The sequence below is a fragment of the Alcanivorax xiamenensis genome (assembly GCF_009846745.1).
GTDB lineage: Bacteria > Pseudomonadota > Gammaproteobacteria > Pseudomonadales > Alcanivoracaceae > Alloalcanivorax > Alloalcanivorax xiamenensis.
Map to the genome: position 1 here is coordinate 1 of NZ_AQPF01000032.1, position 43,751 is coordinate 43,751.

Here is a 43,751-nt window from a genome sequence, read left to right on the forward strand (position 1 = left end):
GGGCCGGCAAGCGGGGCTCGCAGCGGGCGGCGCGTTCCTCACGCCCAGAGCCCGGATCGCGGCAAGCCGCAGGGCGATAGCCGTGGCCGTGTCTTCGTCTTCTCCCCGCTTTCGGTGCGACCGCCGTATGTCGAATATGGCGTGTGCTGTATCGCATACGCCCGGCTCCCTGGCCGACCGCGCCTGCGCCTCTGCGCTTTCTTCCGCATTGCCCCTGAAAAACCAAGGCAAACCCTTAAAAAGCACACAAAGAAAAACGGCTTCATTCGTGGTGGGTGCCACGAACGAAGCCGTTATTTTTCAGATCGACATCAACGCCGCCAGCGTTTTATCGAATCACATCTACACGAACACGAACACGAACACGTTCGACATGGACACGCTCAACACGCTCACGCTCACGCTCGCTTCTTCGGAGCCTATCGCTCCCGCGAGCGTGTTGCAAGTGTCGATTTCATTGCATTTGTGGCAACGAGAGAGGGAGTCTGTGGTTCGCTACCCCGCCCCCTCTCCCGCGCTTGCGGGAGGGAGGCGATGGACACCCATTTAGGGAAAGACAGCCACCTCCAAGGCACTTTGCCGACGCGGGTCAAGTACAGCCCATCCGCCAGGGCGTATCTGTCTGATCTACTTCAGTCCAGCCCCTTACCGGATATCCTGAAAGACGCCGGGGGACGGCTGATGGCTTATGTTTACTGGCCAACCCGCGTGTTGCCGTCACTCAACACCGCCAATGGCAGTTGGCGGCAGCAGCGCGTGGAGCGCCGGGACGCGTGCGTGCGGCTGGGTTTGGCGCTGTTGCGCTATGTGGACCTGGCAAGCCTGCGTGTGGGGGTACCGACAAGAGAGGGGTTTCGCCCCCTCACCTTGTCGTACCTGGGTTACAAGGCTGGACTCTGCCCAGGGCCTACACGGGTATCGCGGAAGGTGGAGCGGGCCTGGCGCGACCTGCGTAACGCTGGCGTGGTCGTCTCCAGCCAGGTCCGCCGTTTCATTGATGGCGAGTGGCACATCTTTGTGGCCCTGAAAGCCTTACGCGTGGAGTTCTTTGAGGCACTGGGGTTCTCGAAACGGCGCGTGAAACGGGAACGCGACACCGCCAGCCGGCGCTTGGAAAAACAGGCACGGAAGTGGTCCCTGTCCGGAACCGATCCACGATCCCTGTCGGACATCGCCCGGTTCATGCTGATCCTGAAGGGGCGCGCGTTTGGCAGTTCAACGTCCCAGCATGGAAGCGTCGGCAGTGCCCCCTCCCCTCAGTCCCCACCCACAGGACCACCGCAAACCTGGTCGAACTGGAATGAGGAAACACGGCGAGCTTACACCCTGAAATGCGCCGATCTGATGATCCAGGATCCGACCCTCTCTCCCGATGCTGTCCACCGCGCCGCGCTGACTTGGTTGCAGTCACGGTAAGTACCCTATTGTCTTTTGGTTCCCTCGTACCCCTTCCAGCCCGTTCATTCTGATGATTTGGCAGCACTTCCCCCTAATCCGTGTGTGTTCTTGCCGGCAAATCCAGCCCGCCTTCCCCAAACGATGAGCGCTAATCCCTAATTCTGTGGATAACACTCTGGGTACCGGTACTTAATTGTCGGGAGGGTTCTGGCTTAAATGGCGGACATTAATACCCTCCTTTAAAGACTTCTCTAGGCAGCAGAGCTGCCTGGAGAAGGCCCCGCTGTCGCCCCAAGGGGCTCCATCTGGGAAAAGCGCTTTTTATACGTCAGTGCTACGCACTGACAACACCAGCTATACAGTGTGAAGGGCCGGTCTCCGGTCCTGTCCACCGTGCTCTTATAGCATTGGGTTCTATACAACGTGGGCGGGCAAGAGACTGAGGCACGCATTGGTGTCGGGGCCAAGGCGCCGGCGGCCCGCCGCTTCAGCATCAATCAGACGATCGGTGTGCCGCCTATCATGCCGCTACGCGGCATAGGATTCTCCGGGTACAGAGGCGTCTACAGGGTTAGGTGTGAATGGTCTCCAATGGCCTTGAAGGTAATGCAATTCAACATTACTATTAAGCCACATCCAGATAGGAGCTGAACCATGAGCACACTCACCGTGACCGTTAAAGGCCAAGTGACCTTTCGGAAAGAGATCCTGCAGCATCTAGGGATCAAGCCTGGCGAAAAGATCGAGTTGGACTTGCTGCCCGATGGGCGCGCAACGCTGCGGGCCGCTCGGCCCAAGGGCTCATTCCGGGCGCTGCGGGGCGTGCTCGAAGACAAAACCAACGGCGCCCACCTGAGCATCGAGGACATCAACGAAGTGATCGCGGAGGCAGGCTCGGAAGCAGGAGCCGACGGGCAATGAAAATCACCGCTGACACCAATATCCTGGTTCGTGCCATCGTTAACGATGACAAGCCCCAAGCTGCCCGTGCCGTTCGTGCCCTGGAACAGGCCGACATGGTAGCCATCAGCCTGCAAACCTTGTGCGAGCTGGTCTGGGTGCTGGGTCGCGGCTACAAGGTGGGCCGTGCGGATATCGCCACGGCGATCCGCCTGCTTCTGACCACAAAAAACGTGGTGGTTAACCGGCCAGCGGCCGAAGCGGGTTTGGCCCTCTTGGAAGCCGGCGGAGACTTTGCGGACGGCGTCATTGCCTACGATGGGGCCTGGCTCGGTGCGGACACGTTTGTCTCGTTCGACAAGAAGGCCGTTTCCCTGCTGAAAAAACAAGGGCAAACAACCCGCCTGCTTTAATAAGTACATCGTATAGGGAATCCGGCGCTATCAGGGAGCCGTCCCTCTCTCTTAAATAACACATCACCGCGCTCCTATTTTCCGTTGTCGCTCCTGCCCTTGTGTTTCAGGTTATCGCTGACAACACATTTCGGAGGGAGGGTTTTGGTGATGAAACTTATAAAGCGGCCGCACCGGATAATCAGTGACCGAGCCGCGTGTTTCAGACGGGCGTGGGCGGGACCGGGGACACGAGGACTTTTACTAATTGGCCTCCTCATTGGGTTTTTGGGATGGCTGTCCAGCGTATCTGGGATCATCGAATCCGGCGCGTTGCTCAGCGATGGCATCTGGGCGATGTATACCAACCCCTTCGCTGTCCTAACCGTTTTGCTCGGCCTCACCTTCATTGCCGCCTGGTTTGCTGATCGTGATGATTACGATCTGGCGACGCCCGAAGGCGTGGCGCAACTCATTCGTCTGTCGCAATTGAATCCCGAGGTGAACACCTTCCTGATCCAGGGGATGCAATCGGCCTATCTACCGCGGCGCCGGGACCTCATCGCGGCGCGAAGGATCAATCGGAAACGGGTCCGCGCTGAGCAACTCGCGGAGCAACGTCGTCAAACGTTCATTGACCTTAAGGAAGGCCTGTTTTCAGAGCCTGAGAAAACCACGGCCCCAAAGCGAACCGCGTGGCCCTCGGTTTGGATCCTGCTCCAGCGGCCGAACGCCGTAGATTGGGCGTTGCACGAACTACCGGCTTCCCGAGACGCTGCTATTGAGCAGGTCAACGTGGTGTGGACGGGACCTGGTGCCTACACCTTTATCCAGGAGGCCCATGATCCGGATAGCGGCGAAAACACCACTGTCGAAATGACGCTAACCGCGTATGCCAAGGGCGAATTCGGACTGACAGAGTTATCTCCGGGTAATGGCGTTGACGCGATCAGGGAGGATATCACCCGATACCTGAAAGCCGTTGCTGGTGATCCCAGTGAATCAGCCATAACCCTGACGCTGAATACCTACGACAACACGCCGGACTGCCGGCCCCCACGCGCGTCGCTGAGTCTGGAGAACGCTGCCGGAGAGACGATCGGCGAATTCAGGCTGACGGTAGGCCATCGGCTCCGGCTATCCCGAGAGTCCGAGTCGCCGAACGATCCTGTCTATGTGTGTGAGCTCCCCACACTACGTGCGGTCTTCCGGTTCGTGCAGATCGCCCGCGATACCTTCCACTGTGACCACGTTGAGTTCCATCCGGCCATCGAAGACACGTTTTGATATGACCTTCGACACTGTCAACACGAACTGGCCAATCAGCGTCGCCATGTCCACGGTGCTCGCCCTGCTGATCACCAGGCCATTGTCTCAGGCTGGTGGCGCGTCCCAGCGGTGTGGATTATCGGCATTCCCGCCATCGGCATGATCCTATACCAGGTAATCTGGCCCAGCGTGTTCTCCCTTCTCTTCGGCATCATCATGGTGATTGCCATTGCTATGCTGACCCGCCAACAGTAATAGAGGGTGAAATCAGGTTTTTCTTCATTGGGCTAAAAAAATTGAGCCTATCATAATGTACATTATCTGCCCCGGCCTTCCCCCCAATCTTTACAGTAGCGTCTGACAACACTGCGACAAATCGAGTGAACGACGCCATGGCCGACAACACCCAGCCCAACGACACCTCTCGTACTTCTCCTGCCCCTTCCTCTGGCGGCAGTCCCATCGAACCGGGTCGGCTGACCAACTCCGTCAAGATGACAATACAGACACGGGTGGCGCAACGTCTGATTCACGGCCGGCGTGCCGACCCCACAGCAGGCGTACCGGCCATTGTCGGTCTCTACCGGTACGCGGCCATGACACGGCAGCTGTGGACCGCTGCGGGGAATGATGATCCGTATGCGGATTGGTGGCTGCTCCGCGTCGAGCAGGAAACGGATGCCGTGCGTGAGCAGATCCAGGGGCTGCGCCAGCATATCGATCGGCTTCTGGAGAGCGCACCGGCCATGGATATCGCGCTCGCCCACTCCCTGGAGCCCGCCGTTGTCGAGCTGACATTTGGAACGCCTTACGCCTATCAGGGGGCATACCTTCTTGCGGATCTGGATGAGTTGGTCCTGGCGGTCATGACCGCTCGTTTTGTCGGCCTGATGGATCGGGAGACCTTCGAGCGCCATCTTGAGGAATCAGGTCGGGGCGTTCGGCGGTTGTTTGCCACCATTCAAGGATACCGACATTTGGCCGTCACCCGTGACGATGTGCGCCAGGCTACCCAGAAGGGTCAGCGTGCCATCGAGCTGATGGGAGAACTGCCCGACGAGATACTGAGTGGTGCGCTGCGGGCGGCCCACGCGCCGCCGCTCAGGGGCCATGCTGATACCTCTGGCCCTGAGGCTGCGCCAGAGGAAGCCGACCCTGAAGACAAAGATGCTGCGGCAGATGATCCGGATGTCAGTCGCAAGGATTAACTGGAGCATTCATGATGCGTTGCCGCGGCGGAGCGGCCCCAGACGCTGGCCTCCTATCGGTGATTACACTGTAATCACTTCGGAGGCGGAGCGGCCCCAGACGCTGGCGCAGTCATTCCTAGCTTTCTGACAACACACCCTCAAATTTTTCTGACAACGCAGGTCCCCTATTTTCTGACAAACTCCCCTTTAAAGGGTTTAACCCTTTAAGGGTAAGAGGGGCTGACAAGGCATCTATCGACTATGACGGCATACCGCGTTCATCTGGTCCGGGCTCGGCTGGCAGAGCTGGAGCAACAGATCGCCCAGGCGGAACAGGACGGCAAAAATCTGCGCCAAGCGTTTCGGCAGCGGTTTCCCCGGTCCCCCTTCTACCTGGTGCGCTACCCCAATCGCACCATGACACTGTACCGGTGGCGCCGGTCCAGTCATCGGCACTGGCGCGGCCAGGACATCCCCGCTGGGCTCAATCATCCGGTCAACCTCGCCAGCGAAGGCGGGGCTCTGCTATTGCAACTACTGCCCGAATCCGCCCGCCCCCACTATCTGAAGTTCGAGCGCCAGCGGCTGGATCTCAATCTGACGTTGTCGCTGCGCCATTACGAGCGTCAGCGGTTGCAGGATTGGCTGGCCAACGTCAGTGCCATTGGTGCTATGAGTAAACAGGGTAAACAGCACGGGTAGAGATAGAGCGCCATCAATTCACTTTTTTTGTTCCACGTGACACACAGGTGATACATGACCTTTTCAGCCAGACAACAGCTTTGCCTTATGACTCTTTTGATTTCATCGGTTTTGCTGTCGGGGTGCAGCGATCCACCGCACTTCGAGGGTCAATACACCGGCACACTGGGCGATCAGTGCATGCCCGGCAGTGGCTTGCCCGCTGCGCTGGATATGCGCTTGGACATCCGCATCGATGACGCCGAAAGGCGTAACCCGTCCTATATTGCTCGCTTGCGCTCCAACGCCTTTGGCGAGTTTCCGGTTTCCGCGCCGGGCAAACTCGATGGTGACCAGCTCGTGTTCGAGTTTGATAAAGACGAGGTGCGCGGCTGGACCGGGTACCAACCCCAGCTGCTCGTGGTTATGACGTTGGAACCACATACTGGGAAGGAAGGGCATCTATGGATGAGCGCGTTCAGCTTGACCGCCCTGGACGCTCGCACCGAATCCGCCAACATCGAGACTGTCACGCTGGAGGATCTGGCCGAACGTTCGCCGGCTAACGTCCTGGGGGAACGTGGTCTGTGTCTTGCGCCGGCCCCTTAATCAGGACGTGGGCGTCAGCACAACATTGGGGTATCACGGCGGGTGGGTCAGACACCCCGTCGTGAGACCAGATTGACTCAGCACTTTCTGGACTCCAGGGACAGCACGATTCAGGAAGCACCAGCCTCACACCGACCTGTCATCGTCCGCGCCAATGTATCCCACCACGAGCCACCCGCCGTGATGTCGGCCATTCTCAAGCCAGACGCGATCCGGTGTCTACAGTGTAGACACCGAAGACCAGCCTCGCCGACGCGACAGGGGGCCCGCCCCGCATTCCCGAGGCCCAACGACGGTCGCAAGCCGCCTAAAGGTCAGTCCAAAAATCGGTCTCGGCGCTCACGATCCTCATCGTGATTAAAATCCCACGGATTGCAGTCTCGTTTATATATTGGGTGCCCTACCCATTTCGTTCAGCCTGATCACCAATGCTTCACTATCACGATCCATTACGTCATCCCCCCTTGAGGTAACCGTATGGCACTCAGAATCACCGGCTCAGGCAATCTCGGTTCCGCCCCGGAACTGCGTACTGTCGAAGTCAACGGCGAGGACCGTAAGGTCGCCAGTATGCGCGTCTTCTTCGATCACTCCGTTCCGGACGGCAACGGAGGCTTTGTCGATAAAGGAGGCTGCTGGCTGACCGTATCCGTTTGGGACAACCGCGCCGAGCACGTCGCCCGCGTTCTGCGTAAGGGAATGCGCGTTCGCGTGGAGGGAACACTACTGGAGCGTCCCTGGGAAAAAGATGGCGAGGCAATGACGTCCCAGGAGGTCAACGCCCGTAGTGTCACGCTGGAACTGGCCCGCCTGGAAAGCGTGACGCTGCGCCCGAAAGCCTCCCCAGGGCAAAGCGCAGCGGCGGAGCCGGAACACACGGATCCGCAATCGTCTTTTGATGACACAGGTGCCGGGGCATTCTGACGCGCCCGGCGTTGACCCGAATTCACCGAGCACTATCCCCCAGCCGGCGGTGGGATAAAACACCGGCAGGCAGAGCAGGCACCCGCACCTCTGGTTGGCTTCAGACAGGCTTCGCCTCATCTGGACTCGCCCAAACGCTGAACACAGGGGCTGTGATCTGCCAGGGGAGACCGCCTCCGGGCTCCCCTCTTTCTTCTTGATGGTCTCGATTGCAACGATTAACGCTTCGGCACCGGCCTCCCCTCCCCCCCCCAACATGGCCGGTGTCTTTTTTTACCGGGGTATCCATTTTCATTTTTCGCTGTTTAGGAGTGTCGCATGACCACGGTCTATCTCTGCGAAAAGCCCTCACAAGGTCAGGACATCGCTCGGGTGCTTGGCGCCACTCGTAAGGGCGATGGCTGCCGAAACACCCAGTCGGAAGACGTGGTCGTGACCTGGTGTTTTGGCCACCTTTTGGAGATGGCGCCGCCGGAGGCCTATGACCCGGCACTGAAATCGTGGTCCCTGGACACATTGCCCATCATTCCGGCGCAATGGCGCCTAGTGGTGAAGCCCAGCGCCCAACGCCAGTTCACCATCATAAAAAAATGGTTGGGGCGGGCGTCGCGTCTGGTGATCGCCACCGACGCGGATCGTGAGGGCGAAGTGATCGCCCGGGAAGTGATGGCGCTATGTGGCTACCGGGGCCCGACCCAGCGTTTATGGCTGTCGGCCTTGAACGACGCGGGTATCCGCAAGGCGCTGTCCCAACTGCGCGACGGGACGGAGACGTACCCGTTGTATCTGGCCGGGCTGGCTCGAGCCCGAGCGGATTGGCTGGTGGGCATGAACCTAACCCGGGCCTACACGATCCTGGGCCGAAACGTCGGCTATCCAGGTGTGTTGCCCGTCGGGAGGGTGCAGAGCCCGACGCTACGGCTGGTGGTGGATCGGGATCGTGCTATTGAGGCCTTCAAGCCCTCTCCCTATTGGACGATTACCAGCACCCTGGAGGCACAGGGCATTGCGGCACCCGCGTTCCGAGCCCATTGGCAACCACCAGCAGAGCACTGCGACAGCCAAGGCCGCTGCATCAATGAGACCGTGGCCCGCACCGTGGCGCAGCAGTGTTCCAGTGTCGGAGCACAGGCTAAAGTCACCGATTGCAAGAAGGAGAGCAAAGGCGCGGCGCCGCCGCTGCCTTTCGATCTGAACAGCTTGCAGCAGGAGGCGGGGAAGCGGTTCGGGTTGGCAGGCGATCAGGTCGAGAAGGCGGCTCAGGCGCTCTATGAGACGTATAAAGTGATCAGCTATCCGCGAACGGAGTGCCGGTATCTGCCCACCAGCATGCACAGCGAGGCTCCCGAGGTGCTGCGCGCGCTGCTGGCCAGGGAACCGGAGTTGGCCTTGATACAGCCGTCGCTGGATATAAATCGGCGGACCAAGGCGTGGAACGATACCGTAGTGGAAAAAGCCTCGCACCACGGCATTATTCCCACCGTGGAGTCCGTCGATCTGGACCGCCTGTCAGCGACGGAACGGCAGGTGTATGGTCTCATTCGGCGACAGTATCTGGTCCAGTTCCTCCCGGACCACCAGTACGATGAAACGGAACTGACCCTGTCGATCCAGGGGCATACTTTTGTGGCGAAAGGAAAAGCCACCGTGGATCCAGGTTGGACCCGGTTGTTCCCCTCGTCGAAGCCCGCACAGCGCGCTGGGAATGATCCTCACGGTGAAGAGGAGCAGCAAGACGGAAGTGGCGACAACGGCACCGTTCCGGACCTGCCGGAAGGCACGTCCTGTGCTGTCCAGTCCGTGGGCTGTAATCGCAAGATGACCACACCGCCGGCGCGTTACACCGACGGCACCCTGATCGCCGCCATGAAGAACATCGCCAGGATGGTGACCGATCCCCAGTTACGCGCCATCTTACGGGACACGGCCGGCCTGGGTACCGGCGCCACCCGGGCCAACATCATTGCGACCCTGAAAAAACGGGGTTTCATTGAGAAAAAACGGGGTCACCTGGTGTCCACGGAACAGGGGCGTCAGCTGATCGATGCACTGCCCAGTGCGATCACCAACCCCGATACCACCGCCGCCTGGGAGCAGGCTCTGGAAGATATCGCCACAGGCGAGGCCGCAATGGACGACTTCATGCGCCGCCAGCTCGACTGGCTCAACACCGTTGTCACGTATGCGAAGGGACAAACCCTGTCCGCCCTGGCAGCTACCGTCAAAAACAACGCGCTGCCCTGTCAGTGTGGTGGCTCCGCCAATGAGACCGCCAAAAGCTGGCACTGCACCTCCTGCGGCAACACCGTCTGGAAAACCACGTTCGGTAAGAAACTGACGGTCAACCAGGCCGCCGGGCTCCTGGTGGGCAAGACCGTGGCCCTGAAGGGACTGGTCTCGAAAAAAGGCAAGAAGTTTGATGCGAAGGCGACACTGCGAGACGGGAAAGTGCAGCTGAGTTTCGATTAACCCTCTCGGACACGGGTTCCACCGGGACCCGCAACCTCGACGTGACGGAGACCACCATGAACCACGACGACATCCTGAATAACCCGGCCCAACTCACGGAGCACGCTGGCACCGAGGTGACCAACGACTGCTGCGGCTACGATCTTGTGTTCGCCTTGCGCGATCGCCACCACGCGTTCTCGTTGTCGATATCCACCGTGCTGGAGTGCCTCTCCCTGGCGGAGCAGCAGGGGGCCATCCCCCCTCTAGCGCCCCTGTGGTGGTCCAACGTCGCTGAGCGCTATCATCTGGACCTGGCTCAGATTATGGGGCCCAATACGGCCAATGAGTGAGCGTCGGAGTACGGAGACCATGGATGTGTACAAACTCAAGACCCGCGATGCGCGCGGCAAGCCCATCAGCAAGGACCGCTTCGAGGAGGAGACGCGGTGCCGATACCCCTGGTACCAGCCGTCCTCTGACGGCAAAACGTCCCAGTTCGCCGTCTGCCCAGGCTGCGACAATCCCATTCAACTCATCGGCTTGTATAAACTGCCCGCCAATACCCCACGTCCCTTCGGAAAGCACACCACGCAATCCATCAGGGGCTTGACGGAACTCGATCCCGAGGAACGCGATAACTGCGCTTACTTCAAACCTCGTCAGCACAACAAGTCGGATCGCCGCTCTCGGTTTGACGGGATACCCCGTAAGATCGTTACTCTCCTGATTGAGCAGTTCGATCGCGTCGTTTACCTGCTTGAGAAACAGATCGGCGTGCGTTTCTCTCGCGCCACCTTACAGAAAATGCTGCGTCAATACCGCGGGGAGCAAGGTTTCATGTACACCGGTGCGATGCTCCGAAATGTCCCCTGGATCTTCGCCTATATGTCCGACTCGACAGACCTGTACGGTCAGGCTATCCGCAACGACGCCATCATCAGCGCCCTCCTGGAGAACGTGCCGGAAGCCTATATCGATCCTCAAACCCATCGATTGCTCGCGCGCCCGACCTCCCCGGGGCAAAAACGACGCTACTTCAGCGCGGCGTTGTGCTTCATAAGGCATCACCCTCGAAAGTCCGAGCAGGGATCGCTGCTGGAAACCATGCGCCTTTCCGTATCCGTCCGCTGGGATCAAGAAATCGACCCCACGGTGATCCACGAAGAGATCATCACGTTCGATTACGATTTCTTTGAGCGGCTGACGCATACCCCTGACCAGAGCCACAGACGCTTTGAACTGGTGGAACTGGCCAGAGAAGAGCTGGGCGATCTGATTTCATAAGCCCCTGATTTAGGTGGTCTGGATGGCCTTACCGCTCGACAGGGGCACGTTGGTGCATTCCGAACATCTGGACCAGCAACGAACCAGGCGCTAGCAGGGCGGTATTGACGGATACGTCCCGTTTTGATGAGATGAACGGGCAATACCGTGCTGCCGGTTAACGCAGCGCCCTTCAAGCCCCACCCGGATCGTGCAATGGGGCGGCCTTCGGGCCTCGATCCTTCTTTCCAACCCACCCACACGGGGAGCCTCCCCGGCGGGTGCTCCTCTGTGTATCCTATAATCAGAGGAGCTGAACGAGATGAGCATGTACGCCATCGACACCTTGGCCTTCGCCAAGAAACTACGGAACGCCGGCCTCTCCGAGGAGCAGGCTGACACCATCGCCGAAGCGCACGGCGCCGCCTTTCGGGAGGCTGCCGAGCATACACTTGCCACCAAGACGGATCTCTCCGAGACCCAAACTATACTGAAGCAAGATATCAGCGCTGTGCGCACTGAGCTGAAGCAGGATATCGTCGAGCTGCGTACCGAACTGAAACAGGACATCGCTGAGGTTCGTACTGAACTCCACTCGTCACTGCGGACCCAGACGTTTGCTATCATCGGCGCTGTCGGCGCACTGATGGCCCTGTTCCAGTTTATCGGCTAGACCTAGCCACTCTTCTTACCCCTATTCACAACTCACCCTGACCGGGAGCCACCTTCCCGTTAGGGAGACGTCTGTGTGGTGTTTCTCGGTGTCTTTTAACCGTATAGGAGAAAGACCATGCAACAGACTGGATATCTCGCCGTGAAATATTGCGGCCTGTCTTTACCCCTCCGCGTTTTGTGCAGTGGCGCCGGTTACTACATCGGCACCGGCAGCGACGAACTCGGTCCCGTCTCACGGGAATCGGAAGAATACTGGCCGACCCGGAACGCCGCCCAAACGGCACTGGATACAGGCAACTGGACACAAAAGCACACGCCGTAATTCGGCTCGAATCACACCCTCACCCTCGACGGGGCGTCACCGATCCCGTCAGGGGCGTCACCAGCTGGTGACGTGGTGGTTCTCCGCCGTCCTCGATCCCTATCGTTAAGGAGAACGACCATGTCCCATCTCGATCTACAACACCGCGTGAATCGCGGCACCTTCTACGCCCGCTCAGCGGTCGATCATTTCACTCGCTGGAAAGCCACGGGCAGCCCCGCCGCACAGATCCACGCGCGGCACTGTTCCTACATGGCCGGCCGGTTTCGTCTGGTGCTCCCGGGTGATCTCGGTCGTATCCCCGATCTGCGGCGGCAGTTTTGTCGCGGTTTTCTTGATTCCATTAAGTCGGACTACGAGCAGCAACTGATGCGGCCTGATGCCCATGCATTCACACCGTCCACGGAGGTCCTATGAACATCTATCACTCACTCTGCCCGTCTTGTGGCAATGAGGCGGATCACCTGATGGACGGCACCGCCATCGCGGTGCGTTGTGTGCACTGCGGTTACTGGGCCGGCGAGCTGTCAGAGGCCCAAGAGCGGCGTTTGAAACGGCACCAGGGTCGGCGAATGGGCTCAGGCAATGGTGAGACTCATTCGATTCTCAGTCCCGAGGAATACTGGGCGTTGACCTACCTGATCCGGCTCGCCAAATCCGACACCGGACAGAGCGCCAGGGTGGCCAACTTTTTATTGAGTTGGTGGAACAGCGCCTCCTGTGGGGCGTTTGCCCTCACCGACCTGTGGGGCCTGGATGATGAGATCACTCAGGCCATGCAAGTGGTCATTCGGTTCTTGTGCCGACGGCAGGTCTATCCGGACACGCTCGGCTTTAAGGACGACTTCCAGGCTATCATCCGGCAATGGCGCCCTCATTTGCTTGAGGAGGAAGCCTGACGACGCTTTACCCTTCCGGGGCGCACTGCGCCCCTCCTTCTTCTCCCCCCCGGGGGAACACATCCCCTTTGGGCACGCTTTCAGACAACGCGTGGTGTTCTCCCTATTCCATTTTCCCCTGTACGTTAAGGAGAACCACCATGTTTGATTCCAACTCTGATTCCACTCATCTCACGACGCCAGCGGCCATCGCGGCACAGCTTCAACACCTGGCGAGGGAAGCAACGCAGTGTTCCGGCTCTTCCTATGAGATTTACCAGGACCTATTTTCCGGGAGCGTCGATGCGCTTTTGGAAGCGATAGAGGATCCGGCCGTCAAAGCGGCGATTCTCGACGCGGCCAGAGAGCACGGCGATTACGTCACGCGAGACGAGTTGGAGGCCATGCGCGAGGCCTGGATGGACACCGGGGATTGCTACCACGGGTTTGACCCAAATTGCTGCCCTCTGGGTTGCGGTGATCTCCCTGAGTTCGCTCCCTGATGACGATTAACCCTCTCCACCTCCTTCCACCACGGGCGCCTCTGGCGCCCTTTTTATTGTCACTGTCTCAGCACCCGCCTCTCTATTTCCATTAATTAAAACAACGCGGCAGCGGATTAGCCGTTGTTCGCCCCAGCCCGCTTCGGCACCGTTCCAGGCGTTGACACGTCACACACGCTTGGACCGTCCATGAAACACCTACCGCATTCCTTTGTTTCCGTGCTCAGCCTGCCCCTGGTCCTACTATTGGGGGCCTGCTCGGCGATGCCCCCGGATCAAGCCATGCCTGCGTCGTCCGGCGCACCGGAATCCCCCGTACCGCCTAAAACTCAGACGGCCAGTGGACTGACGGATGCTTCGCCCGATCTGTACATGATGGAAAAAGTCTCAGACGCACCCCAGGTAGTCCGCACCGGACGCTACCAGTTATGGGAACTGGGCACATCCTCCGGCCAGGAGCGGCTGATCAACCAGGTCGTTCGCGTCGCTATCCCCAGCACACTGTCGGTCACCGTGAAGGACGCCCTCACGCATCTGCTGGCCGGCACCGGGTACCACCTCTGTGATCAGGTGTCTCCGGATTTGGCGAATCAGCCGCTGCCGCTTACGCACCGGAATCTGGGCCCTGCCTCATTGCACGAGGCCCTGCAGGTTCTGGCCGGGCCGGCCTGGGTGCTCCAGCAGGATCCGCGGCGCCGAGCAGTGTGTTTTCGCGCTCGCACCCCTGCCCCTGAGAACGCCACCGAAATAGCCACCCCAACCCACCAAACCAGCACAACGGCTGCACATCTCGATGCTGGGGAATCAGCCGCAACGCAAGCCCACCAAGCGCGCATGAAAGCCCGACTGAGCCCCGCCTCACAAAAACAGGAGAGTGAATGATGCGGTTTCTATCGTTTCCAGTCGGCGCTTCGGTATTCCTGGTGGCGGCCCTTATCGCCGGTTGTGGCGGCTCTGATGACAACAACGACACCCCATCCGTCGCCGGTGATTCGGACAGCGTGGACGCGGCCTTACCCGTGGGGCCCGCGCCGTCCAGCGATCTTGATGGCGCCGACGATATCGGCATGGGCGACATGGATCCGACCACTACGCCGGTCGAATCCGATGACGAAGCCGCTCCCGTGGACACCCCAAATAACGTCGTTTCAAGCCGGCTTAACGCGCTGGAAGAGCAACAGGACGATCTGTTCGAGGAACTGCAATACAAGACCCGGGACGTGCAAGACGCCATGGCCGCGCATGTCGAAGACTTAACGGCCTCACTGGACGCGCTGACCGCCCGGATGGAAAAAGCGGAAGCCGGCATCACCGCAAACAACGAACGCCTGGATGCACTTGAGAAGAAGGCCGCCACCCTGACCGCTCAAAAAGCACGCGCCGCCTCGTCTCGCGCCGCAGCCCGACGCGACCAGCCTACCGCACCGTTTCTGCTGACCGGCGTGGAATTGCGGGGCGGCATTGAATACGTCGGCGTGACGCCCCGTTCTGCGACCGGTCTGGCCGATGTGCGGTTCATGGCCATTGGGGATCAGTACCGGGGCTGGATACTCAGTGGAATCTCGGACCGGTTTGCGACGTTCCGGGTTCACCGGGAGACCGTCACCGTCCCGTTTTCCAGCCCGTCCTCATAGGTCATCGCCATGATCCGGCCCTTTCCGTTCACATTGATAGCTCCGATTTTCCTGATTTTTCCGGTGGCGTTCACCACCCCCGCCCCAGTGTTCGCCGCCACGGACGGCGCGAACGGGGCCCCTTCTTCTGATTCAACGGTTCCCGCTGATCCACATAAAACCACCGTGCGCCAGCCTACTAGTCGCACGGAGACAGATAGCCAATTCAGCCGAGAGGATAAAGCCCAGATCTGGGGGCTCTCCGAAAAAGAATGGGACCGTTATGAGACCCTGATGCAGGGAATGCACGGCTACCGGTCCAACACACTGGATCCGCTGACCCTGCTGGGTATTGAGGCACGGACCGACGAAGAGCGGCGGCGCTATGCTGAGCAGCTTGCCAGACTCGAACACGACCGGGTGCAGCGTCTGCTCGACTTCCAACGCGCCTACGACGATGCGTTTGCCCGGTTGTACCCGAATGAGCAAGCCATCGCCGACGATAGCTCCCCCACCGCCACACCGGACATGATCGCCCAGGCGGTCTTAAACAATAGCCGACGACCGCGTGTCTTCACCGCTTTGGCACGCTGCGCCGCCTGTGATCGGACCGTGCGCCGGCTGGTAAACAGGGTTGCCTCCGGCGCCTTGCCGGCGCTGGACATCTATGTCGTTGGAGCAAACAACGACGATTCCATTCGCGATTGGGCGCGGTCTCTCTCCATTCCCGCTGATCGGGTGCGCCGCGGGCAAATCACCCTCAACCACGCACCGGACGGCATGGGTCGGAATGATTTGCCCCGGGTACTGGGCGCGGCCATTAGTGCGGGGGAGTAACGGCATGGCCTTACCGCGGTCTCTACTCAGCGTGTTTGCCCTTGTGATGGCGCTCGCCCCGCTCTCCGCTGTTGCCAATGGCATAGGTAACACCAACGAGGGCCATGCGGTGCCGCCGGCGTATACCGCCGCGGCTCTGCGCCATGCGGTGCCTCCAACGGTGCTGTACGCCCTCGCCCACACCGAGTCCGGGACGTCACTCAACGTCGGCAAACGCCCCTGGCCCTGGACGCTCAATGTCGCCGGCCGGGGCTACCGTTACCCCAACCGGAACCAGGCCTGCCAAGCACTGAACCGGGCATTAAAAAATACGAAGGTGATCGACGTGGGACTGGGTCAGCTCAATATCCGTTGGAATCCGGATTTGTTCGGGAACAATGGTCGGTTCGCCAATCCCTGCGACGCCCTGGATCCCTACGACAATCTGGACGCCACCGCCGCCCTGCTGCGTCAGCGGCATAACGACGGCGGCAGCAACGGCGATTGGGGCCGCGCGGCAGGGCGCTATCACCGCCCTGCCGGTGGCGAACCGGCGCGGCGCTACCGGCGGGCGTTCCTGGCCGAAATGAAGGCGCTGAACAGCGCCACCGTCTTCCTGGTTCACCAGGGCGGGCAAGGCGTCACGTCCTCTGAGCCGCCAGACAGACACACGGCGTCCTACGAGTTTTCCTTTTAATTGATTGCAAGGCTGCGCCCCATGTTGATCCGCCCCCTCATCACGCTGTTCACCTTCATCACGACCGCCTCCGCCGTACACGCACAGGTGAATTCACCGCTCACCGTGGTTGCCGACGAAGGCGGACAGCCCGCCCGGCCGTACTACGTGGCCATCGGCGCGGCGCAGGTGGATGAGGAAGACGGCTTTGTCGTAGCGACGCCGGACACTGTGCTGGACCGGCCCGCGACTGAGGCGGACATGTTGCCAGTGGTGTCCGAGCGGCTGAGTATCGGGCCGGTAGTGCCTCGCGCGCTCGATCTCCCTCCCGGCACCACCCCTTTTTTCCTGATTGGCACGGATCCGGACTCGGTGCGGTGGCTCAAGCAACGCCGTGAGCGGCTGGTTGAACTGCGGGCCGTGGGGATGGTGGTCAACGTGGCGACCGCTGAGGACCTCGCCGCCCTGCGCGAACGGGCACCGGGGCTGGAACTGCGCCCGATCCCTGGGGACGATCTTGCAGAGCGTCTCAGCCTCACCCACTACCCGGTGTTGATCACCCCCACCCGACTGGAGCAGTGACCGGAGACCATCATGACCACCGACTCCGTATCCCGCAGCGAGGACCTCATCTGGACAGCCCGGCCCAGCCAATGGCTGAACGTCCCCACTTTTTTTGTGGTCGCCGTGGCCGTGCCACTCTCCGTCGTTGGCCTGCCCTGGCCGTTTTCCATGGTGGGTCTCGTGTTCGTGCCGCCCGCGCTCTGGAGTTACCTGGTGGTGCGCTGTACGCGCTACACCCTGACGCCGCGGCATTTGCGCATTGAGTTCGGAGTGCTCACCCGCCACACCGAGGAAGTGGAGCTGTACCGCATTGAAGATACCGGCCTCTCCGCCCCCTTCTTTTTAAGATTGGTGGGATTGGGCAATCTCTACGTGCTGGGGTCGGACCGGTCCACCCCGCGCATTAACCTGCAGGCCGTTCCCGACACCGAGTCCAAACGCCAGCAGCTGCGGGACCAGGTGGAAGCCGCACGCCGCGCCAAGGGCGTGCGCGTGATCGAGTGATCGAGTGATCGGAGACGCGGCATGAGCCAGGATCACCCTATTGAGTCCTTGTTGCGCCCTGCCGTGGAAGCCTATACGGCAGGCACTTGCCTTGGGTGCGCCGTGCTGTGCTTGTGGGCGCCTTGGGCCATCGCGCTGACGCCTTCAATCGGCTACGGCACCGCCGCCGGCTTTTTGGTGTTCGGGGGCATCCGGGGCCGGCAGGCGTGGCGGATCTGGCGCTATCGCCGCAATATGAAGCGCCTTCCCCGGTTCAGTCTCACGTCACGGCAGATCCCGGTGAGCCACCGCCAATTGTGGCTCGGCAAAGGGTTCCGCTGGGAGGCCATTCACACTCGCCGTCTGTATGAAGCGCAGTTGCCCGAGACGCAGTTTTATTTAGATCCGTCCTTACCCTACCGGTTGGCGCGGTCCCTGGAGAACCGACTGGATCGTTACGCCTGGGCCGCACCGGCTATCCGGCTGCTCAGCGCCGATACGCCGTTTAATCCAGTGAGGCCCTTGCCACCGGTGGGCGGCCTGCCGGCGCTGCACGCCGTTGAGCCTAGCGAACGCGACGTGTACCTGCCACTGGGAGAACGGGTTGGCCACACCCTGGTGGAAGGCACCACTCGGGTCGGGAAGACACGATTGGCGGAGATACTGATCACTCAAGATATCCACCGGGGCGATGTGGTGATCTGTTTCGACCCCAAGGGCGATGCGGACCTCATGATGCGCATGTACATCGAGGCGCACCGCGCCGGCCGCGGCGACGCCTTCCACATTTTTCATCTGGGGTACCCCGCGTTATCGGCGCGGTATAATGCTGTGGGCCGATTCGGGCGGATCTCCGAGGTGGCCACACGCATTTCCGGGCAATTGTCTGGAGAGGGCACCAGCGCCGCGTTCAGAGAATTCGCCTGGCGGTTTGTCAATATCGTGGCCCGGGCCAGGCACGCCCTGGGGCAGCGTCCCACTTACGAACAAATCTTGGCCGACGTCATCAACATCGATGACATCATGATCGAGTACTGCGTCGCGGTGTTACCTCAATACGATCAAACCGCCTGGGATCAGATCCGCGAGATTGAAGGAAAACTCAAGCCGAACGCCATCCCCCGCAATATGCAGGGCCGTCACCCCCGGGTCGTCGCCATTGAGCTGTACTTACAGGGCAACCCCGTAGCCGATACCGTGCTGCAAGGGCTTAGATCCGCCGTCCGCTACGACAAAACCTACTTCGATAAAATCGTCGCCAGTTTGCTGCCGCTGCTGGAAAAACTCACCACCGGCCAGACCGCCCAGCTGCTGAGCCCGGACTACACCGATCTGGAAGACAAGCGTCCCATTTTCGACTGGCGTCAGGTTATTCGCCAGCGTGGGATTGTGTATATCGGGCTGGATGCCATGAGCGACTTTGAAGTCGCCCAGGCCGTGGGCAACTCCATGTTCGCGGATCTGGTCAGTATGGCCGGCCACATCTACAAGCACGGCATCGATGATGGCCTGCCTGATATCGGACGTCGCGCCGGCAAACTCCCCATCAACCTGCACTGCGATGAATTCAACGAACTCATGGGCGAGGAGTTTATTCCGCTGATCAACAAGGGCGGCGGTGCCGGCATTCAAGTTACTGCCTATACGCAGACCCTGTCCGACATTGAGGCGCGCATCGGCAATGCCGCGAAAGCCCGCCAGGTGGTAGGTAACTTTAATAATGTGATCATGTTGCGGGTGCGGGAGGACCGAACCGCGGAGCTACTGACCCGGCAACTCAGAAAGGTCTCCATCAACCAACGCATGCTGATGTCGATGACCTCGGACAACAGCAACGTCGATACGGATCAGGATTTTTCCAGTTCCGGCGGTGACCGCGTCTCCACCGTGCAGGTACCCATGATCGAACCGGCCGATGTCGTTTCACTCCCCAAGGGCCAGGCGTTCGCGCTCCTAGAAGGCGGGCAGCTGTGGAAGATCCGGATGCCCCTGCCGTTACCGGACACGGGCAAGGAGATCCCCGACGGCATCGCGGATCTGGCGTCACGCATGCGCGAGAAATACCACACCGGCGATCACTGGTGGGAAACGGTGATGCCCGCACCCATCCAGATTACCCCGCCGACCGGTGACGTTGGTGTGCCGGCAACGCCGGCCTCGTCCATCGCCGGTCTTGCGCCTCAAAAAACAAACTGGGAGGGGGATTTTGAGGTCGCATCCGGTTATTCGAACGACCTGAATGATCTCGATGACGGCGTGGATGAGGACTGAAGGGTAAACCATGGCGGAAACGACGGCTCAATCCATTCAGCCCAGGCACGGGCGTCGTACCCCACCCGGTCTTCTGTCCCGGCTGCTGGGGCTGCCGTTCCGGATCCTCGCGGTTCTTTTAATCTCGATTATCTCAGCGGTCCTGATCGAATGGGTCGGAATGGCGTTCCAGTGGTGGGACCAGCCTGGGGCCGAGCATGCGCTGCACATGATGCATACGGAAGTCGGCTGGTTGGATAGCCATTTTACGCAATCACTGTTGCTGTCCAACCCGGTGGTGACGGTACAAGCCGCCGTGGAAGCGGCCTTCGATACCGTTCTGATTAAAACCGGCATTGGGCCCGCGCTGATGCAGTATTCCAATGAATCCGGTTGGCTGGGCACTGTAGCGACCTACCTCCTGGCCGCCATCTACATTGCACTGGTCATCCTGGTACGGGCCGTGATCTTATTCTTGACCTTCCCACTGTTCATAATGGCCGGGTTGGTCGGGTTCGTGGATGGGCTGGTGCGGCGCGATCTGCGTAAATTCGGCGCGGGAAGGGAATCCGCGTTCATCTACCATCACGCCAAGCGCTGGGCCGGGCCGGTCTTCATCACCGGCTGGTTACTCTATTTGAGTGTCCCCTGGTCCATCCATCCCAACACCTTCCTGTTGCCCTGTGCCAGCCTGTTTGGGCTGATCGTCAGCATCGCTGTGGGGTCATTTAAAAAGTATTTATGATTGAGGCATACCAAGCAATAAACGGGGGTATTCGCCAGAAGCCCCGAGCCAGTGGCGGTTCAGGGCGATCGTATCATCACTGCAGTTTAGGAAAAGACAACGTAAAGAACCTCGTACAAACAGTCCCCTTCTGGAGTGGCCCACTCGACTCGGCCAACCAAGGATCCTGGCCTCTGAAGAAAGGCCCCGATTTCTTTATACTCACCCGGTGCCGCAGCCTGGTCCCTTTGTATCGCCGCGATGCCCTGCAACTCAATCTCACCGCGTGATGACCACCAGGCAGAGAGCTCTGGATAGCGGTTCATGACCAGCATCACCTTGATCACGTCGTCTTCAAATTCTGGGCATTGATCAAGGTAAGCCAAACGTTTCAGATCACCGAGCACCGGTCCAGAATTTGAGTGCAGCCGATTTTTAACCTCTATCCCAATCCAAGGATCCGTCCCCAAATGGTAGGACATCAGGTCCAGGCGCATCCCCATAGGGAGCGGGTACTCAGCGGCGACATAGTACTCACCGTGTTTGATTAATTCCCCCGCAATATGGTGCGTAAGATTCGCCTCGTTGATTTCCGAGTTACTATAGCGCTCAGAGCTATTTATATCCTGATGTTTCTTGAGGGTTTCAACTGCCGCGACAATCCGCTTCTCAAATAACTCCATTTCCTTCTGGGTACTCATTTTATGCCCCGAATAGTTAGATATGAGTAATGGGTGATCCCGCCTCGAACTCAGAGGATCAGGACAATAGGAATAATATATCATTGAAAATATATGTCTACTAACCCCATTCCGGCTTCACTTGGCCTTCGAGACCCCAGCCTTGAGCCAGACAAGAAAGGCGCTGCTTTTCCGCATCTCCCCTCTTGGAACACCTCCCATCGTCCCCACTTTTCGTTTCGCCTTCCCAATGTGAAGGGATATCGCAATAACCCACTAAAGAAGGAGCGCAGCCTATGGGGCCTGTTCGAAGGCTATATCTGACGATCATCGACTCGATATCATTACTTCAGCGCCGACTTCTCAATCGCCGTACCATGCGCGGCCAGCGTCAACGGCGACGACAAACCCGGCTCGGGCGGGTTCTGAACGTGGTTCAGTTCGAGACCTCCGGCGTGTATCGCCGGCTCGATGGTCTGGATGAAATCGAGATATGGCTCCGCTCTCATCATCCAGATATCGACGATCGCTGCGAGTACTTGATCAGCATCCTTGAAACCGAAAGGCTTTTTTTACATCAACTGATCAACGCCTGTGAAAAGGCTGACCACTACTTCATGGTATGGAGTGGCGTACGGGCCCGCCAAAGAAGTCGATAATCAGCCCAAGAGGGTTTCCACATTGAATTGGGGGGTACGCATCTGGCCAAACCAAGTTGATGACGTTCCCTCTTTCTCCGCATTTCAAAACCCACCTTTTTCGCAAAATTCTGACGTCAGGACGTTTGGATTATCCGTTCCGCGCGCCTCCCCCCTTATCTAGCCTTCCGGTCATCACGTTCATCACAGGACTGACCGGGCATGAGGTTTCCCTCTTCGTTACAGCTTCGCACACGGACTCTGACCGCTTTCACTGCTGTCTTGATCTTAGCGGTCACCAGTGGGGCCTCCCGTGTTGCCGTTGCCAGTGACGTTAACGACGCCATCCAACGGCGCGATCTGGCGTTGCTCCAACAACGGTTGGTGGATCTGCAACGGGTGGTCGATCGGCTCGCCTCTCGGCCCGTCCGTCACCAGACCGATGCCCACGCCTTCCGCGCCGGCCAACGGGTTTTCCTCGATGTGGACGCCCTGCATCGCGATCTGCAAATCGTTATCGACGGCATTGAGTCCTACATGGCGCCCCCGCGCCTGCCACCACGGCGCCCAACGCCGCTTTCCGGTGACTATCTCACTGACACAGCCCTGGAGCGCCAGTGACGTATGGATCCCTCCTCCGCGTTTCAAGTTGGGGCCGGCCAGTCCTGGGCGTTGTTCGCCCTGGTCATCGCCGGGCTCGGCTGCACCGCCGTGCTGCTGTGGGCAGCGTGGGCTTACATCAGCACCTTCCACGGCTGGTCCAGCCATCGCGTGCCCGGGACCATCGCCGGCCGCGCCGTAATCCGCATCGCGGTGGTCGTCCTCCTGCTGTCCTGGGTTTTTCTTTCTTAAGTCGCCCTTTCACCTGCTCTGCGCTCACTACTCTATGGAGATTGTTACGATGAATCGTTTTTTCCATCCCGTGTTCCAAAAAAGCCGTCATCGCATTCACGAGATCAAGACGCTGTTTTACCGGGTCCTGGCCCTGCTGACCGTGGGTATCACGTCATCGCCAACCCTGGCTCAGCTGCCCACCATGGATGAACCCACCCGGGGGGAAGGCAGTGGTTTGATGGAGACCATTCAGAACTACCTATACGACGCCGCAATCCTGGGCGGGCTGATCATCGCCACCGTCGCGTTCTACATCGTGGGGCAATCGGCGCTCGCCAAGTACAAGGAAGCCTCTGAGCGCGGTCAGTGGGGCGCCTTCGGGATCACCATCGTGGTCGGCATCATTCTGATCGTCGCCGTGATCTGGCTGGCCACCAAAGCCGCCGAAATTTTGTAAGTCATCGGTTCAAGGCGGATTACGATGGCCACACCCACCATTACCTTTTTGCCCTCCCGGCTCAATCAGGCTCCGGTGGTATTCCGGGGCATGACCGGCCGGGAGGTCGCCTTGGCGGCGGGTGCCGGCGTTGCCGTGGGATTGATTCCGGGCATTGTCGCCGCCTTCGCGCTCGGCATCGCCATGGTTCCGACCTGTGGCGCGTTGGGTGCCGGGGCGGTGGTGTGGTTCGGAGGGGGCGTGTTACGGCGTCTACGCCGTGGCCGCCCGGAGACCTGGCTGTATCGCCGCATCGCCTGGTCACTCGCCTTGCGCGGGTTCGCCAGCCGCCATCGCTTTATTACCCAGTCCGCTATCTATGGCACCCGGCGGCACGCTGCTGTTCGCTCCAAGCACCGCACCCATCCCTCTCAATCCACTCAAAAAAACCGGAAGGGAGTATGAGTCGATTTCGACACGCTCAGTCCGCCCGCGATGCCCACATCCTGACGTTGCGGGTCATCGTCGCCGTGTTGCTGCTGTTGTGCGGCGGGATGTGGTGGGGCTGGAAAAGCGCGCCCCAGGATCTCACCATCCACAACCCGCCCGATCTGCGTTCCGGCAGCACGCGCAAATGGTGGGAGGTGCCGCCCAGCACCGTCTACAGCTTTTCATTCTATATCTGGCAACAGCTCAATCGATGGCCGGCGAACGGCGAGGTGGATTACAAACGGAACCTGCACGCGTACAGCGCGTATTTGACCCCGCAATGCCAGGTGTATCTGGAGAACGACTACGCCGCCCGTCAGCGCCGCCAGGAGTTGAAGGGGCGCGTGCGGGGGATGTACGAGATCCCGGGACGGGGCTTCCGCAAGGACGCGGTCACCATCCTGGATCGGAACCACTGGGTCGTTACGCTCGATCTGGCCATCGACGAACACTACGCCGGTACCCCGGTCCGTGACGTTTATGTGCGCTATCCGATCCGCGTGGTGCGCGCCGATGTGGACCCGGAACGCAATCCCTGGGGGTTGCAGTTGGATTGCTTGGCCGATACCCCGCAACGGCTGTCCGTGCCCCGTGGCGATACCGGTGACGACCCGACCGGCAACGCCGACTCAACGGAGAAATAATTCATGGTGCCTTTCCTGAGAGTGTCCCTATCGACCTTGTTCGTGGTGGCCTCGATCCTGACGCCGGCCTACGCTGTCGAGATCCACCATTGGGAACGCAAACCGATTCCGGTGGACTTGCCCGTCGGTGAGGAGCGCATTGTGCTAATCGACCGCAATGTGCGCATTGGGCTGCCCGCCGAACTGGCTGACCCCGAGGTACTGCGCGTCCAGTCCGTCGGCGGCGCGCTTTATTTAATGGCGAAACAGGCCTTTGAAACACAGCGAGTGCAAGTCCAAGACATTGAGTCCGGCCAGATTTTTTTAATCGACCTGGCCGCCACGGAAGGAGCCAGTGCCGAGGATCTTCGCATCGTCGTCTCCGGGGACCAGTCGGTAACGTCCGCGGCAGATAAGAAAAAATCGGCCAACGAAGAGGGAGCTTCTTCAACTGACGCGTCGAACGCGCCGCCCTTGCCGGTTCGATTGACGCGGTACGCTGCACAAACCCTGTACGCGCCCTTGCGCACTGTGGCGCCACTACCTGGCGTGCGCCGTGTCCCCATGCGCCTCTCAAAAAAAGTGCCGCTGTTTTGGGAGCTGCCGTTGCAGGCTCGGCCTTTGGCGGCCTGGCGTCTGGACGGTTTGACCGTCACGGCGGTGGAAATCACCAACCCGGATCCCAATCGGGAATTCGGGCTCGATCCACGCCGCCTGCAAGGCGAGTTCGTCGCCGCGACGTTTATGCACCCAAGCGTGGGTCCGTCCACCTCAGAGTATGCGCAAACCACGGTGTTCCTGATCACCCGTGGAGGTGGACTGGAAAAAGCGCTCTACCCCGCGGCACCGAAACGTCAGGGCGCTGAGACGAAGGAGACAACCGATGCTGAAAAGTAATGGGTTGCTCAAAATTCTGCTGCCGTTCCTCGTCATCGTGGTTCTGGTGATCGTGATTCGAGGCTGCAACAGCGACGACGCCCCGGACACGGCAACCTCCGGGGATTCCGGTGCGCCGGACGCGTCTCTGACGTTGACGGACGATGAGATCCAAGCACTGGGTATCGAGGGGGATACGCCCCGGGATACAGTCGCCACCCTGGTCGGCGAGATGCGCGCCATGCGCAAAGAGCTCGATGACACCCGGACGGAAAGCCAACAGCTGCGCGAGCAGAATGAGCGCCTGACGGAGCGGGCGGGTAACGTGGACAGCGCCATCCAGGCCGCGCTACGCGAAGAACGCCGGCGCGAGGCCGAAAAAGACCAGTCCTTGCTCAAGACGTTCGAGTCCAAACTGGACACACTGCGTCATTACACCGATCGCGGCGGTGATGGCTCAGATCAAGAGGAGCTTCCCGTTGGCTTGGGCCTGGGCGACGGCGGTCTGAGAAACGGTTCTCTGGGGGCGGCCGGTACCATCACGCCAGGATTGGTCTGGGTCAACCCGGCCGACGCCCGCACCGACGAAAAGACAGGGGAATCGGTGTTTCCTTCCGCCTTTTCCTTTTCCGATACCGCCACTGGCGGCGCGAAGGCGCTGGGCCGGGCCGCCGACAGCGTGGAAAGCCGTATTAAGGGTAAAGCGGATCCGAACACCGTGCGCCCGGTCTATACCATTCCCCAAAACTCGACGCTGACCGGCTCGGTGGCCATGACCGCCCTGCTCGGCCGCGTGCCCATCGACGGCACCGTGAACGACCCCTACCCGTTTCGAGTGATCGTCGGCAAAGAGAACTTAACGGCGAACGGCATCGAGATCCCTGAAGTCCGTGGCGCCATTCTCGCCGGCACCACCACCGGGGACTGGACCCTGTCCTGTGTGCGGGGTCAAGTCGATAGCATCACCTTTGTGTTTGACGACGGCACCGTGCGCACCGTCCCCACCCCCGACGATCCGGACGACGGTAATTCTTCCTCTAAAAAGGGTGGGATCGGTACCCTTTCAACGCCGCATGGGCTGCCGTGTATTCCCGGCGAGCGCAAAACCAATGCCCGCGAGTTCCTACTGACCACGTTCCTCATGGCAGGCGCGGAAGGCGCCGCTGACGGCATCGCCATGGGCGAGACCAGCACTCAGATGGACACCAATGGCGCCTTTACCGCCCTGACCGGTAACGCCGACAAGTTTATTTTGGGCCGCTCCGCCTCCGAAGGCCTCTCCGAAACCCGGAAATGGGTGCAGGAGCGGTTCGGCCAGACGTTCGACGCCGTCTACGTGCCGCCCGGCCAGCCGGTCTCCGTGCTGATCGACGTTCCTCTTCCCATCGACTACGAAACCGAAGGACGAAAGGTGCACTATGCGCAATCCTCCTGGTCCCAACCTTCTCTTGATTGATTTTTTAATCGGTACCAAGCGTGCCCTGGTGGCCGCGGCCACCGTACTCGGCGTCCTCGGTCTGGGTGGCTGCGCCACTTCGCAAGACAAACTGATGCCGGTGGATGAGGCCACCACCATGGCGGACCTGTGGCGTCAGGGCGGGCAGTCCGCAGACTCCGCCGCGTCATCGACTCAAAACACACATCCGCGTCTTCAGGAAATCCGGCATACCCTGCGCCGGCCGTTGCCGGACGCTCAACAGGGGCTGGGGCCCTATCACCCGTACACGCGCCATGTCGAAAACGAGATCCGCAGTCAGTTCCCCCGCCTGCCCAATCCCGATTTGGTGATGTACGTGTATCCGCACCTGGCGGGCAGTCCCGAGGGCGAACAGGTGCCAGTGCCGGGGTATTCGACGGTGTTCCCGTTGTACGAGCGGGTCCAGTACGCCCAGCCCGGAGAGGTGGCCTGGCCGTGGCCCGCGCAGTCCGTTGAAAAACCGTAACCCCCCCGGCTCTGCCCATTCCTGCTGACCGGAAGCTGTTAGGACATCGTTATGCTCGATACTTTGAAAGCCCTCTTCAGCCCCCACTCGAAAGAGCAGCGGCCAGCAACGGCTCAAGATCTCGACGACACGGGGCCGAGTGCTCCAAGTGATGACGGTAACGACGGGCTACGGGCAGAACCTCGCGGCAAGCCCCTGACCTGGCGGGAGATCAAACAGTCCTACCAGAGAGGTCCGTCGTTCACCCGTTTTTTGCCTTGGGTGGAATACCTTCCGGAGTCGGGCTGTTTTTTATTGGAGGATGGCGTCTCTGTTGGCATTGCCGCCGAGGTGACGCCGCTGCCCACCGAGGGACGTTCTCAAGCCGCGCTATCAGACCTTCGTGATCAAATCGAAGCCACGCTACAGGATGCGATTCCCGAATACGACAGTCACCCTTGGGTGCTGCAGCTGTATTGCCGGGACGAAGTGGATCCCCGTGCCGACATCGCCCATCTGAGACAGTACGCCGATCCGAACCTGCTGGAGACCACCTTCACCCAGGCGTGGCTGAACAGTATGGCGCAGCACCAGCAGGCCATCGCCAAGCCCGGCGGGCTGTTTCATGATGATGTGGTGACCCGCACGGATTGGCGCGGGCAAACCCGCCGGGTGCGTCTGGTGCTGTATCGCTGGCTCGGCCCCAATCCCAAAGGCGTCCCCGACGAAGCCGCCAACCAGGTCTATGACCGTCTGGCCGCCGGCCTGGAAGGCACGGGTTTACAGCTCAAAAAAATGGATGGGGCGGCGTTTCACCGGTGGCTAGTGCCTTGGTTTAACCCGCGCCCCGCCACGGACGCCGAGGCGCCGCACCGGTTCTACGAGCGGGTGGCGTATCCCGGGGACGAGGCGGTGTCCGCTCTGCCCGATTACGATTTTTCGGAGGACTTGATCTACCAGTCACCTCGCGGCGATGCGGATACCGGGTTGTGGTATTTTGATGGCCTGCCACACCGCGCCATTCCGGTCGAAGAGATCCGGAAGGCTCCAGAGGTCGGTCACCTGACCGGGGAAATGCCCCGCGCCGGGGGCAAGGCCTTCAATGCGGTGATGGACATCCTGCCCGAAGACACCGAGATGGTCTTGACCATCGTGGTCACCCCCCAGGAGCCCCTGGAAGACCACATCAATACCCTGCACGGCAAAGCCCACGGCGACAGCGTGCACGCCACGGCGGTGCGCGAGGACTGCCAAACCGCCCGGGAGATGCTCAGTAAAAACCACAAGCTGTATCGCAGCGCGCTTGTATTCTATGTTCGGGGCCATGATGAAACCGATCTGGAGCAACGCAGCCTGACGCTTCAGACGCACTTGCAAAGTGCCCAGCTGAAGCCGGTGGACGCGGAAGACGAAATCGCCCCCCTCAACACCTGGTTGCGCTGGCTGCCCATGGCGTTTGACCCGCAACAGGACAAACAAAACTGGTACACGCGGCTGAACTACGTCCAGCACCTGGCGAACCTGGCGCCGTTTTTTGGCCGGTCTCGCGGTACCGGGAACCCCGGCCTGAGTTTTTTTAATCGAGGTGGCGGCTCCTTCGGGTTTGACCCTCTATCGTTGGAAGATCGGGCCAAGAACGCGCATACGCTGATCTTCGGCCCCACCGGCGCCGGCAAGTCCGCCACCATGAACGCCATCTTCAGCCAGGTGATGGCGATGCGCCGGCCCCGCTTGTTCGTGATTGAAGTGGGCAATTCGTTCGGGTTGTTGGGGGAGTATTTCCAGCGACAGGGACTGAGCGTCAATCGCGTCAAGCTGGCGCCCGGGAAGGCCCCACCGTTACCGTTGTTTTCCGAAGCGCACCGGCTGCTCGACGAGAAAACCATGGAACGCCGCAAGGTGGAGGACCGGCAGGACAAATGGTCCGAGGAGCCCGCGCCGCTCCCCGACGACGGCAGCGAGGACGACGCCCCGGAAGAGGATGAACGGGATGTCCTGGCGGAGATGGAGCTCACCGCCCGCCTGATGATCACCGGGGGCGATTCCAAGGAAGAGGCGGAATACCGGCGCGCGGACCGGCGGCTGGTGCGGGATGCCATTTATCGGGGCGCGGAGCGCAGCCTGGCCGAAGGGCGGCAGTGTCTCACTGAAGACGTGGTGGCCGGTCTTCGAGACATCGCCATTGACCCGAATGTACCCGAACCGCGACAGGCGCGGGCCCATGAAATGGCCGAGGCCATGGCGCTGTTTTGTGACGGATTCGATGGCGACGTGTTCAACCGACCCGGCGACGCCTGGCCGGAATGCGACGTCACCATCGTCGATCTGGCCCACTTTGCTCGCGACGGCTATGAGGCCCAGCTGGCCCTGGCGGTGATTTCCCTGACCAACATCATCATCACCTTGGCGGAACGGGACCAGTATTCCGGTCGCCCCATTATTCAGGCGATCGACGAATGTCACATCGTGACCGTCAACCCCTTGTTGAGTCCGTACCTGGTCAAGGCGGGCAAGATGGGCAGGAAGCTCTCCTACTGGATTTGGCTCGCCACTCAGAATATGGAGGATTTTCCCGATGCCGCCGAGAAGCTCCTCAACATGGCCGAGTGGTGGCTGTGCCTGGTCACGCCCCCGGATGAGATCGAGCAAATCTCACGGTTCAAGACCCTGTCCGCCGATCAGAAGGCCCTTATCGCCAGTGCGGCCAAAGCCCCGAAACGCTACACCGAAGGCGTGGTCCTGGCTGACCGCATCGAGGCGCTGTTCCGCATCGTGCCGCCCTCTCTGTATTTGACGCTCGCCGGCACCGAGGGCGAGGAGAAGCAGGAGCGCAAGCACGTGATGGACGAACATCACTGCGGGGAGCTGGACGCCGCGATCCGCATCGCCGAAGAGATGGACCGCAAACGGGGACTGGCCGGCCACTGACGGCGCGCCCCCACGGCACCCATCGCAATCTTTGACCCCATCTAGAATTCCACTGAAGGAGCCCTCCATGCCCCACACCCCGACTTGCACGGCACCATTGAATACATCTCGGGACCAAGGTGATGCCCCCAAAAAACCCGTTGCCTCGCACCGCGACACGCTTTCCCAAAGCCAGCCCCCTTTTCAGTTCCAGCGGGTGGACACGCCGGACGGCGGCGTCACCTTTCGGCAGCACCGGCATCCCGGCCGTGAGGGTGTGGTCCTGGATGTGAGCGTGGCATTCGGAGAGGCAAGCCCCGCGGAACTGTCGCTGGACCTGCGCCGACGCACGCGCCGCGGTAACGGCCGCATCGGTGAGCAGCGGATCTTTCAATGGTCCCTGGATGCCCGCACCGCCGTCCAACTGGCCAGTGTCCTGATCCTGATTGCCGAAACCCAGTTGCAGGATCTCGACGAACAGCCTCACACCACCATCGCCGCCGAACCGGACAAAGCCGATTTCGGCTACAACTGGGTGCGCGACGACATGGCCACCGCCGTGACCCGGCTGGAACAACGCAAGCAGCGCGGCCATCTGTTCGGGCTGGTCCAACGCTGCCTGGAACTGTGCGATGAAAAGCGGTTCATTCAGGAACTGGCGCTTGATCTCGCCGCCTGGGCGGAGCGCTCCGGCGACGGTTACGCGGCGCAGAAAGCCACTAGCGCACTGGCTCAGATTGGACTGATTTCCGAAAGGACACTTAATTGACGGTTGATGCCGCGTTACGCCGCGTCGCCTGCTCCTTTTTCTGGCGACGATACCAATCGCTCAGATCATCCAGCAGCGCTGCCTCCAAGTCGCGTGTCCGTTCGTGCGCTGGTGCTGACGTTGACGCCCTGGCCGCCGCCAATGCCGTCCGTTGTTCACGGAATACCGGCGACAGCGCCTCGGTGAAAATGTCGTGCCCCTCCTCGTTCATCCGCCGCCGCAACGCCGAAAACAGCGTCGGCTCAGGAGGGTGAGCCAGCAAACGCGCCCGATCGCTGTCCTCAATGGCGTGTTCTTCAGCCCAGAATAGCACCGCGTCCCGCCAAACGTCGGAATACGGGGCATGCGCGAAGGTAAAACGCCGATCCGCTTGCGGGTGGCCCAGCACATCCGGGTGACGCGCCACGGAGAACGCCGGAACCCAGTCGTCTCCGGACACATAAAACACCGCGGTCAGTCCGTGCACGCCCAGGCCACGGCCCGCTGGCGTCTTGGGATCATCGGTGGTGACGAACCGCTGATACGCCCGTTCCCGCTGCTCGATTTTCCAATCCAGATCCACCCCCACCGCGCTTAACCACTGATAGCGGACCCATAGGTTGGATTTGTTCTGGGAGGATGCCGTTCGAGTGGAGAACGTCGCTTTTCGGGTATGACCGTCGATACAGCCCGTCACCTGGAACCCGACGAAGCCGCGCGGGTGTTGGCCTGGAGCAAAATACTCGATCATGAATGTGTTTATCCTCGTTATACCGTTGGCCTGGATCACATTAGACCAAGCGATAGAGTAACAAAAAATGCCTCGGCAGGGCGTCGGGTTTTTCCGTTGTCGGCGGCGCAGGCGATGGCAGCATGCGGGGACGCCCCATAACCCTGTGTCAATGCCATGCCTTGGTCTCTTCTGAGCGTTCTTGAAAACCCATTCTTCCGTTTCCAGTACCTGCTGGCTGCCGCCCTCGGTACCAGTGCGGGTCTCACGCTTCTGCCCCCTGCTTATGCCGGCACCGAGGTGTTCACCGTCGCCACCGAACCCATGACGTCCGTACCCGACGACGCCGTGGTGGTCGAACTGGACGCCCCAGCCCGGCTCGACGGGGCTTTGTCCATGGATCTGCCCGCTGATCCTGACGCTGCAGCCCAGGCGATGCAGGCGCGCATGCGCTCCGATGACTGGCAACACGTGTTTAAGGAATACGGACGAGCCTACGAAGCCGTGGCCCGGGCCTGGCAGATCGGCATTGAAAAAATACCCGCTGTAGTGGTGGACGGCACTTATGTGGTCTATGGCGTCCACGATGTGGCTCAGGCCCTGCAACGCATTGAGCAGGCTCGGGAGACCACCCAATGACGTTCATATCCACGCTGTTCTATCGGGCACGCCACCGCCTTTGGAAGCTGCCTGGTGTTGTTGGCCTTCTCGGACTTTTCAGCGCCTTCGGTGTTGTCGGTCTTCTCGGCACCGCCGCACCGGCCCGCGCCGTGGACACGGCGTCCATCGTCCAATCCGCCTGGTCCCAGGATTGTCTGCAGTACCGGGTGGTCGGCGTGTGTCTGTGGCTGCGCTGCACGCCGTTTGGCTGCTCGGTGCGCAGCAGCGTCAAAGTCGGCCATTACATCCCGGAGCTGGTGGTCAGCAGCTATCAGAACACCGGCAAAAACCCCTGGCGGGACGTGGCGTTCATGAGTCCTCCGAATGGCAATGCCCGCGGAGGTGGCGTTACCGCCGAGGGTACCGACGCCGCCAGTGCCACCGGCGAGGACGGCATTCACAATAGCCTACGCTTCAAGAACGGCGATGCCATTGGACATCCGGCCTCGGCGATTTTTAGTCAATTCACCGGGCAATGGGGATATACCTGTTCCACCCCGGCACGGCCGTTGCAGCCGTATTTTTTGTCCGTATTGGACACCTACGCCTGGCGCGAAGGGCTGCCTGAAAAAGTGTATCCCCAAGCGCTCGTCCCGGGCCTGCGTGAGGTCCGTCAAGGACTATTGAACCGCTGGGGCAATGTTTATCCCCGGGCCGGGTTCGTGACTCAGTCCAACGATTACAAAGCCGCCGCCGTGGTGGCGCAGCGGGTGGCGGATCTGGTCACCCGCAACGGCCAGCCCCACGTCTACACTCCGCTGGTGCCCCGAACCCGCAGCTCTCGTGGCATTTGGGCCCCGCCCCCGGTCAAGGAAGGTGACAAGGACACCCACAAGTGGCAACGCCTGACACCGGCCATGACCCAGTCCTGCGCCGTGTTTCCGGACCGCGGTCCCGCCGCCTCGTTCCGGGGGCATCTGGCTCAACAAGGCGACTACGCCTGGGCGCTGTGGCGACCGTACAGCTGCTGCAAGAAACGCGGACAGAAACTCCTTTCCCATACGGGAGATTACCCATGAGGACCTTGAGTGTGATCTTAAGTCGGGCGCTGGCGAGGTCGGTATTCGCTGCGTTTTTCATGTTGATGCTCTTCCCCGCCCCTGGCCGGGCCGAGTCCGCGGACAGTCTCTATTATCAGATCGGCGGCGCCTCGCCGGTGGCGATTTCGGCCGGACGGGGTCACCAGCCCGGGCAGATCGGCCTGGGGCTGCGCTGGAACGCCAACGCCCGCTGCGGCAATTTTGATCCCAAAATCACCGTGCGCAACCAACTCAATGGGGCCACGGATGGCTTTCGGAGCATGATGGGCAACATCGTCCGTAATGCACAGGGGGCAGTCGCCAGTCTGCCCGCCATGATCATTCAGCGGGCGGATCCGGGCCTTTATGACCTGGTCACCAACGGTGTGCTGCAGGGCAAGGCGGATTTCAGCAAAGCCAAACTGTCCTGTCAGCAGATGGCCGAGAAAATGGGCGACATGATCCCCACCAGCGGCTGGCAGCGCCGGGCCGTGGCCGAAAACTGGCAATTGGCCGCAATGGCGTCTCCGGATGCAGTCCGTGCCGAAGAGCGCGTGGAGGATGAGGCCGGCAACCGGGGCACCACCTGGGTGGGCGGCGAAAAACGCGGCGGCAGTGGTCAAGCACCGATTCGAGTCATGAACGACACCGCCACCGCCGGTTACAACATCCTGCACGGCCGCACCAACACCACCGATACGTCGCCGGTCAGTGGCGGTGGGGGTGGCTGGGGCTCCGTGCCCACGGATGACGGTAACTGGGCTGGAGGTGGCGGTAATGGTGGTGCCGGCGGAGGTGGGTCCGCCTGCCGGGGTGGCATGTGTACGGTCTGGGGCTCGCCACAGGAGGCCGCCCAGTGGATCAGCAAGGTTGCGGGCGAAGAGGTGCATCGTACCTGTGATGGGTGCGAAAAAGTCACCACCGAGGCCGGTGCCGGCCTGATGCGCGATCTTGAAGACGAACAGCAAAAGCTCGCTCAGGATCTGGCCAGCATGGTTAATGGCACCACACCGACGACGCCGGAGAACCTGCGCAAGGTCTCCGCCGGTCCTGGATTGTCCGTATCACGCGGTGTCATCGAAGCGCTGAAAACCGACCCGGAAGGCCCGCTGCTGCTCCACCGCCTGGCCGGTGAGATGGCGCTGGCCCGTACCCTGACCAAAGCCATTTGGGCACGCCGTCTATTGCTGGCCGGCGCCAGCGAACCCGGGATCTCCGACAACGAGGAAGGTCAGACCGCTATTGATCGGCGTCTGCAGATCCTGGATCGGGACATTGATTCGCTCCAGACCGAGATGGAAGTGCGCCAGGCGCTGGCCCGTAATGCAGCCAGCACCGCTATTTTACGGCGCTCGGGGTCCGCAAGGACCGGGGCACCAGAGTCCGGCGATGCCCTGCCCGATCCGCTGGATCAATTGAAGTAAGTTATGCCGGGCCTCCTTGTGCCCCTGTGTATGGATCGCGACCCAAACCGTAGCACAGGATGCGCCCGGCACCCTTTTCATCGCCGATCAGCGAGGCGAGCCCATGTTGTCTGCACCGCCACTATGGCTCCCCTTCCAACTGGAGCCCGACCCAGTCCGGCAAGAGCGGTTCAATATCGGTGTCGGCATCATCCGTAATGACCGGTTGACCACGCGCTTTGTCGAGGCTCTCTGGCCCCTCTTCCCTCTCTACGCCGGACGGCCCGACGTGGATTTTGATGCCCTCGACGACATTGTGCGCGCCGCAACCGCGTACTATCCGGATCAAGCCTATTCCGAGGTTCGCGCCGCAACGCCTCTGCATCCACAGCTTCATCTTGGTGAGCCTCAGCCATTGGCCGCACCCACCCAGGGCACGCGCCAACTCGATGCGCTTTTCCGAGCGCAGGTCGGTCTTGCTCAGACGGTCCCCCGTCCTGAGCCGCTTTTTCAGATTGGCCCCAACGGCGACAGTAGGCTTAGCCCCGATAGTCAAGATCGTCTTGCCACGCTCCGGGAGCGCCTCCAACGACACGCGGGATCACCACGGCGCACTTGGCTCTCTGCTTTTCGTGTCGCAGGCCGGATGTATTGGTGTGCGGACATCACGGGGGCAAAGCAGGACATCACCGTACAGATGGCCATTACAGGCCGAACGAATTGGCCCTCCGAGGATGACGTCCTCGACGGCATTCTGGAGTGGGAGGCGGTGGATGATCTGGACGCCTGGCAGACCCTGTTGTTCCTGAGCCAGGGCTCGGTCAACGACGTCCGCATCGCGCATTACTGCGGTGAGCGCAACACCAAGTGGTTCTATCTATCGCCAGTTATCGAAAGGCCGTCGTCATGAACGCTTCTAAAATCAGCTCCCTCGGCACTCAGGACTTGCAGTCTCAGTTGGCACAGGCTATTGATGCCCATCCCCAGTGTCGGCCCGGATTGCTGGCCACCCATCGGGTAGTCTCGACCGCCTGCGGCCCCTCCGGCGATGTGGAGTTGTTGGCGCGGATCCATGTGGGCGCCCTGGGCCGAGGGCACTGGCATGCCCACGTTGCAAGGTTGCCCGTTCCGGCACCCGAGACGTCAAAGACAGAAAAAAAGACCGTAAACACGGCACCGCCATACCCTTTCACCGCCCTGATCTGCCACAGCAACATCGTCTATGACGCCCCTGAGGTCAATCTGCTGTTTCAGCGCCACTATTACTGGATGCGTGACCGGGTCTACTACACCGTCCCCAAGGCCGGGCATCGTGATCAGCTCTGCCGCTCTGCCACCTCGTTCGCGCAGGCGGTGCAGGCGTTGGCGGCGATGCTGCGCACGTTCCACCCCGATCACCATCTCGGCGAGCCGGAAGGCGGGGAGTTCTGGGACACGCGGGTCCAGGCGCTTTACGGCACCACCGTCACCGTCATCGATGGCGCCCCGCTGGCACCGCCGGGTACCCCTTTGGTGTGGGAAGCCGAGCCGTAAAACACCGTGATTGTAAGGAGAGCGAGATCATGCCCCACTCCCCATCCGCCCAAACGCGGCACGAGGCCGCCGCACTCATCCAGGCCCGATTGGCGGATCGGCCCGATCTGGACGCCGGCACCCTGCTGACCCAGCGGGCGTTGGTCACCTCCGACGGCCCCTTCGAGGGGCCGGAAGCGTTGGTTCTGCTGGACTGCGGGGCCGGTCTAAGCCCCGATTACGGTCACGTTTTACCCCATCCGCACCAGCCGAACCGGTTCGTTTTTGCCTGCTGTACACCCGTCGGCCGGTTTGATGGTGCCAACGCCGACCTCGTTCTGGCCCGTTATCATCACCTCGTGCGGATCCAGAACCGGTATGAGCCCTACCCCTCTCGCGACGGTGTTCTGTCCTACCAGGAAACCAAGTCCTTCAACGACGCGGTCAGCACCCTAGTGGCGTTTATTCGGATATTCGATGTCTGGCGTGAAGAACGGCTGCCCCCTCTCGAAACTCCTCGACATTTATTCCCGGAAACCCGTCTGCTCGACATCTACGGTGTAGGAAACTATTGACCACGCAACGCCATCAGGGCGGCCAGTAGCCGCGGCTTATCCAGAATCCACCCAAAACGTCGTGATGCCTCAAGATAGACGTCCTCTCCGATCGGCACTTCGCTACCTCTCACGACGTTCCCTCCATCCGAGAAGCACTTAACCATCCGGCAGGAACGTTTCCCCTCCCAGATCTGGGAAAGCGGGCTCGATCCGCCTTTCTGTATCAGGAAGTGAAAGGGATAGTCCCTGGGGCCTTCCCCCTTCTCGATATTCACCAACGCCAAAAGTGTGAAGGGGACCGCCCAAAGCGGGATACCCCGATACGCCCAAATGCGGCGCTGATCCGCTCGCCGGATCATCTCGCCAAATTTAGCGACAGGGAACGGAATCGGCTTGCCGCCCCGATGGCACATCTGTCGACAAAATTCATATGCGGCGCACAGCGTGTCCCGCTCAAAAAACTGGGCACGAAGACGCTCTCCCCGGGTTGTATCCCAACCATCGGCATACATGCCTCGAAAGCGCCCACCTCGATTAGCCTGGGGGCAGTCGTCCAGTGGGTCCGCATCATCCTGACGGTCAGGATGATGGAAACTCCGCGGCACATCTGGGTTAGAGCTTTGTACGCCGTAAGGGTGAACAGGTTCACCACACGAAGGGCAGTACGCGTGAATGCCCTTCGCCCGATATTCTGGCGTAGCTCTCTGAATAAACTCCTCCGGGGTCACTATCTGGCCTCCAGGCCGTGCAAAACACGCATATCGCATCCCTTCACCTCTATTCGCATCCCTATTCAGACACTGCCAGCCTCATCCCCTTGGTTGAAGATGTGAGTGCCGCCTTCGCCAATGTGTGGGTTACAACCCCGCAAACCGAACCGCCTAAAATTCAACACCAAGACGTTAGGGTTTTCCATTGATCCGAATCGTATCCTCGGCAGCATGATCAGCATCGTGATTGTCAGACCTCGGATCCCACTATGCCTGCACGTCCTACCTGGTACCGCCCTGCTCGCTGGAGCCATCTCTCTCGCTGGACGCTGTTTTTCGGCCTATGGGCCACCCTGCTTGGTTTGAGCCTGGTGCTGACCGCCATTGGCAGCCTTCTGGCAGGTGGCCTTTATGAATGGCATGCCCTCATGGCTCGCCTGACGCCGTGGTGGGTGGTCTGGCGGATCGGGCTCTATCTCACTATAGGCATTCTCTACTGGCGCCGGTGGCGGCCCCGGATCCTCGCCTCAGTCGCCCGGGATCGAGATGGCGGTGCCGCTGCCCGGTACCGACTACGCCGCAGTGAACGGGCTGTTGTGATCGTTATCGCCACCTTGGAGCTGTTCAACGTCCTGTCTTACGCCGGAGGTACCCAATGAGCGCGGATCTGATGACCTTCGGGTATTTCGAGCACGTCGTTCTGATGATCGGCTGGGTAGTCAACAACGCCATCTGGGGCATGCTCAACGAGAGCATGGTCGCCGCCCTGCCCTTCGTTGCCCTGGTGCTGAGGGAATGGTACCAGGCGCGCCGGGAGGGGGAGGACGAAGGCAACAAAGGGCTGCTCACTCTGAACCGGATCGAAGCCGGCTTTTACGCCATGATTTTGATTTATGGGTTCTGTACGGCACCGATCATGAGCGTTAATTTCCAAACGGGCGAATACGACCAAACGCACTTCCAGCAGTGCGGCACCACCGTCTACGAGAGCACAGGGGGAACCGGTGCCGGCATGTCGGCCCAGATCCCTCTGTGGTGGGCGGCCGTTCACGCCGTATCTCATGGCGCCACCAATGCCGCGGTGGCCTCCCTACCCTGTAAACCGGCGTACCAGCACGTCGCCCAGAAGCTGGATGAAACGGTCGTCAAAGACCCCAAGCTGCGGTATCAGCTGAATGAATTTCAGCAGTGGTGTTTCGGGATGGCGCGCACCAAGCTGCTGCGCGACTCCGCCGGCAACAGCGTGCCGCCGGATGTGACGCTTGATGTGGACTGGATCGGCTCCAGCTACTTCCTGAATACACCAGGCTATTACGACAGTCTGTACGCGGACAAACCCACACAGGGGTTTCCGTATGACGCCACACGCGATGCAGGACGTTCCAGCACGGGGCCCGGCCAACCCGGCTACCCGACCTGCAAGGAATGGTGGGAATCCGGCACGGTGGGACTACGAGCCCGCTTGATGGACCAGGTGGATACGGACACCCAAAGCGCCCTCTCCACGGTATTTGGGACCAGCTCCGCCGAGGATGCGGCCCTGCGCCGGGTGCTCAAAGGCAACCCCCGCCCGTCACGGAAGCCAGGCTACGGCAGCACCTTTGCCGAAGAGGGTCTGAGCGGTTGGGTCGCCCGCCTAGCCAACGACGCGGTCGGGTTTATTGGAATGGGAGCAGCCGCCGCGGCAGCCGCGCCGGCGAAGGCCATCATGGTGGACGCCCTGCCCATGGTGCAGTGGTTGACGCTGATGGCCATGATCATGGCCCTGCCCTTCATCCTGGTGTTTTCCGGGTACTCCTGGAAAGTCACGGGGCTCTTCACCTTCATCATGTTCGGCACCGTGTTTATGACGTTTTGGTGGCAATTGGCGGCGTGGTTGGACAACAACCTGACCGAGATCCTCTACGGCGCCGACATGGAAGGTTGGTTGGCTGGCCTTGGCAACAGCAAGGAAAAGAGCATCCGCTGGTTCGTCAGCTTCTCCATGTACCTGGTGCTGCCCGCACTGTGGATGAGCATGCTTGCATGGGCTGGATACAGAGGTGGCGAAGCAGCATCAACCGCTATTAAAGGTGGACAGGAAGAGGCTAAATCGGCTGGCGGGAAAGGCCCAAATGCCGCCAAACAAGTAGCCGGGAAAGCAAAGAAATAGTCATAAAGGGCAAGCCCTAAGCTTGCCCTTCCCTACCAGTTATATGGATTCCGTTGATCCAATGACAAGCTATTTAGGTGCTCATCATCTTCGGTCGCACCGGATGATGAACCGGAGTCATCTTCATCGGGAAGAAAGGCTACCAAACCACCATTCAGAAGGCCTCGCCCAAGGACTCCGACCGCAAGAAGCCCGATAACGGCAACCGCAATCCAAGCAACAACTGATTCCAACAAAGAACCGAATACCAGCAGCACCAGAGGCAGGCCGATGAGCAGTGCCGCCAGGATCCAAGCGGTCTGGCGGGAGCTTCGATCTTTGTTAGCGGACGTCAGCTCGGGATTGTCTGCCCAGGCGCGAGCCTCTTCAGCACGGGGTCCCGCTTCCGGGTTCTGAGCCTTCGGACGTTTTGCGCGCAGGCAATCCCGCCACGCCATCGGCTCGGAGGCCGGCTGTTGTGCCTTCTCCGTCCAATGCCGATCGTTTTCAGCTTTATGGTGCTCTGCCTGATTCAGGGGCTCATCGGTCATGACGCCCTCCCGGGTCATCGTGGCTGTTCAAATAATGGTCAGTTTGCCTTAGTGGTATTTGTAGAGCAAGCTGGTCTATCTAGATCCTCCAATTCAGTTGTAGTCAAAGAACCTACCACTTCCGCTTCATGTGGTCCCTTTAACTTCCTCTTTGCTGTCAACATCCTCTTTAGGATGCGTTGACTCTCTATATCTGTAAGTCTCGGAAACAAAGTCAATGAAAGCCACTGCGGAGGTTACCGCCAAGCGAGCGTGACGTGGCTGAAGGCCTCGATGCTGCCCATCCCGGCCATGGCCGCTACCGTACAATCCACGGATACGGGCAAGATTGCTTGTGAGTTGGGTGAGGTTGCGTAGAATCAAACGAATCGCCTCAGCTCCTTTCGCTTCATCGGTGATACCCTCTGGCACCAAGCGTAACTCCTTAGTTAATTTTTTTGTTATATCTCCCAGATCATCTGACTTAGAGACCAATACACTCCGTTTACTGAGTATTGTTTTGCAGCACGATTCCACCAAATCCTTCGCGGTGCCGATAGCAAGGGCGGGGTCACGATCCACTGCATTTTCCAAGCGTTCAATTTCCTTTGCCATCCAGCCTGCATCCAATGCGTCAGCAACGGTCTTGGCACGGCTTACCGCGTGAGATCCCCTGTGAGCAACTTGGCAATAAGCAAAGCGGGGGCGGCCCGCTATTCGTTCTTCCTCTCGTATTTCCCAACCAGCCGGGTGTAGTTGATCATTAAAATGTGAAACCAGCTTAAACGCCTCACTCCGACTAGGGCGTGCTACAGGATGCACCATTTCACATAAGAAGCGTAAAAAAGTATCAGCAGGGCCATCCAGCAAGTTGAATCGTTCATCCGTAAAGACCCAATTACGCTCCCAATCTTCATTATTTATACAGTGCTGCCAAATATCGCTTGCCGCGTCTTTATATCGAATATCGTAGGAAGGCAATGCTTGGAGATCAAAAATTCGGCTTAGAAACTCAACTTCATTAAGCTCACCATGCCAAGTGGTGTCCTCCAAACGCAATCCATCCAAAATATTAATCCGGGTTTGACGCGGAAGATCATTCCCCTCTTCTCGCCAATTACTCCTTTTCACCCTTGCAGGGACGATCTTTGCGGAATACCAGTTCTCGGTCTCCCGCTCCAAGACCATTTTCAGACGGGCTGAAATCTGCTCCTCAATTTGACTCTTCCGAGGGCCTAGATGGACCAACTCTCTCGGAGAAACCTCAATTAAGACCTCCCATATTTCTATACCACCGTTCCAGTTATCATACCCTGTCTGCCTTGCACAGCAGTTATTATCACGAACCAAATCTGCGACCTCGCTCATGCCTTCCTCCAAGAGTAATGCATGAACTGTTGCCAAAATCTCTTCTAGTTGCGGACTTTCCACCGGACCTCCTTAGTTTTAAGCAAGCACATAACAAACGACCGCCACATTAATTTTCAGCCATCTGGTGGTTCCCACCTTGCATTGAGTGCAACCAATCACAACGGCCACAACAAAACTCTATCCATTACGACTGATTAATTCGGGAGCTCTATCCTCCCACCACTTTCGGCGCACCTGGCGACCATGAGAGCGCACTCCCCATATCAGCGGCATAATGTCTTTAATATGCGCTTTCTTAGCCCATCCCCCCAGATAGCGCATATATCCAATTACATTCACATACTCACCAACAGCATTAGTCAAAACCTTAAAACTATCGTCATTCCATTGATGACCACCGGCAATGCTACTGGAAAAAAGATCAACCAATACGGGTGTGGGTTTAAGGCCAAAGCTCGTGATACCGGTCACCACCGTTGCGCAGATCGGATCTGGGGAAAATGCCCACTCTTCACTGTTGTCTTGGTGCACCCTCACCCCCATCTTCAATGAGAAAATCAACGCCTCTTCCTGAACTTCGATTAAAGCCAAACCATCCTCATTAGGCTCTGACACAGGGTGAAAACGCTTGGGATTATTGCCGGGGAATAATTTTCGATAAAGCCCTTCGGTGTCAACTTCATTTGGCACGAGAATTGAGGAAGAGAAAGATCTTATCGAGTCCGCGATATATTTTCGGTGCGCAATATACCCGTTAAAGGTATGCGTTTCAGAGTCCATCTTCATCCGTTTTTCAACATGATGAGATGCATGCAGCCGGGCAACAAAAGCCGCCACAAGTAACGGCAGCCCCACCCACCACATTAAAGGCTGCATCAGAGCAAAGAAGTTATAAAATCCTTCATTAGTAAAATCCATCTTACGCCCGCAAAAAATCCCTAGAAAACCAATAATAAATGGAACAAAAGAAAGTCCAACCCAAAGCAAAAAGGCCCGCTGTTTGTGCACCGCACTATCATCAAAAGAAAAGAAGACAACAACTTTCCTCATCCCTATCCCCCTTACACTTTACATATAAAGTCAAATCATAGTTATTTATTTCCCCCTGGTCATCTCTAGCAGAGCAAGATTCAATTGCATGCGGCAGCCACAGACCTCACCCTATAGCTTAGCAACAGCAAGTCATACAGAGGAAACGGTGTATCTCGATGCCATAACATCATGAAGAGCCGATCGTCCATGAGGAGATTTTTCGCCCCGATAATCAGAAGAGATGATTGTAGGGGACGCGCGGGGATGATTCCAATTTTGGTTGGCCAATCTTATCATCTAGGACACAATACCCTAAGAACCTAGAAAGCTAGTGAATACCGAATGTATAGAAGGGGCGCAAAGTTTAGATGGTGCGATACTCGAGGGTTTTAGAAAATAGATTTAGGCGCCATGGCCCCAAAATTGGTTACTGCGTGCTATGCCGCAAGAAGCGGCGACTAAGCAAAGACCATGTTCCCCCTGCTTCATGTGGAAACAAGAAGGACGTAATACGACAAACTATCTCAACGTTCTTTGAACACGAAGGCGATCGAAAACCACACCCCACCATCCAAGGCGGGAGTCATTTCAGGACACTGTGTTCCACCTGTAATAGCTTGTTAGGCAAGGAATATGACACGGAACTAAAGTCCCTTTATGATCATGTTTCCGCTTTATTTCGAGCAAGAGAACAGGGCTTTTTTCTACCCCCAAAGGGAGAGTTCCCAATCAAGCCGCAACGACTGGCACGATGTATCTTAGGGCATATGTTGGCAGCTTACCCGGTCGAAGCCGTTCTTGATGACGAACAACTCCCCATTGAAGAGACCATCTCCAGTTATGTTCTCAACCCAAGTTCATCCCTTCCCGCCGACCTCAATCTCTACTACTGGTACTATCCTTATTCACCCACAGTTGTCGCTAACACCATGGGAAAGATGATTCTATTTCCAGATAGAACTGTCAGCTTTACAACATCTCTTCTGAAGTTCACTCCCTTCGCTTTTTGGCTTGTATTCAAGAAACCCGAAGGTCTCAGAATTCATTTTCCAACTTTGGCGTCTGGGGAAAATCGCGGATTAGACGAGGAGGCGGGCTTTATCTTGGACTTCGAGAGAGCGACTTCTCAACATTGGCCTGAAATGCCGCGGAGTAACGAGGCTACGTTAACAAGCGAACCCATGACCTCAATCAGCATTCCCAAGCCCAAGAAGCCATCAAGGCACGTGCCAAAAAATTCTACTACATGACAATGCCTCACGCCCTCCGGATCGTGCTCAAGATTTACACGTTGTAGACTAGAAAAGCGCCTCACCGCCGGGGGCTTCAATGTGTCCACTTCCCCTAAAGTGAGACAGCATT

50 protein-coding genes are annotated in these 43,751 nt (G+C 59.4%); 44 read left to right on the forward strand and 6 right to left on the reverse strand.

What is annotated here, in order from left to right; all coding sequences use genetic code 11:
• The 25 genes from A6D6_RS15695 to A6D6_RS15815 all read left to right on the forward strand — a co-directional run.
• Window positions 1-550 (forward strand): hypothetical protein (locus tag A6D6_RS15695; RefSeq protein ID WP_236564127.1); only part of this gene is annotated, 550 nt, incomplete at its 5' end.
• Window positions 535-1,416: a hypothetical protein gene (locus tag A6D6_RS15700; RefSeq protein ID WP_159661216.1), complete on the forward strand. Its 882-nt coding sequence runs from the start codon at window positions 535-537 to the stop codon at window positions 1,414-1,416. The genes A6D6_RS15695 and A6D6_RS15700, both read left to right, overlap by 16 nt.
• Before the next feature lie 636 nt (window positions 1,417-2,052).
• On the forward strand, window positions 2,053-2,319 hold the full coding sequence (locus A6D6_RS15705; protein WP_159661217.1) for an AbrB/MazE/SpoVT family DNA-binding domain-containing protein: 267 nt from the start codon (window positions 2,053-2,055) through the stop codon (window positions 2,317-2,319).
• Entirely contained in the window at window positions 2,316-2,711 is a 396-nt protein-coding gene (locus A6D6_RS15710) for a type II toxin-antitoxin system VapC family toxin (RefSeq protein ID WP_159661218.1), read from the forward strand. Before A6D6_RS15705 ends, A6D6_RS15710 begins: the two co-directional genes overlap by 4 nt.
• 147 nt (window positions 2,712-2,858) lie before the next feature.
• Window positions 2,859-3,977 (forward strand): hypothetical protein, encoded by a 1,119-nt coding sequence (locus A6D6_RS15715; protein ID WP_159661219.1) that lies wholly within the window; start codon window positions 2,859-2,861, stop codon window positions 3,975-3,977.
• Window positions 3,978-4,351: 374 nt separating this feature from the next.
• Complete coding sequence (locus A6D6_RS15720; protein WP_159661220.1) at window positions 4,352-5,167, forward strand: PFL_4669 family integrating conjugative element protein; 816 nt, start codon at window positions 4,352-4,354, stop codon at window positions 5,165-5,167.
• A gap of 243 nt (window positions 5,168-5,410) precedes the next feature.
• Complete coding sequence (locus A6D6_RS15725; RefSeq protein ID WP_159661221.1) at window positions 5,411-5,851, forward strand: hypothetical protein; 441 nt, start codon at window positions 5,411-5,413, stop codon at window positions 5,849-5,851.
• 54 nt (window positions 5,852-5,905) lie between these two features.
• Window positions 5,906-6,439, forward strand: coding sequence for a hypothetical protein (locus tag A6D6_RS15730; RefSeq protein ID WP_159661222.1), 534 nt, complete (start codon window positions 5,906-5,908; stop codon window positions 6,437-6,439).
• Window positions 6,440-6,916: 477 nt separating this feature from the next.
• Window positions 6,917-7,363: a single-stranded DNA-binding protein gene (locus A6D6_RS15735; protein WP_159661223.1), complete on the forward strand. Its 447-nt coding sequence runs from the start codon at window positions 6,917-6,919 to the stop codon at window positions 7,361-7,363.
• 318 nt (window positions 7,364-7,681) lie between these two features.
• Window positions 7,682-9,832: a DNA topoisomerase III gene (locus A6D6_RS15740; RefSeq protein ID WP_159661224.1), complete on the forward strand. Its 2,151-nt coding sequence runs from the start codon at window positions 7,682-7,684 to the stop codon at window positions 9,830-9,832.
• A gap of 56 nt (window positions 9,833-9,888) precedes the next feature.
• Complete coding sequence (locus A6D6_RS15745; RefSeq protein WP_159661225.1) at window positions 9,889-10,164, forward strand: hypothetical protein; 276 nt, start codon at window positions 9,889-9,891, stop codon at window positions 10,162-10,164.
• A gap of 19 nt (window positions 10,165-10,183) precedes the next feature.
• On the forward strand, window positions 10,184-11,098 hold the full coding sequence (locus tag A6D6_RS15750) for a hypothetical protein (RefSeq protein WP_159661226.1): 915 nt from the start codon (window positions 10,184-10,186) through the stop codon (window positions 11,096-11,098).
• Between the two features lie 301 nt (window positions 11,099-11,399).
• Window positions 11,400-11,750: a CCDC90 family protein gene (locus A6D6_RS15755; protein ID WP_159661227.1), complete on the forward strand. Its 351-nt coding sequence runs from the start codon at window positions 11,400-11,402 to the stop codon at window positions 11,748-11,750.
• Window positions 11,751-11,867: 117 nt separating this feature from the next.
• Window positions 11,868-12,074, forward strand: a complete 207-nt coding sequence (locus A6D6_RS15760; protein WP_159661228.1) for a hypothetical protein — start codon at window positions 11,868-11,870, stop codon at window positions 12,072-12,074.
• A 120-nt stretch (window positions 12,075-12,194) separates the two neighbouring features.
• Complete coding sequence (locus tag A6D6_RS15765) at window positions 12,195-12,491, forward strand: hypothetical protein (protein ID WP_159661229.1); 297 nt, start codon at window positions 12,195-12,197, stop codon at window positions 12,489-12,491.
• Complete coding sequence (locus A6D6_RS15770) at window positions 12,488-12,973, forward strand: DUF7673 family protein (protein ID WP_201303810.1); 486 nt, start codon at window positions 12,488-12,490, stop codon at window positions 12,971-12,973. The genes A6D6_RS15765 and A6D6_RS15770 overlap by 4 nt, the downstream gene beginning before the upstream one ends.
• A 140-nt stretch (window positions 12,974-13,113) precedes the next feature.
• Window positions 13,114-13,455 carry a hypothetical protein gene (locus A6D6_RS15775; protein WP_159661230.1) on the forward strand — a complete coding sequence of 114 codons (342 nt, stop codon included), beginning with the start codon at window positions 13,114-13,116 and terminating at the stop codon, window positions 13,453-13,455.
• Window positions 13,456-13,644: 189 nt separating this feature from the next.
• On the forward strand, window positions 13,645-14,337 hold the full coding sequence (pilL2, locus tag A6D6_RS15780; RefSeq protein WP_159661231.1) for a PFGI-1 class ICE element type IV pilus protein PilL2: 693 nt from the start codon (window positions 13,645-13,647) through the stop codon (window positions 14,335-14,337).
• Window positions 14,334-15,089 carry a hypothetical protein gene (locus A6D6_RS15785; RefSeq protein WP_159661232.1) on the forward strand — a complete coding sequence of 252 codons (756 nt, stop codon included), beginning with the start codon at window positions 14,334-14,336 and terminating at the stop codon, window positions 15,087-15,089. Before pilL2 ends, A6D6_RS15785 begins: the two co-directional genes overlap by 4 nt.
• Window positions 15,090-15,098: 9 nt before the next feature.
• On the forward strand, window positions 15,099-15,905 hold the full coding sequence (locus A6D6_RS15790; protein WP_159661233.1) for a TIGR03759 family integrating conjugative element protein: 807 nt from the start codon (window positions 15,099-15,101) through the stop codon (window positions 15,903-15,905).
• 4 nt (window positions 15,906-15,909) lie between these two features.
• A complete protein-coding gene (locus tag A6D6_RS15795; protein WP_201303811.1) occupies window positions 15,910-16,581 on the forward strand; it encodes a transglycosylase SLT domain-containing protein in 672 nt (223 codons plus the stop codon).
• Between the two features lie 87 nt (window positions 16,582-16,668).
• A complete protein-coding gene (locus tag A6D6_RS15800) occupies window positions 16,669-17,142 on the forward strand; it encodes an integrating conjugative element protein (protein ID WP_236564128.1) in 474 nt (157 codons plus the stop codon).
• Window positions 17,143-17,154: 12 nt separating this feature from the next.
• The gene (locus A6D6_RS15805) at window positions 17,155-17,628 is read left to right on the forward strand and encodes a PH domain-containing protein (protein WP_159661235.1); all 474 of its coding nucleotides are present in this window, start codon (window positions 17,155-17,157) and stop codon (window positions 17,626-17,628) included.
• A 21-nt stretch (window positions 17,629-17,649) separates the two neighbouring features.
• Window positions 17,650-19,878, forward strand: a complete 2,229-nt coding sequence (gene traD, locus A6D6_RS15810; RefSeq protein WP_159661236.1) for a type IV conjugative transfer system coupling protein TraD — start codon at window positions 17,650-17,652, stop codon at window positions 19,876-19,878.
• A 10-nt stretch (window positions 19,879-19,888) separates the two neighbouring features.
• The gene (locus A6D6_RS15815; protein WP_159661237.1) at window positions 19,889-20,602 is read left to right on the forward strand and encodes a TIGR03747 family integrating conjugative element membrane protein; all 714 of its coding nucleotides are present in this window, start codon (window positions 19,889-19,891) and stop codon (window positions 20,600-20,602) included.
• An 86-nt stretch (window positions 20,603-20,688) separates the two neighbouring features.
• Here A6D6_RS15815 and A6D6_RS15820 read toward each other — a convergent pair whose 3' ends face one another.
• On the reverse strand, window positions 20,689-21,282 hold the full coding sequence (locus A6D6_RS15820; RefSeq protein ID WP_159661238.1) for a hypothetical protein: 594 nt from the start codon (window positions 21,280-21,282) through the stop codon (window positions 20,689-20,691).
• A 275-nt stretch (window positions 21,283-21,557) separates the two neighbouring features.
• Here A6D6_RS15820 and A6D6_RS15825 point away from each other — a divergent pair, with 275 nt between their 5' ends.
• The 11 genes from A6D6_RS15825 (at window position 21,558) to A6D6_RS15875 (ending at window position 30,755) form a co-directional block, all read left to right on the forward strand.
• Window positions 21,558-21,920, forward strand: coding sequence for a hypothetical protein (locus A6D6_RS15825; RefSeq protein ID WP_159661239.1), 363 nt, complete (start codon window positions 21,558-21,560; stop codon window positions 21,918-21,920).
• A gap of 201 nt (window positions 21,921-22,121) precedes the next feature.
• A complete protein-coding gene (locus A6D6_RS15830; protein WP_159661240.1) occupies window positions 22,122-22,520 on the forward strand; it encodes an integrative conjugative element protein, RAQPRD family in 399 nt (132 codons plus the stop codon).
• 3 nt (window positions 22,521-22,523) lie between these two features.
• Complete coding sequence (locus tag A6D6_RS15835; RefSeq protein WP_159661241.1) at window positions 22,524-22,751, forward strand: TIGR03758 family integrating conjugative element protein; 228 nt, start codon at window positions 22,524-22,526, stop codon at window positions 22,749-22,751.
• Window positions 22,752-22,800: 49 nt separating this feature from the next.
• Window positions 22,801-23,190, forward strand: coding sequence for a TIGR03745 family integrating conjugative element membrane protein (locus A6D6_RS15840; RefSeq protein WP_159661242.1), 390 nt, complete (start codon window positions 22,801-22,803; stop codon window positions 23,188-23,190).
• 24 nt (window positions 23,191-23,214) lie between these two features.
• Complete coding sequence (locus A6D6_RS15845; protein WP_159661243.1) at window positions 23,215-23,634, forward strand: TIGR03750 family conjugal transfer protein; 420 nt, start codon at window positions 23,215-23,217, stop codon at window positions 23,632-23,634.
• The gene (locus A6D6_RS15850; RefSeq protein WP_159661244.1) at window positions 23,631-24,302 is read left to right on the forward strand and encodes a PFL_4703 family integrating conjugative element protein; all 672 of its coding nucleotides are present in this window, start codon (window positions 23,631-23,633) and stop codon (window positions 24,300-24,302) included. The genes A6D6_RS15845 and A6D6_RS15850 overlap by 4 nt, the downstream gene beginning before the upstream one ends.
• Before the next feature lie 3 nt (window positions 24,303-24,305).
• Window positions 24,306-25,178 (forward strand): TIGR03749 family integrating conjugative element protein, encoded by an 873-nt coding sequence (locus tag A6D6_RS15855; protein WP_159661245.1) that lies wholly within the window; start codon window positions 24,306-24,308, stop codon window positions 25,176-25,178.
• Window positions 25,165-26,613 (forward strand): TIGR03752 family integrating conjugative element protein, encoded by a 1,449-nt coding sequence (locus A6D6_RS15860; RefSeq protein ID WP_159661246.1) that lies wholly within the window; start codon window positions 25,165-25,167, stop codon window positions 26,611-26,613. Before A6D6_RS15855 ends, A6D6_RS15860 begins: the two co-directional genes overlap by 14 nt.
• A complete protein-coding gene (locus A6D6_RS15865) occupies window positions 26,606-27,100 on the forward strand; it encodes a TIGR03751 family conjugal transfer lipoprotein (RefSeq protein WP_433976351.1) in 495 nt (164 codons plus the stop codon). The genes A6D6_RS15860 and A6D6_RS15865 overlap by 8 nt, the downstream gene beginning before the upstream one ends.
• A 51-nt stretch (window positions 27,101-27,151) precedes the next feature.
• The gene (locus tag A6D6_RS15870; protein ID WP_159661248.1) at window positions 27,152-30,007 is read left to right on the forward strand and encodes a conjugative transfer ATPase; all 2,856 of its coding nucleotides are present in this window, start codon (window positions 27,152-27,154) and stop codon (window positions 30,005-30,007) included.
• A 67-nt stretch (window positions 30,008-30,074) separates the two neighbouring features.
• Window positions 30,075-30,755 carry a hypothetical protein gene (locus A6D6_RS15875; protein WP_159661249.1) on the forward strand — a complete coding sequence of 227 codons (681 nt, stop codon included), beginning with the start codon at window positions 30,075-30,077 and terminating at the stop codon, window positions 30,753-30,755.
• Here the strand turns inward: A6D6_RS15875 and A6D6_RS15880 are convergent.
• On the reverse strand, window positions 30,748-31,485 hold the full coding sequence (locus A6D6_RS15880; RefSeq protein ID WP_159661250.1) for a hypothetical protein: 738 nt from the start codon (window positions 31,483-31,485) through the stop codon (window positions 30,748-30,750). The genes A6D6_RS15875 and A6D6_RS15880 overlap by 8 nt on opposite strands.
• 156 nt (window positions 31,486-31,641) lie before the next feature.
• Here A6D6_RS15880 and A6D6_RS15885 point away from each other — a divergent pair, with 156 nt between their 5' ends.
• From A6D6_RS15885 to A6D6_RS22100, 3 genes are read left to right on the forward strand one after another with little or no spacing between them, the layout of a single operon-like run.
• Complete coding sequence (locus A6D6_RS15885; protein ID WP_159661251.1) at window positions 31,642-32,103, forward strand: TIGR03757 family integrating conjugative element protein; 462 nt, start codon at window positions 31,642-31,644, stop codon at window positions 32,101-32,103.
• Window positions 32,100-33,143, forward strand: coding sequence for a TIGR03756 family integrating conjugative element protein (locus A6D6_RS15890; RefSeq protein WP_236564129.1), 1,044 nt, complete (start codon window positions 32,100-32,102; stop codon window positions 33,141-33,143). Before A6D6_RS15885 ends, A6D6_RS15890 begins: the two co-directional genes overlap by 4 nt.
• Complete coding sequence (locus tag A6D6_RS22100) at window positions 33,140-34,567, forward strand: hypothetical protein (RefSeq protein ID WP_304503116.1); 1,428 nt, start codon at window positions 33,140-33,142, stop codon at window positions 34,565-34,567. The genes A6D6_RS15890 and A6D6_RS22100 overlap by 4 nt, the downstream gene beginning before the upstream one ends.
• A 121-nt stretch (window positions 34,568-34,688) precedes the next feature.
• Here A6D6_RS22100 and A6D6_RS15900 read toward each other — a convergent pair whose 3' ends face one another.
• Window positions 34,689-35,141, reverse strand: coding sequence for a hypothetical protein (locus A6D6_RS15900; protein ID WP_159661252.1), 453 nt, complete (start codon window positions 35,139-35,141; stop codon window positions 34,689-34,691).
• 102 nt (window positions 35,142-35,243) lie between these two features.
• Here A6D6_RS15900 and A6D6_RS15905 point away from each other — a divergent pair, with 102 nt between their 5' ends.
• The 5 genes from A6D6_RS15905 to A6D6_RS15925 all read left to right on the forward strand — a co-directional run bounded on the left by A6D6_RS15905 (window position 35,244) and on the right by A6D6_RS15925 (window position 39,477).
• The gene (locus A6D6_RS15905) at window positions 35,244-35,456 is read left to right on the forward strand and encodes a hypothetical protein (protein WP_159661253.1); all 213 of its coding nucleotides are present in this window, start codon (window positions 35,244-35,246) and stop codon (window positions 35,454-35,456) included.
• Complete coding sequence (locus A6D6_RS15910) at window positions 35,453-36,079, forward strand: hypothetical protein (protein WP_159661254.1); 627 nt, start codon at window positions 35,453-35,455, stop codon at window positions 36,077-36,079. The genes A6D6_RS15905 and A6D6_RS15910 overlap by 4 nt, the downstream gene beginning before the upstream one ends.
• Before the next feature lie 29 nt (window positions 36,080-36,108).
• The gene (locus A6D6_RS15915; protein WP_159661255.1) at window positions 36,109-36,633 is read left to right on the forward strand and encodes a hypothetical protein; all 525 of its coding nucleotides are present in this window, start codon (window positions 36,109-36,111) and stop codon (window positions 36,631-36,633) included.
• Window positions 36,634-37,594: 961 nt separating this feature from the next.
• Entirely contained in the window at window positions 37,595-37,984 is a 390-nt protein-coding gene (locus A6D6_RS15920) for a hypothetical protein (protein ID WP_159661256.1), read from the forward strand.
• Window positions 37,981-39,477: a conjugal transfer protein TraG N-terminal domain-containing protein gene (locus tag A6D6_RS15925; RefSeq protein ID WP_159661257.1), complete on the forward strand. Its 1,497-nt coding sequence runs from the start codon at window positions 37,981-37,983 to the stop codon at window positions 39,475-39,477. Before A6D6_RS15920 ends, A6D6_RS15925 begins: the two co-directional genes overlap by 4 nt.
• Window positions 39,478-39,509: 32 nt before the next feature.
• On the opposite strand, the gene A6D6_RS15930 is transcribed toward A6D6_RS15925, so the two are convergent.
• From A6D6_RS15930 to A6D6_RS15940, 3 genes are all read right to left on the reverse strand, one after another.
• On the reverse strand, window positions 39,510-40,007 hold the full coding sequence (locus tag A6D6_RS15930) for a hypothetical protein (RefSeq protein WP_159661258.1): 498 nt from the start codon (window positions 40,005-40,007) through the stop codon (window positions 39,510-39,512).
• Window positions 40,008-40,133: 126 nt separating this feature from the next.
• Window positions 40,134-41,417, reverse strand: coding sequence for an abortive infection family protein (locus A6D6_RS15935; protein WP_201303812.1), 1,284 nt, complete (start codon window positions 41,415-41,417; stop codon window positions 40,134-40,136).
• 117 nt (window positions 41,418-41,534) lie between these two features.
• Window positions 41,535-42,407 (reverse strand): hypothetical protein, encoded by an 873-nt coding sequence (locus A6D6_RS15940; RefSeq protein WP_159661259.1) that lies wholly within the window; start codon window positions 42,405-42,407, stop codon window positions 41,535-41,537.
• Between the last annotated feature and the right edge of the window lie 1,344 nt (window positions 42,408-43,751).

Excerpts from the sequence above, each read along its gene's own strand:
- A6D6_RS15835 (WP_159661241.1), top strand. The coding sequence starts at position 22,524 with ATGGATCCCTCCTCCGCGTTTCAAGTTGGGGCCGGCCAGTCCTGGGCG.
- A6D6_RS15825 (WP_159661239.1), top strand. The coding sequence starts at position 21,558 with ATGGGGCCTGTTCGAAGGCTATATCTGACGATCATCGACTCGATATCA.
- A6D6_RS15755 (WP_159661227.1), top strand. The coding sequence starts at position 11,400 with ATGAGCATGTACGCCATCGACACCTTGGCCTTCGCCAAGAAACTACGG.
- A6D6_RS15765 (WP_159661229.1), top strand. The coding sequence starts at position 12,195 with ATGTCCCATCTCGATCTACAACACCGCGTGAATCGCGGCACCTTCTAC.
- A6D6_RS15745 (WP_159661225.1), top strand. The coding sequence starts at position 9,889 with ATGAACCACGACGACATCCTGAATAACCCGGCCCAACTCACGGAGCAC.
- A6D6_RS15930 (WP_159661258.1), bottom strand. The coding sequence starts at position 40,007 with ATGACCGATGAGCCCCTGAATCAGGCAGAGCACCATAAAGCTGAAAAC.
- A6D6_RS15730 (WP_159661222.1), top strand. The coding sequence starts at position 5,906 with ATGACCTTTTCAGCCAGACAACAGCTTTGCCTTATGACTCTTTTGATT.
- A6D6_RS15840 (WP_159661242.1), top strand. The coding sequence starts at position 22,801 with ATGAATCGTTTTTTCCATCCCGTGTTCCAAAAAAGCCGTCATCGCATT.
- A6D6_RS15890 (WP_236564129.1), top strand. The coding sequence starts at position 32,100 with ATGACGTTCATATCCACGCTGTTCTATCGGGCACGCCACCGCCTTTGG.
- A6D6_RS15750 (WP_159661226.1), top strand. The coding sequence starts at position 10,184 with ATGGATGTGTACAAACTCAAGACCCGCGATGCGCGCGGCAAGCCCATC.
- A6D6_RS15725 (WP_159661221.1), top strand. The coding sequence starts at position 5,411 with ATGACGGCATACCGCGTTCATCTGGTCCGGGCTCGGCTGGCAGAGCTG.
- A6D6_RS15710 (WP_159661218.1), top strand. The coding sequence starts at position 2,316 with ATGAAAATCACCGCTGACACCAATATCCTGGTTCGTGCCATCGTTAAC.
- A6D6_RS15760 (WP_159661228.1), top strand. The coding sequence starts at position 11,868 with ATGCAACAGACTGGATATCTCGCCGTGAAATATTGCGGCCTGTCTTTA.
- A6D6_RS15790 (WP_159661233.1), top strand. The coding sequence starts at position 15,099 with ATGATCCGGCCCTTTCCGTTCACATTGATAGCTCCGATTTTCCTGATT.
- A6D6_RS15785 (WP_159661232.1), top strand. The coding sequence starts at position 14,334 with ATGATGCGGTTTCTATCGTTTCCAGTCGGCGCTTCGGTATTCCTGGTG.
- A6D6_RS15830 (WP_159661240.1), top strand. The coding sequence starts at position 22,122 with ATGAGGTTTCCCTCTTCGTTACAGCTTCGCACACGGACTCTGACCGCT.
- A6D6_RS15740 (WP_159661224.1), top strand. The coding sequence starts at position 7,682 with ATGACCACGGTCTATCTCTGCGAAAAGCCCTCACAAGGTCAGGACATC.
- A6D6_RS15925 (WP_159661257.1), top strand. The coding sequence starts at position 37,981 with ATGAGCGCGGATCTGATGACCTTCGGGTATTTCGAGCACGTCGTTCTG.
- A6D6_RS15720 (WP_159661220.1), top strand. The coding sequence starts at position 4,352 with ATGGCCGACAACACCCAGCCCAACGACACCTCTCGTACTTCTCCTGCC.
- A6D6_RS22100 (WP_304503116.1), top strand. The coding sequence starts at position 33,140 with ATGAGGACCTTGAGTGTGATCTTAAGTCGGGCGCTGGCGAGGTCGGTA.
- A6D6_RS15855 (WP_159661245.1), top strand. The coding sequence starts at position 24,306 with ATGGTGCCTTTCCTGAGAGTGTCCCTATCGACCTTGTTCGTGGTGGCC.
- A6D6_RS15845 (WP_159661243.1), top strand. The coding sequence starts at position 23,215 with ATGGCCACACCCACCATTACCTTTTTGCCCTCCCGGCTCAATCAGGCT.
- A6D6_RS15870 (WP_159661248.1), top strand. The coding sequence starts at position 27,152 with ATGCTCGATACTTTGAAAGCCCTCTTCAGCCCCCACTCGAAAGAGCAG.
- A6D6_RS15905 (WP_159661253.1), top strand. The coding sequence starts at position 35,244 with ATGGCCATTACAGGCCGAACGAATTGGCCCTCCGAGGATGACGTCCTC.
- A6D6_RS15860 (WP_159661246.1), top strand. The coding sequence starts at position 25,165 with ATGCTGAAAAGTAATGGGTTGCTCAAAATTCTGCTGCCGTTCCTCGTC.
- A6D6_RS15700 (WP_159661216.1), top strand. The coding sequence starts at position 535 with ATGGACACCCATTTAGGGAAAGACAGCCACCTCCAAGGCACTTTGCCG.
- A6D6_RS15770 (WP_201303810.1), top strand. The coding sequence starts at position 12,488 with ATGAACATCTATCACTCACTCTGCCCGTCTTGTGGCAATGAGGCGGAT.
- A6D6_RS15910 (WP_159661254.1), top strand. The coding sequence starts at position 35,453 with ATGAACGCTTCTAAAATCAGCTCCCTCGGCACTCAGGACTTGCAGTCT.
- A6D6_RS15915 (WP_159661255.1), top strand. The coding sequence starts at position 36,109 with ATGCCCCACTCCCCATCCGCCCAAACGCGGCACGAGGCCGCCGCACTC.
- A6D6_RS15815 (WP_159661237.1), top strand. The coding sequence starts at position 19,889 with ATGGCGGAAACGACGGCTCAATCCATTCAGCCCAGGCACGGGCGTCGT.
- pilL2 (WP_159661231.1), top strand. The coding sequence starts at position 13,645 with ATGAAACACCTACCGCATTCCTTTGTTTCCGTGCTCAGCCTGCCCCTG.
- A6D6_RS15820 (WP_159661238.1), bottom strand. The coding sequence starts at position 21,282 with ATGAGTACCCAGAAGGAAATGGAGTTATTTGAGAAGCGGATTGTCGCG.
- A6D6_RS15880 (WP_159661250.1), bottom strand. The coding sequence starts at position 31,485 with ATGATCGAGTATTTTGCTCCAGGCCAACACCCGCGCGGCTTCGTCGGG.
- A6D6_RS15920 (WP_159661256.1), top strand. The coding sequence starts at position 37,595 with ATGCCTGCACGTCCTACCTGGTACCGCCCTGCTCGCTGGAGCCATCTC.
- A6D6_RS15775 (WP_159661230.1), top strand. The coding sequence starts at position 13,114 with ATGTTTGATTCCAACTCTGATTCCACTCATCTCACGACGCCAGCGGCC.
- A6D6_RS15940 (WP_159661259.1), bottom strand. The coding sequence starts at position 42,407 with ATGAGGAAAGTTGTTGTCTTCTTTTCTTTTGATGATAGTGCGGTGCAC.
- A6D6_RS15885 (WP_159661251.1), top strand. The coding sequence starts at position 31,642 with ATGCCTTGGTCTCTTCTGAGCGTTCTTGAAAACCCATTCTTCCGTTTC.
- A6D6_RS15705 (WP_159661217.1), top strand. The coding sequence starts at position 2,053 with ATGAGCACACTCACCGTGACCGTTAAAGGCCAAGTGACCTTTCGGAAA.
- A6D6_RS15735 (WP_159661223.1), top strand. The coding sequence starts at position 6,917 with ATGGCACTCAGAATCACCGGCTCAGGCAATCTCGGTTCCGCCCCGGAA.
- A6D6_RS15875 (WP_159661249.1), top strand. The coding sequence starts at position 30,075 with ATGCCCCACACCCCGACTTGCACGGCACCATTGAATACATCTCGGGAC.
- A6D6_RS15795 (WP_201303811.1), top strand. The coding sequence starts at position 15,910 with ATGGCCTTACCGCGGTCTCTACTCAGCGTGTTTGCCCTTGTGATGGCG.
- A6D6_RS15805 (WP_159661235.1), top strand. The coding sequence starts at position 17,155 with ATGACCACCGACTCCGTATCCCGCAGCGAGGACCTCATCTGGACAGCC.
- traD (WP_159661236.1), top strand. The coding sequence starts at position 17,650 with ATGAGCCAGGATCACCCTATTGAGTCCTTGTTGCGCCCTGCCGTGGAA.
- A6D6_RS15850 (WP_159661244.1), top strand. The coding sequence starts at position 23,631 with ATGAGTCGATTTCGACACGCTCAGTCCGCCCGCGATGCCCACATCCTG.